The organism is Parvimonas sp. D2 (assembly GCF_035282635.1).
GTDB lineage: Bacteria > Bacillota > Clostridia > Tissierellales > Peptoniphilaceae > Parvimonas.
Map to the genome: position 1 here is coordinate 1 of NZ_JAYKBO010000002.1, position 57,671 is coordinate 57,671.

The 57,671-nt window shown below is 28.1% G+C and carries 48 protein-coding genes (1 of these 48 running past the window's edge); 42 read left to right on the forward strand and 6 right to left on the reverse strand.

Going from position 1 to position 57,671, the window contains the following annotated elements; all coding sequences use genetic code 11:
- The 16 genes from VJI77_RS02565 to VJI77_RS02640 all read left to right on the forward strand — a co-directional run.
- Window positions 1-5,902: Ig-like domain-containing protein (locus VJI77_RS02565; protein ID WP_323988147.1), on the forward strand; the 5,902-nt coding region annotated here is incomplete at its 5' end.
- A gap of 454 nt (window positions 5,903-6,356) precedes the next feature.
- On the forward strand, window positions 6,357-10,568 hold the full coding sequence (locus VJI77_RS02570) for a Cna B-type domain-containing protein (protein WP_323988148.1): 4,212 nt from the start codon (window positions 6,357-6,359) through the stop codon (window positions 10,566-10,568).
- A 213-nt stretch (window positions 10,569-10,781) separates the two neighbouring features.
- The gene (locus VJI77_RS02575) at window positions 10,782-11,588 is read left to right on the forward strand and encodes a class I SAM-dependent methyltransferase (RefSeq protein WP_323988149.1); all 807 of its coding nucleotides are present in this window, start codon (window positions 10,782-10,784) and stop codon (window positions 11,586-11,588) included.
- 10 nt (window positions 11,589-11,598) lie between these two features.
- Entirely contained in the window at window positions 11,599-12,063 is a 465-nt protein-coding gene (locus VJI77_RS02580) for a hypothetical protein (RefSeq protein WP_323988150.1), read from the forward strand.
- A 99-nt stretch (window positions 12,064-12,162) separates the two neighbouring features.
- The gene (locus VJI77_RS02585; RefSeq protein ID WP_323988152.1) at window positions 12,163-13,059 is read left to right on the forward strand and encodes a helix-turn-helix transcriptional regulator; all 897 of its coding nucleotides are present in this window, start codon (window positions 12,163-12,165) and stop codon (window positions 13,057-13,059) included.
- A gap of 59 nt (window positions 13,060-13,118) precedes the next feature.
- Complete coding sequence (locus VJI77_RS02590) at window positions 13,119-13,727, forward strand: GyrI-like domain-containing protein (protein ID WP_323988154.1); 609 nt, start codon at window positions 13,119-13,121, stop codon at window positions 13,725-13,727.
- 11 nt (window positions 13,728-13,738) lie between these two features.
- Window positions 13,739-14,278, forward strand: a complete 540-nt coding sequence (locus tag VJI77_RS02595) for a ClbS/DfsB family four-helix bundle protein (RefSeq protein WP_323988155.1) — start codon at window positions 13,739-13,741, stop codon at window positions 14,276-14,278.
- A 23-nt stretch (window positions 14,279-14,301) separates the two neighbouring features.
- On the forward strand, window positions 14,302-15,177 hold the full coding sequence (locus VJI77_RS02600; protein ID WP_323988156.1) for an SPL family radical SAM protein: 876 nt from the start codon (window positions 14,302-14,304) through the stop codon (window positions 15,175-15,177).
- 355 nt (window positions 15,178-15,532) lie between these two features.
- Window positions 15,533-16,330, forward strand: a complete 798-nt coding sequence (locus VJI77_RS02605) for a protein-ADP-ribose hydrolase (protein ID WP_323988157.1) — start codon at window positions 15,533-15,535, stop codon at window positions 16,328-16,330.
- Window positions 16,331-16,366: 36 nt separating this feature from the next.
- Window positions 16,367-17,152 carry a hypothetical protein gene (locus tag VJI77_RS02610; protein ID WP_323988158.1) on the forward strand — a complete coding sequence of 262 codons (786 nt, stop codon included), beginning with the start codon at window positions 16,367-16,369 and terminating at the stop codon, window positions 17,150-17,152.
- A gap of 7 nt (window positions 17,153-17,159) precedes the next feature.
- Complete coding sequence (locus tag VJI77_RS02615; protein ID WP_323988159.1) at window positions 17,160-18,149, forward strand: SIR2 family NAD-dependent protein deacylase; 990 nt, start codon at window positions 17,160-17,162, stop codon at window positions 18,147-18,149.
- A 715-nt stretch (window positions 18,150-18,864) separates the two neighbouring features.
- Entirely contained in the window at window positions 18,865-20,151 is a 1,287-nt protein-coding gene (locus VJI77_RS02620; protein ID WP_009354592.1) for an ABC transporter permease, read from the forward strand.
- 10 nt (window positions 20,152-20,161) lie between these two features.
- Window positions 20,162-20,806, forward strand: coding sequence for an ABC transporter ATP-binding protein (locus tag VJI77_RS02625; RefSeq protein ID WP_323988160.1), 645 nt, complete (start codon window positions 20,162-20,164; stop codon window positions 20,804-20,806).
- Between the two features lie 10 nt (window positions 20,807-20,816).
- Complete coding sequence (locus tag VJI77_RS02630) at window positions 20,817-22,196, forward strand: ABC transporter permease (RefSeq protein ID WP_293440316.1); 1,380 nt, start codon at window positions 20,817-20,819, stop codon at window positions 22,194-22,196.
- Between the two features lie 133 nt (window positions 22,197-22,329).
- Window positions 22,330-22,986 carry a response regulator transcription factor gene (locus tag VJI77_RS02635; protein WP_323988161.1) on the forward strand — a complete coding sequence of 219 codons (657 nt, stop codon included), beginning with the start codon at window positions 22,330-22,332 and terminating at the stop codon, window positions 22,984-22,986.
- Window positions 22,983-24,314, forward strand: a complete 1,332-nt coding sequence (locus VJI77_RS02640; protein WP_323988162.1) for a sensor histidine kinase — start codon at window positions 22,983-22,985, stop codon at window positions 24,312-24,314. Before VJI77_RS02635 ends, VJI77_RS02640 begins: the two co-directional genes overlap by 4 nt.
- 446 nt (window positions 24,315-24,760) lie before the next feature.
- Here VJI77_RS02640 and VJI77_RS02645 read toward each other — a convergent pair whose 3' ends face one another.
- Entirely contained in the window at window positions 24,761-26,137 is a 1,377-nt protein-coding gene (locus tag VJI77_RS02645; RefSeq protein ID WP_323988163.1) for an MATE family efflux transporter, read from the reverse strand.
- 331 nt (window positions 26,138-26,468) lie between these two features.
- Here VJI77_RS02645 and VJI77_RS02650 point away from each other — a divergent pair, with 331 nt between their 5' ends.
- Both VJI77_RS02650 and VJI77_RS02655 read left to right on the forward strand, forming a co-directional pair.
- A complete protein-coding gene (locus tag VJI77_RS02650; protein ID WP_323988164.1) occupies window positions 26,469-26,708 on the forward strand; it encodes a GlsB/YeaQ/YmgE family stress response membrane protein in 240 nt (79 codons plus the stop codon).
- A gap of 65 nt (window positions 26,709-26,773) precedes the next feature.
- Window positions 26,774-26,977 carry a CsbD family protein gene (locus VJI77_RS02655; RefSeq protein ID WP_323988165.1) on the forward strand — a complete coding sequence of 68 codons (204 nt, stop codon included), beginning with the start codon at window positions 26,774-26,776 and terminating at the stop codon, window positions 26,975-26,977.
- Between the two features lie 237 nt (window positions 26,978-27,214).
- Here VJI77_RS02655 and VJI77_RS02660 read toward each other — a convergent pair whose 3' ends face one another.
- A complete protein-coding gene (locus VJI77_RS02660; RefSeq protein WP_323988166.1) occupies window positions 27,215-29,098 on the reverse strand; it encodes a heavy metal translocating P-type ATPase in 1,884 nt (627 codons plus the stop codon).
- Between the two features lie 159 nt (window positions 29,099-29,257).
- On the opposite strand from VJI77_RS02660, the gene VJI77_RS02665 reads away from it, so the two are divergent.
- The gene (locus VJI77_RS02665; protein WP_323988167.1) at window positions 29,258-29,815 is read left to right on the forward strand and encodes a TetR/AcrR family transcriptional regulator; all 558 of its coding nucleotides are present in this window, start codon (window positions 29,258-29,260) and stop codon (window positions 29,813-29,815) included.
- 115 nt (window positions 29,816-29,930) lie between these two features.
- Window positions 29,931-30,581 carry an HAD family hydrolase gene (locus tag VJI77_RS02670; protein WP_313961204.1) on the forward strand — a complete coding sequence of 217 codons (651 nt, stop codon included), beginning with the start codon at window positions 29,931-29,933 and terminating at the stop codon, window positions 30,579-30,581.
- Window positions 30,582-30,645: 64 nt separating this feature from the next.
- Here the strand turns inward: VJI77_RS02670 and VJI77_RS02675 are convergent, their stop codons facing one another.
- Window positions 30,646-32,625, reverse strand: a complete 1,980-nt coding sequence (locus VJI77_RS02675) for an alpha/beta hydrolase family protein (protein WP_323988168.1) — start codon at window positions 32,623-32,625, stop codon at window positions 30,646-30,648.
- Between the two features lie 176 nt (window positions 32,626-32,801).
- On the opposite strand from VJI77_RS02675, the gene VJI77_RS02680 reads away from it, so the two are divergent.
- Together VJI77_RS02680 and VJI77_RS02685 are read left to right on the forward strand one after the other, a co-directional pair.
- Window positions 32,802-33,287: a GNAT family N-acetyltransferase gene (locus tag VJI77_RS02680; RefSeq protein WP_323988169.1), complete on the forward strand. Its 486-nt coding sequence runs from the start codon at window positions 32,802-32,804 to the stop codon at window positions 33,285-33,287.
- 10 nt (window positions 33,288-33,297) lie between these two features.
- Window positions 33,298-34,011 carry a carbon-nitrogen hydrolase family protein gene (locus VJI77_RS02685; RefSeq protein WP_323988170.1) on the forward strand — a complete coding sequence of 238 codons (714 nt, stop codon included), beginning with the start codon at window positions 33,298-33,300 and terminating at the stop codon, window positions 34,009-34,011.
- Between the two features lie 303 nt (window positions 34,012-34,314).
- Here the strand turns inward: VJI77_RS02685 and VJI77_RS02690 are convergent, their stop codons facing one another.
- Window positions 34,315-34,659, reverse strand: coding sequence for a winged helix-turn-helix transcriptional regulator (locus VJI77_RS02690; RefSeq protein WP_323988171.1), 345 nt, complete (start codon window positions 34,657-34,659; stop codon window positions 34,315-34,317).
- A gap of 137 nt (window positions 34,660-34,796) precedes the next feature.
- Here VJI77_RS02690 and VJI77_RS02695 point away from each other — a divergent pair, with 137 nt between their 5' ends.
- Window positions 34,797-35,186: a nuclear transport factor 2 family protein gene (locus VJI77_RS02695; protein WP_009354622.1), complete on the forward strand. Its 390-nt coding sequence runs from the start codon at window positions 34,797-34,799 to the stop codon at window positions 35,184-35,186.
- 277 nt (window positions 35,187-35,463) lie between these two features.
- Here VJI77_RS02695 and VJI77_RS02700 read toward each other — a convergent pair whose 3' ends face one another.
- Both VJI77_RS02700 and VJI77_RS02705 read right to left on the reverse strand, forming a co-directional pair.
- Window positions 35,464-36,471: an alpha/beta fold hydrolase gene (locus VJI77_RS02700; protein ID WP_323988172.1), complete on the reverse strand. Its 1,008-nt coding sequence runs from the start codon at window positions 36,469-36,471 to the stop codon at window positions 35,464-35,466.
- Window positions 36,472-36,480: 9 nt separating this feature from the next.
- Window positions 36,481-37,128, reverse strand: a complete 648-nt coding sequence (locus tag VJI77_RS02705) for a TetR/AcrR family transcriptional regulator (RefSeq protein ID WP_278553849.1) — start codon at window positions 37,126-37,128, stop codon at window positions 36,481-36,483.
- Window positions 37,129-37,363: 235 nt separating this feature from the next.
- On the opposite strand from VJI77_RS02705, the gene VJI77_RS02710 reads away from it, so the two are divergent.
- From VJI77_RS02710 to VJI77_RS02800, 19 genes are all read left to right on the forward strand, one after another.
- A complete protein-coding gene (locus tag VJI77_RS02710; RefSeq protein ID WP_323988173.1) occupies window positions 37,364-40,879 on the forward strand; it encodes a hypothetical protein in 3,516 nt (1,171 codons plus the stop codon).
- A 196-nt stretch (window positions 40,880-41,075) separates the two neighbouring features.
- Window positions 41,076-41,558, forward strand: a complete 483-nt coding sequence (locus VJI77_RS02715) for a GNAT family N-acetyltransferase (RefSeq protein WP_323988174.1) — start codon at window positions 41,076-41,078, stop codon at window positions 41,556-41,558.
- Between the two features lie 35 nt (window positions 41,559-41,593).
- A complete protein-coding gene (locus VJI77_RS02720; RefSeq protein ID WP_323988175.1) occupies window positions 41,594-41,959 on the forward strand; it encodes a hypothetical protein in 366 nt (121 codons plus the stop codon).
- A gap of 26 nt (window positions 41,960-41,985) precedes the next feature.
- Window positions 41,986-42,441 carry a GNAT family N-acetyltransferase gene (locus tag VJI77_RS02725; RefSeq protein ID WP_313961197.1) on the forward strand — a complete coding sequence of 152 codons (456 nt, stop codon included), beginning with the start codon at window positions 41,986-41,988 and terminating at the stop codon, window positions 42,439-42,441.
- A 219-nt stretch (window positions 42,442-42,660) separates the two neighbouring features.
- Window positions 42,661-43,518, forward strand: a complete 858-nt coding sequence (locus tag VJI77_RS02730) for a hypothetical protein (protein WP_323988176.1) — start codon at window positions 42,661-42,663, stop codon at window positions 43,516-43,518.
- Window positions 43,503-45,500 (forward strand): DHH family phosphoesterase, encoded by a 1,998-nt coding sequence (locus VJI77_RS02735; RefSeq protein WP_323988177.1) that lies wholly within the window; start codon window positions 43,503-43,505, stop codon window positions 45,498-45,500. The genes VJI77_RS02730 and VJI77_RS02735 overlap by 16 nt, the downstream gene beginning before the upstream one ends.
- A complete protein-coding gene (gene rplI / locus VJI77_RS02740) occupies window positions 45,481-45,927 on the forward strand; it encodes a 50S ribosomal protein L9 (protein WP_009354503.1) in 447 nt (148 codons plus the stop codon). The genes VJI77_RS02735 and rplI overlap by 20 nt, the downstream gene beginning before the upstream one ends.
- A 3-nt stretch (window positions 45,928-45,930) precedes the next feature.
- Window positions 45,931-47,259, forward strand: coding sequence for a replicative DNA helicase (dnaB, locus tag VJI77_RS02745; RefSeq protein WP_293440403.1), 1,329 nt, complete (start codon window positions 45,931-45,933; stop codon window positions 47,257-47,259).
- Window positions 47,252-47,863: a GNAT family N-acetyltransferase gene (locus tag VJI77_RS02750; RefSeq protein WP_323988178.1), complete on the forward strand. Its 612-nt coding sequence runs from the start codon at window positions 47,252-47,254 to the stop codon at window positions 47,861-47,863. The genes dnaB and VJI77_RS02750 overlap by 8 nt, the downstream gene beginning before the upstream one ends.
- Entirely contained in the window at window positions 47,847-48,602 is a 756-nt protein-coding gene (locus VJI77_RS02755; RefSeq protein ID WP_323988179.1) for a DnaD domain-containing protein, read from the forward strand. Before VJI77_RS02750 ends, VJI77_RS02755 begins: the two co-directional genes overlap by 17 nt.
- Before the next feature lie 2 nt (window positions 48,603-48,604).
- Complete coding sequence (locus tag VJI77_RS02760; protein ID WP_323988180.1) at window positions 48,605-49,585, forward strand: ATP-binding protein; 981 nt, start codon at window positions 48,605-48,607, stop codon at window positions 49,583-49,585.
- Window positions 49,586-49,594: 9 nt separating this feature from the next.
- Complete coding sequence (locus VJI77_RS02765; RefSeq protein ID WP_323988182.1) at window positions 49,595-50,779, forward strand: AI-2E family transporter; 1,185 nt, start codon at window positions 49,595-49,597, stop codon at window positions 50,777-50,779.
- Between the two features lie 2 nt (window positions 50,780-50,781).
- Window positions 50,782-52,047 carry a serine--tRNA ligase gene (gene serS / locus VJI77_RS02770; protein WP_323988183.1) on the forward strand — a complete coding sequence of 422 codons (1,266 nt, stop codon included), beginning with the start codon at window positions 50,782-50,784 and terminating at the stop codon, window positions 52,045-52,047.
- 9 nt (window positions 52,048-52,056) lie between these two features.
- Window positions 52,057-53,232: a D-alanyl-D-alanine carboxypeptidase family protein gene (locus tag VJI77_RS02775; RefSeq protein WP_293440393.1), complete on the forward strand. Its 1,176-nt coding sequence runs from the start codon at window positions 52,057-52,059 to the stop codon at window positions 53,230-53,232.
- A gap of 210 nt (window positions 53,233-53,442) precedes the next feature.
- Window positions 53,443-53,907, forward strand: coding sequence for an 8-oxo-dGTP diphosphatase (locus VJI77_RS02780; RefSeq protein WP_009354402.1), 465 nt, complete (start codon window positions 53,443-53,445; stop codon window positions 53,905-53,907).
- A 33-nt stretch (window positions 53,908-53,940) separates the two neighbouring features.
- A complete protein-coding gene (locus VJI77_RS02785; RefSeq protein WP_313961188.1) occupies window positions 53,941-54,822 on the forward strand; it encodes a DMT family transporter in 882 nt (293 codons plus the stop codon).
- A complete protein-coding gene (locus VJI77_RS02790; protein ID WP_313961187.1) occupies window positions 54,822-55,412 on the forward strand; it encodes a hypothetical protein in 591 nt (196 codons plus the stop codon). Before VJI77_RS02785 ends, VJI77_RS02790 begins: the two co-directional genes overlap by 1 nt.
- A 1-nt stretch (window position 55,413) precedes the next feature.
- On the forward strand, window positions 55,414-56,121 hold the full coding sequence (locus VJI77_RS02795; protein ID WP_323988184.1) for a pseudouridine synthase: 708 nt from the start codon (window positions 55,414-55,416) through the stop codon (window positions 56,119-56,121).
- Window positions 56,122-56,201: 80 nt separating this feature from the next.
- Window positions 56,202-57,671: the 5' portion of a ClC family H(+)/Cl(-) exchange transporter gene (locus VJI77_RS02800; protein WP_323988185.1), read on the forward strand. 63 nt of this gene lie beyond the right edge of the window; 1,470 of the gene's 1,533 nt are visible here — the first part of the coding sequence; its start codon is at window positions 56,202-56,204; its stop codon lies beyond the right edge, outside the window.

Here is a 57,671-nt window from a genome sequence, read left to right on the forward strand (position 1 = left end):
AGACTCTGCTGATAATAACGGTGTTTACAAAGACAGAGAAATTACTTGGACTAAAGAAAAAGTAGCTAATGGTGAAACATTTGTAGTTACATTTAGAGTAAAAGTTGATGACAATGTAAGTGGAGAAAAGATTTTAAATAAGGCAAATGTTCTTGAAGGAAAAAACAGTTTTGTCACAAACGAAACAACAAACCCAACATCAACAAAGCCAGTAAAAGATGTTTTTGATAGCAAAGACAATAAAGCAAGTATCGATGGTAACGAAGTAAAAGCAGGACAAGAATTACTTTATAAGGTTACTTACAAGAATACTACTGGAAAAGAACAAAATGTTGTAATTAAGGATAAGATTCCAGAACATACAACATTTGTAAAGGGATCAGCTACAAATAATGGTGTTTTCAAAGACGGAGAAATCACTTGGACTAAAGAAAAAGTAGCTAATGGCGAAACATTCGAAGTTACATTTAAAGTAAAAGTTGATGACAATGTAAATGGCGAAAAGATTCTTAATAAAGCTAATGTAGTTGAAGGAAAGAATAGTTACGATACAAACGAAACAACAAATCCAACACCTACAAAACCAGTTAAAGATGTTTTTGATAGCAAAGAGGACAGTGCAAGTATAGATGGTAAAGAAGTAAAAGCAGGTCAAGAACTACTTTATAAAATTACTTACAAGAATACAACTGGAAAAAAACAAACAGTAACAATAACTGATAAAACTCCAAAACACACAACATTTGTTTCTGCAGATAATGATGGAACAGAAAATGGCGGAACTATTACGTGGGTTAAAGATGTTGAAAATGGAGATTCTCTAACAGTTACTTTCAAAGTAAAAGTTGATGATAATGTAAATGGAGAAAAGATTTTAAATAAGGCAAATGTAGTTGATGGAAATAATAGTTATGATACAAATGAAACAACAAATCCAACACCTACAAAGCCGGTAAAAGATGTATTTGATAGTAAAGACGATAAAACAAGTATTGATGGTAAAGAAGTAAAAGCAGGCCAAGAATTACTTTACAAAATTACTTATACAAATACTACTGGAAAGAAACAAACAGTAACAATAACTGATAAAACTCCAGAACACACAACATTTGTTTCTGCAGATAATGATGGAACAGAAAATGGTGGAACTATTACGTGGGTTAAGGAAGTTGAAAATGGGGCTTCTCTAACAGTTACTTTCAAAGTAAAAGTAAAAGATAATGTAAATGGCGAAAAGATTTTAAACAAAGCAAATGTAGTTGATGGAAATAATAGTTACGATACAAACGAAACAACAAACCCAACACCTACAAAGCCGGTAAAAGATGTTTTTGCTCCTAGTGATAACAAAACTAGTATCGATGGTAAAGAAGTAAAAGCAGGCCAAGAATTACTTTACAAAGTTACTTACAAGAATACTACAGGTAAGGAACAAGATGTAACAATAACTGATAAGATTCCAGAACATACAACTTATGTAGAAAACTCAGCAGATAATAATGGAGTTTTCAAAGATGGAACAATTACTTGGACTAAAGAAAAAGTAGCTAATGGCGAAACATTCGAAGTTACTTTCAAAGTAAAAGTAAAAGATAATGTAAGTGGTGAAAAGATTCTTAACAAAGCAAATGTAGTTGATGGAAATAACAACTTTGATACAAACGAAACTACAAACCCAACATCTACAAAACCAGTAAAAGATGTTTTCGCTCCTAGTGATAACAAAACTAGTATCGATGGTAATGAAGTAAAAGCAGGGCAAGAACTACTTTACAAAGTTACTTACAAGAATACTACTGGAAAAGAACAAACAGTAACAATAACTGATAAGATTCCAGAACATACAACATATGTAGAAAACTCAGCAGATAATAATGGAGTTTTCAAAGATGGAACAATTACTTGGACTAAAGAAAAAGTAGCAGATGGTGAAACATTCGAAGTTACATTTAAAGTAAAAGTTGATGATAATGTAAGTGGTGAAAAGATTCTTAACAAAGCAAATGTAGTTGATGGAAATAATAAGTTTGATACAAACGAAACTACAAACCCAACAGCTACAAAACCAGTAAAAGATGTTTTTGAACCACAAAACGATCGTATCAGTATTGATGGACAAGTTGTAAAAGGTGAACAAGAGTTACTTTATAAAGTTACTTATACAAATACTACAGGTAAGGAACAAAAAGTAACAATAACTGATAAGATACCAGAACATACAACTTATGTAAAAAATTCTGCAGATAATAACGGAAGTTTCAAAGATGGAACAATTACTTGGACTAAAGAAAAAGTAGCTAACGGAGAAACATTCGAAGTTACATTTAAAGTAAAAGTAAAAGCTGATGTAAATGGTGAAAAGATAGTAAATAAGGCAAATGTAGTTGATGGAAATAATAAGTTTGATACAAACGAAACAACAAATCCAACATCAACAAAACCAGTAAAAGATGTTTTTGCACCTAGTGATAATAAGACAAGTATCGATGGTAACCAAGTAAAAGCAGGCCAAGAACTACTTTACAAAGTTACTTACAAGAATACTACTGGTAATGAACAAACAGTAACAATAACTGATAAGATTCCAGAACATACAACTTATGTAGAAGGTTCAGCAGATAATAACGGAAGTTTCAAGGATGGAAAAATTACTTGGACTAAAGAAAAAGTAGCTGATGGAGAAACATTTGAAGTTACATTTAAAGTAAAAGTAAATGATAATGTAAATGGTGAAAAGATTTTAAATAAGGCAAATGTAGTTGATGGAAATAATGATTATGATACAAATGAAACAACAAATCCAACACCTACAAAGCCAGTAAAAGATGTAGTTAGCCCTAGTGATGATAAAACAAGTATTGATGGTAATGAAGTAAAAGCAGGCCAAGAACTACTTTATAAAATTACTTATACAAATACTACTGGAAAGAAACAAACAGTAACAATAACTGATAAGATTCCAGAACATACAACATTCGTTTCTGCAGATAATGATGGAAAAGAAAATGCTGGAACTATTAAGTGGGTTAAAGATGTTGAAAATGGAGATTCTTTAACAGTTACATTTAAAGTAAAAGTAAAAGACAATGTAAATGGTGAAAAGATTCTTAACAAAGCAAATGTAGTTGATGGAAACAATAGTTATGATACAAACGAAACAACTAACCCAACACCTACAAAGCCAGTAAAAGATGTTTTTGCTCCTAGTGATAACAAAACTAGTATCGATGGTAATGAAGTAAAAGCAGGTCAAGAACTACTTTATAAAATTACTTATAAAAATACTACTGGTAATGAACAAAAGGTTGTAATTAAGGATAAAATCCCAGAACATACAACATTTGTTTCTGCAGATAATGATGGTGTATATAAAGACGGAACAATCACTTGGACTAAGGAAAAAGTAGCTAATGGCGAAACATTCGAAGTTACTTTCAAAGTTAAAGTAAATGACAATGTAAATGGAGAAAAGATTTTAAATAAGGCAAATGTAGTTGATGGAAATAATGATTATGATACAAATGAAACAACAAATCCAACACCTACAAAGCCAGTAAAAGATGTAGTTAGCCCTAGTGACAATAAAACTAGTATAGATGGTAATGAAGTAAAAGCAGGCCAAGAACTACTTTACAAGATTACTTATACAAACACTACTGGAAAGAAACAAACAGTAACAATAACTGATAAAACTCCAGAACATACAACATTCGTTTCTGCAGATAATGATGGAACAGAAAATGGTGGAACTATTACGTGGGTTAAGGAAGTTGAAAATGGGGCTTCTCTAACAGTTACATTCAAAGTAAAAGTAAATGATAATGTAAATGGTGAAAAGATTCTTAACAAAGCAAATGTAGTTGATGGAAATAATAAGTTTGATACAAACGAAACAACAAACCCAACACCTACAAAGCCGGTAAAAGATGTTTTTGCTCCTAGTGATAACAAAACTAGTATCGATGGTAAAGAAGTAAAAGTAGGACAAGAACTACTTTACAAGATTACTTATACAAATACTACAGGTAAGGAACAAGATGTAACAATAACTGATAAGATTCCAGAACATACAACTTATGTAGAAGGTTCTGCAGATAATAACGGAAGTTTCAAAGATGGAACAATTACTTGGACTAAAGAAAAAGTAGCTAATGGAGAAACATTCGAAGTTACATTTAAAGTAAAAGTAAAAGATAATGTAAGTGGTGAAAAGATTCTTAACAAAGCAAATGTAGTTGATGGAAATAATAAGTTTGATACAAACGAAACAACAAACCCAACATCTACAAAGCCAGTAAAAGATGTTTTTGCACCTAGCGATAACAAAACAAGTATCGATAGTAATGAAGTAAAAGCAGGCCAAGAATTACTTTATAAGATTACTTACAAAAATACTACAGGTAAGGAACAAAAAGTAACAATAACTGATAAGATTCCAGAACATACAACATTTGTTTCTGCAGATAATGATGGTGTATATAAAGATGGAACAATTACTTGGACTAAGGAAAAAGTAGCTGATGGTGAAACATTTGAAGTTACTTTCAAAGTAAAAGTAAATGACAATGTAAATGGTGAAAAGATTCTTAATAAGGCAAATGTAGTTGATGGAAATAACAACTTTGATACAAATGAAACAACAAATCCAACACCTACAAAGCCAGTAAAGGATGTATTTGAACCACAAAATGATCGTGTAAGTATTGATGGACAAGTAGTAAAAGCAGGCCAAGAATTACTTTATAAAGTTACTTATACAAATACTACAGGAAAAGACCAAAAAGTTGTGATAAAGGATAGAATTCCAGAACATACAACTTATGTAGAAGGTTCAGCAGATAATAACGGAGTTTACAAAGATGGAGAAATCACTTGGACTAAAGAAAAAGTAGCTAATGGAGAAACATTCGAAGTTACTTTCAAAGTAAAAGTAGATGAAAATGTAAATGGCGAAAAGATAGTAAACAAAGCAAATGTAGTAGATGGAAGTAACAACTTTGATACAAACGAAACAACAAACCCAACATCAACAAAACCAGTAAAAGATGTTTTTGATAGTAAAGATGATAAGACAAGTATTGATGGCAATGAAGTAAAAGCAGGTCAAGAATTACTTTACAAAATTACTTACAAGAACACAACTGGAAGTAAGCAAACTGTAACAATAACTGACAAGATTCCAGAACATACAAAATTCGTTTCTGCAGATAATGATGGAAAAGAAAAAGATGGAACAATAAAGTGGGTTAAAGAAGTAGAAGATGGAGAAACTTTAACAGTTAGCTTCAAGGTAAAAGTTGATGATAATGTAAATGGTGAAAAGATTTTAAATAAGGCAAATGTAGTAGATGGAAACAATAATTATGATACAAATGAAACTACAAACCCAACACCAACAAAACCAGTAAAAGATGTTTTTGATAGTAAAGACGATAAGACAAGTATTGATGGTAAGGGAGTAAAAGCAGGACAAGAATTACTTTACAAAGTTACTTACAAGAATACAACAGGTAAGGAACAAAAGGTTGTAATAAAGGATAGAATTCCGGAACATACAACATATGTAGAAGGTTCTGCAGATAATAACGGGGTTTACAAAGATGGAGAAATTACTTGGACTAAGGAAAAGGTAGCGGATGGAGAAACATTCGAAGTTACATTCAAGGTAAAAGTAAAAGCTAATGTAAATGGCGAAAAGATAGTAAACAAAGCAAATGTAGTAGATGGAAACAATAATTATGAAACAAATGAAACTACAAATCCAACACCATTAAGACCAAGACCACAAGTACCAAAGACAGGATATGGAGTAAATACAGGATTATATACAGTATTACTAGGATTATCAGCTGGGGCACTTGGAGGAATGAAGATCAGATATAGAAGAAAGAGAAAGAAATAGTTTCTTAAAAGTTAATATTTGATAAAAAGAAAGAAAAGATTGGGAATTAAAACCCCAATCTTTTTTTGTATAATAATTTATTATTCTAAATTTTTATATAATATAGAGATTATTTATATTAAATTATTAAAATCACTTGACATTATATATAATGGTAGGTGAAAAAATATATATTTTAATCTAAATATTAAAAATTTATATATAAAAGCTACAATTGTTGAATAATATAAGAGAAAAGTCGTTGTTTTCAGAAATTTACTTGAAGTATAGACAATTTTAATTGATTGTGATATAATACAAAGTACTAAAATTTTAATTAAATTAATAAATTTTCAGCAATTTGGAGAGTTTCTTTATTGTTTACATTGCAGATAAAATTTAAATTTATATGCAATGTAAATTGAAAAGTTAGTAATTTTTTAATTTAGATTTCTTATGGAAAGGAGAAAATTATATGAGAAGAAAAATTTATAAAACCATCTTATCATTAGTAATGGTTGTGGGAATGATTCTTCAAGTAGTTAGTTCAACTGTTGTTGCTGAAGGAAAAGAAGTAAATGCAACAATTAAAAAGTTCGAAATTCAAAATTTAAGTGGAAAAAAAGCGGATAAAGTATTTGTTACTGATAAATTCTACTTAAGTATGGATTGGGACGCTAGTTCAAATGGAGCAAATCTGAAAGAGGGAGATTATTTTGATATTAAATTACCAGATAATATGAAATTTCCTTCTGATACAACAGCAACAGAATTTAATATTTATGGTGATGATGGAGTTACTGTCATTGCAAAAGCTAAGGTTACACCTGGAGCTGGAAATAAAGGTGGTAAGGTTCGAGTTACTTTTACAAACTGGGTCAATGGAAAAGAAAATGTTAAAGGAAATGTACGTTTAGCTGCACTATTTGATAAGGAACAAGTTAAGAAAAACGAAAAGAACAAATTTGACATTACAGTTAATGGAAAAGTTACTCAAACTGATGTCGAAGTAGTAGGACCAAAAGAATTACCAACAGATGAAATTCTTGCTAAATGGGGGCAATCCGGAGCTAATGCAAATGAAGCAGAATGGTGGGTTAGAGTTAACTACAAAAAAGCACATTTGACTAATGCAGTTATAACTGACCATTTAACTGGTGGAACTGGAGATGAAACATATATTCCAGGTAGTTTCAGACTAGTTCGTGTTGAATATAATAGTTTAGGAGATTATTCAAAAGTTTATGAAAATGTAAATTTGGAAGGTAAACTTACACTTTCTCCTGATAAAAAGACATTTACAATTAATTTAGGTGAAGTAAATGGAGACCAATATCGTCTTATTTACAAAACAACTTATACACCAGGAACTACGCTTCGTAATAATGTAAATATCACTTCAAGTGAAGTTAATACAACTACACATGGAACTCATATTTCCGCAGAATCTGGTGGTTCTGGGACAGGTAATTTAGCCAATAAGATTAAATTAATCAAGGTTGATGCCGAAGATAATACAATTAAATTAGCAAATGCAGTTTTCGAAGTTACTGCTCCAGATGGAAAGAAGTTTGAGTTAAAAACAGGTGCTGACGGAACTATAACTTCTAGTTCTCTTACTTCAGGAACTTACAAAGTAAAAGAAAAAACAGCTCCAACTGGATATCTTTTAAATGAAGAAGAATTTACATTGGTAGTATCACCAAAAGGTGGAGCAATAAAGACAATTTCTAATAAGAGAATTAAGATTAATATTTCTGGTAAAAAGACTTGGGATGATTCAAATAACCAAGACGGAAAGAGACCTGCAAAAATCAAAGTAAATTTACTTGATGATGATAAGAAAGTAGTTCAAACAAAAGAAGTAACTCCAGATGGTGATGGTAACTGGAATTATACTTTTGAAAATGTTGATGAATACAATGTAAAGACAGGTAAGAAGATTAATTATACTGTTTCAGAAGAAAAAGTAGATGGATATAGTACAGAAATAAATGGACATAATATCAAGAATTCTTACACACCTAGCAAGACAAGTATTCAAGTAACAAAAGCTTGGGAAGATAAAGAAAATCAAGACGGAAAGAGACCTGAAAGTGTAACAATTAAGTTATTAGCTGATGGAGTTGCAACAGATAAGACTCTTACTTTAACAAAAACAAATAATTGGACAGGAAGCTTTACTGGACTTGACGAATACAAAGACGGAAAGAAAATTGTTTATACAATCGAAGAAGAAGATGTTGGCAATGGATATTCAGGATTTATTGCACAAACTTCAGAAACAGGATTTAATGTAATAAACAAGAGAGAAACAGAAAAGACATCTGTAGAAGGCTTAAAGACTTGGAATGACAATAACAATCAAGATGGAAAGAGACCTAAAGAAATAACAATTAATCTATTAAAGAATGGAACAAAGATAGATTCAAAGAAAGTTACAGAAGCAGAAGGTTGGAAGTGGAAATTTGAAAATCTTGACAAATATGAAAATGGACAAGAAATCAATTACACTATTTCAGAAGAAAAAGTTGAAGGTTATACTACAGAAGTTGCTGGATATAATGTAAAGAACTCTTATACTCCAGAAAAAACAGGTATTCAAGTAACAAAGGCTTGGGAAGATAAAGAAAACCAAGATGGAAAGAGACCTGAAAGCATAACAATTAAGTTATTAGCTGATGGAGTTGAAACAGATAAGACTCTTACTTTGACAAAGGAAAACAACTGGAGCGGAAGCTTTACAAATCTTGATGAATATAAAGATGGAAAGAAAATTGTTTATACAATTAAAGAAGAACCAGTTGGAAATGGATATATTACTCAAATTATTGGCGATGCTCAAAAAGGATTTAAGGTAATAAATACAAGACAAACTGAAAAAGTAGAAGTTGAAGGCTCAAAGACTTGGAATGACAATAACAATCAAGATGGAAAGAGACCTAAAGAAATAACAATTAACCTATTAAAGAATGGTACTGTAGTAGATACTAAGAAAGTTACAGAAGCTGAAGGTTGGAAGTGGAAATTTGAAAATCTTGACAAATATGAAAATGGACAAGAAATCAATTACACTATTTCAGAAGAAAAAGTAGAAGGATATACTACAGAAGTTGCTGGATATAATGTTAAGAACTCATACACTCCAGGAAAAACAGGTATTCAAGTCACAAAAGCTTGGTCAGATAAAGAAAATCAAGATGGAGTAAGACCTGAAAGTGTAACAGTTAAGTTATTAGCTGATGGAGTTGAAACAGATAAGACTCTTACTTTGACAAAAGCAAATAATTGGAGTGGAAGTTTCACAGATCTTGACGAATACAAAGATGGAAAGAAAATTGTTTATACAATTAAAGAAGAAACTGTTGGAAATGGATATGTAAGTGTTGTTACTGGAACTGCAGAAGATGGACTTACAGTAACTAATACAAGAGAAACTGAAAAAGTAGAAATTGAAGGTTCAAAGACTTGGGATGATGCAAATAACCAAGACGGAAAGAGACCTAAAGAAATAACAATCAATCTATTAAAGAATGGTAATGTAGTAGATACTAAGAAAGTTACAGAAGCAGAAGGTTGGAAATGGAAATTTGAAAATCTTGATAAATTCGAAAACGGAAAAGAAATCAACTACACTATTTCAGAAGAAAAAGTAGAAGGATATACTACAGAAGTAAAAGGATATGATGTTAAGAATTCATATACTCCAGGAAAAACAGCTATACAAGTAACAAAAGCTTGGGCAGATAAAGATAACCAAGATGGAAAGAGACCTGAAAGCGTAACAATTAAGTTACTTGCTGATGGAAAAGAAACAGGAAAGACACTTAAATTATCAGAAGAAAATAAGTGGACAGGAAGTTTCACTGATCTTGATGAATATAAAGATGGAAAGAAAATCGAATATACTATCAAGGAAGAAGCTCTTAAAGATGGCTATGTAAGTGTTGTAACTGGAACTGCAGAAAATGGATTTACAGTAACTAATACAAGAGAAACTGAAAAAATATCTGTTGAAGGTTCAAAGACTTGGGATGATGCAAATAACCAAGATGGAAAGAGACCTACAGAAATTACAATCAATCTATTAAGAAATGGAAAGAAAGTAGACTCTAAGAAAGTTACAGAAGCTGAAGGTTGGAAATGGAAATTTGAAAATCTTGACAAGTATGAAGGCGGAAAAGAAATCAACTACACTATTTCAGAAGAAAAGGTAGAAGGATATACTACAGAAGTTAAAGACTACGATGTTAAGAATTCATACACTCCAGGAAAGACATCTGTTCAAGTAACAAAAGCTTGGGATGATAAAAATGACCAAGATAAGAAGAGACCTAATAGTGTAACAATTAAGTTACTTGCTGACGGAAAAGAAACAGGAAAGACACTTAAATTATCTAAAGATAATAAGTGGACAGGAAGTTTCACAGACCTTGATGAATATAAAGATGGAAAGAAAATTGAATATACAATCAAGGAAGTTGAAGTTGGTAATGGATATAAGACAGTTATTACAGGAAATGTAAAAGAAGGTTTTGTAGTAACTAATGTAAGAACACCAAATAAACCTAAACCAAGAGTACCACAAACAGGATTAGGAAGTTCTTCAGTTCTATATACTGCTTTAGTTGGATTATCAGGAGCTGTTTTATTTGCAGGATTTAGAAGAAAGAAAAAAGAAGATTAATTTTAGAAATTCTTTTAAATAGTAAAAGATAATTAAATATTTAGTAGGTAGAGATACTGTTAAAAGAAGAGCATCAAGGAGATGTTCTTCTTCTTTTTTTGTGACAAAAATATAACTTAATTGTACTTAAACTATATTTTAAAATTTTACTTGAAAGACAGTATCAAATTGTAGTAAAATATAGTAAAAGGTGATAATTAGAAAGGAGAGAATATGAATAAGGAGAATTTACTTAGTGGTGTTGAAGATACTTTATATATTCCTCTTGTTGCAAGAATATTTGCTTCTGAAAAATTTCCAAACTATTTTTATGATGAAAAAGCATTGTCATTAAAGCAATATATTCCTACAAATCTTATTGAAAAAAATGCTAGTGAATATTTTCATATGGCAAGTGTTTGTAGACAAGATGTAATAGATAAAAAGATAATTAAATTTCTTGAAGAAAATGAGAATTGTAATGTTGTATTTTTAGGTGCAGGACTAGAGACTGCCTACAATAGAATTAACAATAAAAAAGCTAATTTCTATCAGGTAGATTTACCTAGCGTTATAGAAATTAGAAATAGAATTCTCGGAAATGCCGAGAACGAAAAGCTAATTTCCGGAGATATGTTTACTCTTGAATGGATAAAAGAAATAGATACAGAATTGCCAACTATGATTGCAGTTTCTGGAGTTTATCAATATTTTAATAAAGAAAAAATTGTGGAAATGGTTAAAAAAATGAAATCTCTTCTTCCCAAAGGAGAGTTGGTCTTTGATGCAACTAACACAAAAGGACTTAAAATTGCAAATAGATATGTTAAGAAAACTGGTAATGTAAATGCACAAATGTATTTTAGTATAGATAATGTAACTGAGTTTACAAAGCTAACAGATACAAAATTAATAGATGTTCAAGGCTTTTTTGCTAGAGCATTGAAAATCTGTTCAAACGCAAAAATAATAACTAAACTATTTATGTATTTTTCAGATAAGTGGAATAGGACAAAGGTTATTCATTTGAAATTAAATTAATGGAGAAGTTATGGACAAGTTTATTATTTTAGGGATATTAATTTTACTTGGATTAGTGTTTTTATATTTAATGTTTAATACGCCAAAAAGAAAAAAATATAATTTAAAAAGGCTAACTTTTAATAATGAAAATAATTTTTCTTGTAAAACTCTTGGAAACGAGCTGTTTATAGCAAAAAGTAGTAGAAAGTTTATATTACCAACAGAATTTGACCTATGGACTGAGATTATTCTTTTCGAAAACGGTATTGCATTTAAAAGAAATAATAAAGAAAAGAAAGTATATTTTTCTGAAATATATGAAATAGAGCCAATGCTGATTAACTCACTTTTTGTAAAGGGTAAATATTTTGGTTACATTTTTAAATGTAATGATAATAGTATTATTGTAAAAAGTAATGATATAGAAGATTTAGAATTATTTATGGAAAAACTTTTTGATCTTTTTCCAAAAGAAATGATAAGAGAAATTTAGAACAAAATAGTCGATGTGGTTTTTAAACTGCATCGACTTTTTTATAATATGACAATTAATGTCATGTTGTGATATAATATTTCTAGGAGATGTTAAGAAATGAGAGATAGCAGACTATTTAGAATTTTATATTATATTTTGGAAAAAGGAAAAGTTACAGCAAATGAACTTTCTGAAAAATTTGAAGTATCAGTGAGGACAATATATCGAGATATTGATGTAATTAGTTCTGCTGGAATTCCAATTTATGCCACACAGGGAAAAGGCGGAGGAATAGAGATAGCTGATGATTTTGTGTTAAAAAAATCTTTGCTTTCCGAAAAAGAGCAGGAACAGATTTTAGTTGCTTTAAAAGGTTTAGAGGGAATAAACAAGCAATACGAAAATGAACTTTTAACAAAATTATCTGCCTTTTTCAAAATTAAGAATACGAATTGGATTGAAGTTGATTTTACAAATTGGCAAAGAGGTAATGAATATGACGAGTTATTTAATGATATAAAATCAGCAATTATAAATAAAAATATTATTAGCTTTAACTATTTTTCAAGTAATGAAAAAGAGATAAGCAGAGAAGTAAAGCCAATTAGACTTTTATTTAAGGGCTGGGATTGGTATGTTTATGCCTTTTGTTTACTTCGAAAAGAATTTCGATATTTTAAATTATCAAGGATTAGGGATTTAAAAATTCTGGATGAAAATTTTGAAGATACTTTTGAAGATGTTGTGCTAATAAAAGAAATGGAGTATAAGGATACTGTCCGTGTTAAGTTAAAATTTGACAGGAAAGTAGCTTTTAGGGTTTATGATGAATTGAGAGATATTAAAGAAGATGAAAAAGGTAATTTATATGCAGAAATAGAGCTTCCGAATGACTATAATCTTTATAATTATATTTTCTCTTTTGGAGAATCCGTAGAAGTTTTAGCTCCTATAGACATTAGAAATAAAATTAGAGATAAGATAAATAAAATGTCTAAAAAATATATAATATGACAAGAGGTGTCATGTAATCTTTTGTATAATTAATATATAAGATACAAAGGAGGTTTACTATGAAATACGAATGGAAGAAAAGTGAAAAATATTTATATGGTGTTAAACAAAAACCAGAATTTATTGAAGTTCCTACTGCATATTATATTATGATTAAAGGAGAGGGGAATCCAAACGAGATTGACTTTTCCAATAGGGTTTCTGCTTTGTACTCTCTTGCATATGGAATAAAGATGTATTTTAAAAATATGAATGACAAGAAAAACGAATACTCTGATTTTGCTGTATTCCCACTTGAGGGGATTTGGGAGAAATCAGATGATGAAGAATTTGATAAGAGCAAACTAAAATATACAATTATGATTAAACAGCCTAATTTTATTACAAAGGAAATTTTTGACTTAGCTTTTGAAAAAGTGAAAAAGAAAAAGCCAAACGAATTATATGATGAAATAAGTTTTGATTGTATTGAGAGTAAAAAGGCAATTCAGATTTTGCATATTGGTAGTTTTGATACAGAGATTGAGTCCTTTGAAAAATTGGATAATTTTGCAAATGAAATGAATTTAGAGAGAAGTGAAAAACTTCATACAGAAATATACTTAAATAATAAAAATCGAACTGCGGAAGATAAACTTAAAACAATATTAAGATACAATGTGAAATAAGGAGGCTTATTATGGCTAGACCAACTACTAAAGAAGATTTGCTTATTAGTGCAAAGGAAAATTATGGAAAGTTAACTGAATTGATTTCTAAATTGTCAGAAAAAGAGCTGAATACTCCTTTTGACTTTTCGGGTGATGTAAAAAAGAAAGAGGCACATTGGAAAAGAGATAAGAATTTAAGGGATATTTTAATTCATCTTTATGAATGGCATATGTTAATTTTAAATTGGGTAAATTCCAATCAAAATGGCGAAGAAAAGCCGTTTATACCAAAGCCTTATAATTGGAAAACTTATGGAGATATGAATGTAGAATTTTGGAAAAAACATCAAAATACTCCTTTGGAAAAGGCAACGGAAATGCTGAATAAATCTCATAATGATATTATAGCTTTGGCTGAAAAGTTTTCAAATGAAGAATTGTTTTCTAAAAATATTTTTAAATGGGTTGGAGGAAGTACATTGGGTTCATATTTTGTAAGTGCTACTTCAAGCCATTATAATTGGGCGATTAAGAAGTTAAAAGCACATCAAAAAAATTGTAAAAATTAATTCTAAATAGAAAAGGGATTAGGATGCATTTTGTAAAAGTAAAGGGAATATTATCTTCTAAAAATGGAATGAATTTATTTCGTGGTTGCACACATGGTTGTATTTATTGCGATTCAAGAAGTAAATGTTATCAGATGAATCATAGTTTTGAAGATATTGAAGTAAAAGAAAATTCAATAGAGCTTTTGGAAGATAGACTTAAAAGAAAAAGAAAAAAATGTATGATTGGTATGGGGTCAATGACTGACCCCTACATTAATGAGGAATTAAAACTGAATTATACAAGAAAAGCAATAGAAATAATAAATAAATATGGTTTTGGACTTACACTCATTACAAAGTCATCAAATATAATTAGGGATTTGGATTTGTTAAAAGAGATTAATTCCAAGACGAAATGCGTTGTTCAAATGACACTCACAACCTATGATGAAAGATTGTGTAGGATAATTGAACCAAATGTTTCCACTACAAAGGAAAGAGTTGAAACCTTGATTAAATTAAGAAAAGCAGGAATACCTACGGTAGTATGGATGACTCCGATTTTACCATATATTAATGATACAAAAGAAAATGTTATTGGCATTTTAAATTATTGCAAAGAGGCAAAGGTAAAAGGAATTCTCTGCTTTGGAATGGGACTTACCTTGCGAGAGGGAAATAGGGAATATTTTTATTCTAAACTAGATAAACACTTCCCATATCTTAAAGATAAATATATTAGAGAGTTTGGAAATTCTTATGTTATTAACAGTAGAAATAATTATAGATTAATGAAAATTTTTCGAGACTTCTGTGAAAACGAAAAAATTATGCATGATTATAATAAAATTTTTAACTATTTAAATACATTTGAAGAAAAAGAAATATCAAAACAACTCAGTATTTTTGATTTGTAAAAAAATAGATTTTATGGAAGAATATTCTTTTTTAGAGTATTCTTTTTTTGTTGAAATAAGAATTAAAATTATTTGTAATATGAATATAAATGTAATAATTCACGTCATAGCACAATGCAGAGAAATTATCCCAACACGTCATCTCGACTGGAGTGAATCTAGCCCTAACTTTGTTTGCTTGCAAACAAAAGTAGGTCTGACGGGGTCGTTGTATCATTTGATACAATGACTCTGGAGATCTCCTAAAGCCCCTTAACTATTAAATTTACAAAAATATTTTATATATCTAATTTAAAATGTAAAATAGAATTATAAATATTTCATTTGGGTAATATAGTAAAAAGAGGGTGATTATATGAATAGAAACAAAGAACAAATGTTGGATTTTTTAGTAAAAGCATTTATAGCTGATTCGGATAATTATAAAAATATGGAAATTCCTGAAGGTGAAACTCAAAAAAAGGTGGTTTTACGATCTCTTATGAATATCCGTATGCCAAGAAAAATGGATGATGAAGTTTTAAAAGTTCAAGATGAATATTTAAAACTTTGTGCAGAAGAAAAGGGAATTGTAGAGCTTAAGGATATTCCAATTATTAAAGATGTTTTTTCCATTTGGCAAGGAGATATTACAAGACTTAAGGTGGATACAATAGTTAATGCGGCGAATTCAATAATGCTTGGATGTTGGGCTCCAATGCATCTATGTATTGATAATCAAATACATACTTTTGCAGGAATTCAACTAAGGGCAGAATGTAACGAAAAAATGCAGGAACTTAAGAAAAAATATGGTCAAGATTATGAACAGCCTACTGCTGTTCCAATGCTTACAGATGCCTATAATCTACCTTCAAAAAAAGTAATTCATATAGTTGGTCCAATTGTTTATGGAGAGCTTACTAAAGAGCTTGAAAAAGAATTAGCTGAATGTTACGAAAAAACTTTGGATATGTGTTTGGAAAATGGACTTAAAAGTGTAGCATTTTGTTGTATATCAACAGGTGAATTTAGATTTCCAAAACAAAGAGCAGCAGAGATTGCAATTGATACAACTAAAAAATGGGTTTTAAAACATCCAAAAGCTATGGATAGAATTATTTTTAATGTTTTCAAAGATGAAGATAAAAAATATTATGAAAAAATGATATAATACTAATGATTATACTATTTTAAAAAGGAGATAATTATGAGTTTTGATTTATTTGTCTTTGAAAAAAGAGAAGAGATAAAAACTTCATTGGATGTGTTTGCATATCAGGAGGAGTTTACAGAATATAAAGAAAATAAAGATTATGAATCTTTAGAGGGATGTTCTCGTGTAATTGCCTGCTGGGCTAAAAAGATGTTTGAAAAATTTCCACCAATAAGTGGGAAGTATGCTTTGCCTGATAAGATTGCCTATGCAACAGAGGATTCAGAAAATCATTTGACTGATTATAGCTTAGGAAAGAATGGAGTATATTGTGCATTCCCATATAATGTTGAAGATGAGGCATTGGAATTTGTAAAAAGTATTGCAGATGAATATGGTGTAGGAATTTATAATCTTCAAAGCAATGATGCAATTTTTTGTAAAGGGATTGACATATTAAAATGTAGAACAGAAAGTATAGACGACTTCGAATGTGATTGGGAGAATGTTGAAAACTTTATTGAAAAATTTAATGATATTGACCGAGTAAATGAAAATGGAGGACTAACATTCATTACCATTTGGTATGAAACTGATGGAAAACAAGGTAATTTTATACAATGTACTCCTTGTTATAAAAATAAGGGATTTTTTTCTTCATTATTTAGTAAGAAAATTTCAAATGAAATAGATTCTTATATTTTTGAAATAGAAAAAAACGGCGGGGTATATCAAACATTTATAGAAGATAAATCCGAACTTATAAAAGTTATAAAAGAATGGTGCATAGATAGAAAAGAGCCTGATATAAGAGAATATAAAAGGATTTTAGACTTGTAGGTAAAATATGAAAGAAAATTATAATAAAACAGATGGATACAGAGAAAGTATTCAAATGGGACTTAAGGGATTAAAGACTGTTGGGAAAAATATATCTTCTGAAAGTGAGTTAAATAAGGAAAAGATTGAATTTTTAAAAAAAGAAATAGAAAATGCGGATGCAATTGTAATAGGCGCTGGAGCGGGGCTTTCAACTTCGGCAGGTTTGACTTATGGTGGAGAGAGATTCGAAAAATATTTTTTTGATTTTTCAAAAAAATTCGGTATAAGAGATATGTATTCCGGTGGATTTTATCCATTTCCTGATAAAGAAACACTTTGGGCTTGGTGGGCAAGAAATATATATTTTAATAGATATATCGAACCACCAAAACCGGTTTACAGAGATTTGTTTTCCATTATAAAGGATAAAGAATATTTTGTTATTACGACAAATGTAGATCATCAATTTCAAAGGACGGGATTTGATAAAAAACGTCTTTTCTATACTCAAGGTGATTATGGACTATTTCAAAGTGTAAATCCACAAAACCAAAAGACCTATGATAATGAAGAATGGGTTATGAAAGCAATAGAAGTTCAAGGATTTAAGAAAAATGAAGAAGGTATTTTTGATATACCTGAAAATAGAGAAATATCAATGAAAATTCCTACAGAAATGATTCCAAAATGTCCTGATGATGACTCCGATGTCACAATGAATCTTCGTGCTGACAGTTCCTTTGTTGAAGATGAAGGATGGCATAGAGCATCAAGAGAATATTATAATTTTCTTGAAAAGTATAAAGATAAACATATACTCTTTTTAGAGTTGGGTGTTGGAAATAATACTCCTGTAATAATAAAATATCCTTTTTGGCAAATGACCATGGAAAATAAAAATTCCGTTTATGCTTGTATTAATTATAAAGAAGCATTTTGCCCTGAACAAATAAAAGACAGAAGTATTTGCATAGACGGTGATATTGGAGAAATACTAAAGAAAATTATGAAATAATAAAAATAGATTTTAAGAAAGAATATTCTTTTTAAGAGTATTCTTTTTTTGTGTAAATAAGAAGTAAAGTTATGATGTTTTTGTAGTGGATGTATCTACGATACATTTACTTATTCTTGTAAACAAGAATAAGTATGAGATTTCTCGGCTTCGCTCGAAATGACGTATAAGGAAGAATCTTCGTTTTGGAGCTTAACGTTAAAAGTAAATAAACTTCAAAAAGTTAAAAAAGTAAGAATTATTAACAATTATTTAAAAAACTAGATAATGCACGTCAAAGTACTTTTCAAAGAAAATCTCTCAACACGTCATCTCGACTGGAGTGAATCTAGCCCTAACTTTGTTTACTTGTAAACAAAAGTAGGTCTGACGGAGTCATTGTATCATTTGATACAATGACTCTGGAGATCTCCTAAAGCCCCGCGCTTGCAAACAAAACTAGGCCTGACGGAGTAATTGTGTTATTTGATACAATAGCCTCTGAAGATCTCATAAAGCCCCTTTGCTATTAAATATAAAAAAAATTAAAAAAATTTTTCATTTCATAAATATTTCATTTTTATTTCATAAATATTTCATAAATCTAGTTTAAAATAGCTACTGTAAAGAAAATACATAGTGTTAAGGAGGAATGATAAATTTCTAATTACTTAGAATTTAAGGGGTACATCCTAAAATATAAAATAAATTTGAGAGAGGGGAGCTGAATAAGAAAGTGGTAAAAAATGCGATAGCATATGTTTTAAGAAAAAAGAATAGAACTTTTATTGTTTTTATTATTTTGACAGTAGTGCTTTCTTGCTTGTATGCATGTTTAAATATTTTGAAATCGGGTTCTAGTATGGAGAAGTCTTTATATAAATCTTCAAATTCTTCATCAACTATAGCCAAAAAAGATAGTCAAGGATATTTTGACAAAAATGATTTTAAAGGACTAGAAAATATAAAGGAAATTGAAGAAGTTGTTTCTCAATATGAAGGTCTAGCAAAATTGTCAAATACAAATGCTGTAGATAGTGGACAACAAATCACTAGAGATGATATTCCAAGTTATTTAAAAAATGTTGTATCAATACAAGCTACAAGCAATGTAAAAAGGAATGTTTTATTTAACAGTGGAGTTTTTTCAATAAAAGAGGGAAGAAATATTGAAAAAAATGATAAAGACAAGATATTAGTTCATGAAGAGTTTGCCGAAAAAAACAAATTAAAAATAGGCGACAAAATTAGTTTAGAATTTGTAGATCCAAATCAAACCGACAAGAGTAATAAGAAATATGAATTTGAAATTGTTGGAATTTTTTCGGGAAAGAAACAAGAAAAACAAACTGGATTAACTTCAGACTTAAGCGAAAACACAATGTTTACAGATTATGATTCTGCTCAAAAAGCTTTAAATGCTGAAGGAAATAAACAACTAGTAAATAAGTTGACATTTTTCTCAGGAACTCCTGAAAGTATGGACGAGGCAATAAATAAAGTTAAAAAACTTAATGTCGATTGGGAAAAATCTTATACAGTTGATAAAGAAGCAAATGCCTTTAAAGATGCTCTTGAGTCATTAAATGGTGTTAAACATATTATAAGAATAATGACTTTTGCAATTATGATTGGTGGTTCTGTAGTTCTTTCATTAATACTAATACTATGGTTAAGAGAAAGAATTTACGAAATTGGAATTTTATTATCCATTGGGGTAAGTAAATCTAAAATTGTTGGTCAATTTATATTGGAATTAATATTTATATCACTTCCAGCAATTCTTGTATCTTTGATATTTGGAAATCTGGTAGTAAATCAAATTATTGGTGGATTGATTAGTTCTGAGGATACAACATCAATTACATCTAATTTTGTAAGTAATGGATATAATGTTGAAAGTTTAATAACTTTTGCACAAAGTTATGGAATATTGGTGCTAATTATACTTTTATCAGTAGTTTTTGCATCAGGATTGATTTTAATTAAGAAACCGAAAGAAATTTTATCACAAATTAGTTAGGAGGAAGTAAATGAATATATTAGAAATTAAAAATGTAACATATAGTTATGCGAATTCAAAAGAAAAAGTTTTATCATTAATAAATCAAGGATTTGAACTTGGAAAATTTTATGCAATTATTGGGAAATCCGGAACAGGAAAGTCAACATTACTTTCACTATTAGCAGGATTGGATAAACCAAATAGCGGAGAAATTTTGTTCAAAGATGAAAATATAGAAAAAGCTGGTTATAGTAATCACAGAAAGAATAATATCTCTCTTGTATTCCAAAACTATAATCTTATAGATTATCTATCACCATTAGAAAATATTAGATTAGTAAATAGTAAAGCCTCTGAAGATATATTACTTGAGTTAGGACTTGATAAGACTCAAGTTAGAAGAAATGTTATGAAATTATCAGGTGGACAACAACAAAGAGTTGCTATAGCAAGAGCTTTAGTATCAGAAGCACCAGTTATTTTGGCAGACGAACCTACAGGAAACTTGGATGAAACTACTGCTGGAGAAATAATTGCAGTTTTAAAGAAATTAGCTAAAGAAAGAAATAAATGTGTAATAGTAGTAACTCATAGTAAAGAAGTTGCAAGTTCAGCTGATACAGTACTTGAGCTTAATAATAAGAGATTAAAAGAAGTAACAAAAAGTAAGTAGGAGGTAGGAGATGTTTAAAAATGCTTTTGCGTATGTAACAAGAAAGAGTTTAAAATCATTAATTATATTACTAATTATCTTATCAATGTCAGCACTTAGCTTGATAAGTTTATCTATAAAAGATGCTACAAATAAGGCATCAGAAGAAACTTTTAAAAATATTACAAATAGTTTTACAATGGAAATAAATAGAAGAGTAAATCAAGGTACTGCCAGAGGTGGTGGTAATGTAAGAGGTCAAGATATAAAGAAAATCGTTGATTCAGGACATGTTGATAATTTTGTTAAGAGAATCAATAGTGTTGCAAACCTTGATGACAATTTAGATATAGTTGAAGCACCGGGAGCTGCTCAAAACGAATCTGCTGAAAGAGCTAAGAATTTTAAAAGAGCAGTTATGTTAACAGGTGTAAATAGTTCTGAAAAAGAGACAAAATTTGTTTCAGGAGCATATAAATTAGTTGAAGGTGAACATTTAACTAGTGAAGATAAAAATAAAATTTTAATGCATAAAGATTTAGCTGCAAAGAATAATTTAAAAGTTGGAGATAAAATTAAATTAAAATCCAATTTATATGATGCAGATAATGAAAAGAAAGCAAATGAAACTGTAGAAGTAGAAATTAAAGGTCTTTTTGATGGACATGGAAAAGGCAGAGTAACTTACTCACAAGAACTTTATGAAAATACTTTAATTACAGATGTTCACACAGCAGCTAAAGTATATGGAAATACAGAAGATACAGCGACATACCAAGATGCAACATTCTTTATAAAAGGGAATAGAAATTTAGATCAAGTAATAAAAGATCTTAAAAAGTTAGATATTAACTGGAAATCTTATAATCTAATTAAGAGTTCTTCAAACTTCCCTGCATTACAAAAATCTATTTCAGGAATATATTCAATTGCAAATCAATTATTCATTGGTTCTCTAGTATTTGCAGGTATAGTAGTTACATTATTATTATTCTTGTGGATGAATGCTAGAAAGAAAGAAATTGCAGTATTGTTATCAATAGGAATTTCTAAAACAAAGATATTTGGACAATTTGCAGTAGAATTACTTTTCGTTGCAATACCAGCATTCATAGGGTCATATTTCTTAGCTGGATATACAGGAAAAATTTTAGGAAATAGTATATTAAAGAAAGTTACAGGAGGTATTGCAAAACAAATTGCAAAACAATCATCAACTACAAAATTAGGTGGTGGTGCAGAAGTTGACGGATTTAATAAAACACTATCAAGTTTAGATGTAGTAATTAATCCAAGAGCACTTCTTTATGTAGTATTGTTCATGACAATAGTACTTGCGATAGCTTTGGTAATCTCTTCTTCAAATATCTTAAGAAAGAAACCAAAAGAATTATTAATAGATACAAAATAGCTTATTATCCTATGGGAGGAATTTTACAATATTATTGTACAAGAAACAGAAATTATCGATGTATATACATCGATAATTTTTGCTTTTTATGGTAAAATAGTATAAGGATATTTTTGTATAAAAAGGAGGGCTTATGAGAATACTTGTTGTCGAAGATGATCAAATAATCAGAGAAGGAATTTCTGAATATTTATCTGAATTCGGTTATGACATCATTCAAGCAAAAGATGGACAGGAAGCCTTAAAATATTTTAATAACAATGAAATAAATTTAGTAATTTTAGATATTCAAATTCCTTTTCTAAACGGATTGGAAGTTTTAAAAGAAATCAGAAAAAAAAGTAAATTACCTGTTCTGATGTTGACTGCATTTAATGATGAAGAATATAAGATAAATGCTTTTTCAAGTTTAGCAGATGGGTATATGGAAAAGCCTTTTTCATTACCGGTTTTAAAAGTTAGAATTGATTCTCTAATTAAAAGACATTATGGTGGTCAAGAAAAATTTGAATATAAAGATGCAGAGGTTAATTTTACAAGTTATACAGCAAAATATAATGGAGAAGATATAGACATAAATGCGAAAGAACTTGAAATATTAAAATATTTATTGGAAAATGAAGGACATGCTCTGACTAGGGCGCAGATAATAGATAATGTTTGGAAAGAAACGGATGAAATTCCTTTTGACAGAGTCATAGATGTCTATATAAAAGAATTGAGAAAAAAACTAGGTTTAGATTGTATTGTAACAATCAGAAACGTAGGTTATAAATTGGAGAGAAAATGAAGAATTTAAAAATATTTCCAAAAATGTTTCTACAGACATTTGGAATTCTTGGGACTGTAATAGTTTTAATACATTTGCTGGTATTTTTTATTTTTCCTAGAACTTATTTGGAAACTAGAAAGCAAGAGCTCTATGCAAAAGCTGACGAAATTTCCGAGAATATTAAAGGAAAAGATATGAAGTTTGTTGAACAATCTTTGGACTTTTACTCAAAAAGTAGTGATATAAAAGCTGTAATAAAGGGACAAGGTGAGGACAATGAATTACAAATTGGTGATGACATCAATGTTGATTTAAAGAGTGGCAACAATTCTTTAATCATTGAAGAAAGAGAAATAGAATTAAAAGATGGTAAAAAAATTTCCATTCAATTTATTTCTACTGCTGATATGAAAAAAGATGCAAAAGAACTTAGTTTTAAATTTTTACCATATTCTTTATTTATTTCTTTTATATTTTCAATAATAATTTCACTTATATATGCAAAGGCGATAACCAATAACATAAATGAAATAAAAAATGTGACAAAAAAGATGATGCGACTAGACAGAACGGCATATTTGAATATTAATTCTACAAACGAAGTTGGGGAATTAAAAGAACAGATTAATGATTTATATAATACTCTTTTAAAATTGATAGATGATTTAGAACTTAAAAATGAAGAAATAGTAAAATTGGAAAAACTAAAATATGATTTTTTTAGAGGAACATCCCATGAATTAAAAACACCTCTAGCTAGCTTAAAAATAATTTTAGAAAATATGAAATACAATATTGGAAAATATAAAAATAGAGATTTATACATTGATAATTGTATAGACATAGTTGACCATTTAACAAGAAGTATTTCGCAAATGCTATCGGTTTCTTCCTTTGAACATCTAAAAGATGATGAAGAAATCATAGTTGTTAATGATATATTAGAAGACGTTCTAAAACAATATATACTACTTGCAAATAATAGAAATATCAAAGTCAATAATACTCTAAAAGATGAAAAAATCTATATAGGAATGACAGCACTTAAAATTGTACTTTCTAATTTAATAAACAATGCAGTTAAATATTCTGACGAAGATGGGGTAATAAACATCGGAACTAAAGATGATTGGCTTTATATAGAAAATTCCTATAAAGACAATAAAGATTTAGATGTAAATAAAATATTTGAAATAAATTTCAACCTAAACAAAGAAAACAGCAACGGTTTAGGATTATACATTGTAAAAAACATCTTATTAAACTATGGAATAAAATACAAAGTAGAAAAAACCGAAATAGGAATTGTATTTTTAATCGAATTGTCAGGTAATATGGATAAGTAAATTTTTGTTTCATAATAAATGAGCTTTATGAGATCTCTCGACTACGCTCGAGATGACGTATTGGGGGATTTTCTTTGCTTGTTGCTATGACGTGAATTATTTTACTTCTTAGAAGTTTTTAAACAATTGACGTTTATTTACTTTTAACGTCTAACTATTAATCGAAGATTTCTCTTTATACGTCATTTCGACCGAAACGAAGCATAGCTGAGTGTAGTGGAGAAATCTCATAACGTTAATTATTTACAAGACAAATTAGAACTGACACAAAGATTGTCCAAATCTTTGATTTGGGTACAATCGACTGCGGAAATCTCATACTTTTGCTTTAGCAAAAGTAAATGTATCGAAGATACATCCACTACCGAAACAGCAAAATTATTTTTCTTAAAAAATATTATGACGTGAAAATTTTATAAAAAAAGCAGACATTTTTGTCTGCATTTCTAAGGAGCGAGAACTACTTTTTTAATCTCATTATTTTGTTTTAATAATTTTTTTCTTATCACTAAATAGCAACAGATATGTGCTGCAGTTGTCAATATCCATGAAATCGGATAAGAAATGTAAAGTGATTCTTGAGTTCTATAAATTTGAAATATAGTAAATATCCAAATTACTCTGAATAGGCAAGCGCCCGTTAAAGACACAATCATTGGTAAAATGGAGTATCCCATTCCTCTTAAGGAACCAACTGTTACGTCCATTAGTCCACATAGTAGGTATGTTGCTGAAACAATTTTCATTCTGTTAAGTCCATACATAATTACTTCTGGGTCATCTGTAAATATTCCAAGTAGAATATTTCCTAAAGAATATGCACCAACACCTAGTACAAGACCAACTACTGCAACAATTCCAAGACCTTGCAATAAAATTTTATCTATTCTATGATATTTTTTTGCTCCCATATTTTGACTTGTAAAACTAAGTGTTGACTGATAAATTGAATTCATTGACATATATACGAAGCCTTCAATATTTATTGCTGCTGTATTTCCTGCAATTACTAACTTTCCAAAGGTATTTATAGAAGACTGAATTAACACATTTGATATGCTAAATACAATACCTTGAAGTCCAGCTGGAAGTCCTATTCTTAAAATACTAATAACTTTATCTTTTTGTAATTTTATTTTTCTCAAATCTAGATGCATATAACCTACATTTTTTGTTAAAAATAATATCATCATAATAGCCGAAACATATTGAGAAATTATTGTTGCTATTGCTACTCCATCAACGCTCATATTTAGTACTATAACAAAAAATAAATTTAAAAAAAAATTTAAAATACCTGAAACTATTAAAAAGAAAAGCGGTCTTTTTGTATCTCCAATGGATCTTAAAAGTGCCGCTCCGAAATTATAAATGGCAGCTGCGGGACTTCCTAAAAAGATTATTCTCATATAAATTGCTGATAAATCAATAATTTCATCAGGTGTTCTCATTAGATGTAACATAGGTCTTGAAGCGATAAGCCCTACAAAAAGTAAAATTGTTCCAGAAATAATTGCAAGTCCGATTGCATTATGAACAGTATCGGATGCATTTTTATAGTCTCTTGCACCGCAATATTTTCCCATTGTTACACTGATTCCCATAGAAATTCCAATTAATAAACTTACGAGTAAATTTATTAGTGATGAAGTTGCTCCAACTCCTGCAAGTGCAGCACTTCCAGAAAAACGTCCAACAACAATTATATCTATTGTATTAAAAAGTAATTGAAAAACACCTGTAAAAATAATTGGAATTGAAAAAAATATCATTTTTTTCAAGGTCTTTCCATTTATCATATCTATTTCATTGCTTTTAACCATTATATCCTCCGTAAAAAGTCTAAAATTATTCTAAAATAATAACATATTTTTAGTCTTTTTGCAATGATAAAAGAGAAGCAAAATTTGTTTTTTAGTTTATTTATTGAAATATATGAGCATATAATTATTTTAAAATTAAAGATATTAAGAAGATAATTTAATTTACTAATTCAAATTACGTTTATTTTTGCACAAAATAATTAGTAATAATATAAGATATAGTTTATTTTAAATAAAATAGGGTATTAATGTAATAAATAGATATAATTAAAAAATTAGTTTGTTTAGTATTTTAATTTATTTATTAATATAATTTAAAGGAGAAAAATTTATGATTTGGTCACTTATTGTTGGAGGGTTAATAGGTTTTATAGCTGGTGGAATAACTAAAAAAGGTGGAGCAATGGGGATAATCGCTAATATAATAGCAGGATTGTTAGGTTCATCTGTTGGACAAGCGTTATTTGGAACATGGGGTCCTAAAATAGCTGATATGGCAATAGTTCCATCTGTATTAGGAGCAGTAATTGTTATTGCTGTAGTATCATTTTTCTTTGGTAAAAAAAAATAAACTACTGTTTATAAAAATATTGCAAATAAAGGTAAAATTAGTTTTTGATGAAGGGAGATATAATTATGTCAGGTAAAGAAAAAATTGATCAAGTAAAAGGTTCAGTAAAAGAAAATTTTGGAAAATTAACTGGAGATAAAAAAACAGAAAAAGAAGGTGCTACTGAAAAAGTAGTTTCAAAAGTTAAAGAAGTAGCTGAAGATGTTAAAGATGCCGTAGAAGGAACAGTTGAAGGCATTAAAAATATTGTAAATAAAGATAAAAAATAGTTTTAAGATAGATTTTTATCCTTTAGCATAGAATATTAAAATAACTAAATATAAAGTTATAATATAGTAACTAAAAATAACAGTAAGACGATGTAGTGTTTTACTGTTTTTTTAATTCCTAAAAATTATAAAAAATAGTTAACGAAAATAAAAAAGTAAGTATAATAATCTAAATTCAAAATACTATTGTAAAAATAAATTAAAAGAGAAGCAAAACTGCTTCTCTTAAATATTTTTCTAATTAAATTTTCTATCGTATAGTAATGACGCATTTAGAATTACGAGTATTGAACCTAGATTGTGTACTATTGCACCAACTAATGGATTTAAAACTCCAAGAACTGATAAAATTACTGCTACAAAGTTAATTAAAAGTGATATTATGATGTTGAATTTTATCGTCTTAACTGTTGCATTGGCGAGCTTTTTTAGATAAACTATTTTTGAAACATCATGTCCCACTAGTACAATATTAGCACTTTCGATTGAAATGTCGCTTCCTGTTTTTCCCATTGCAACCGAAACATCTGCAAGTTTAAGAGCGGGAGCGTCGTTGATTCCGTCTCCAATCATACAAACGACATTATTTTCTTTTAGATTTTTTATATTTTCAAACTTTTCTTCGGGAGAAAGTTCAGCCTTTACTTCTGTTATTCCAACTTTGTCTGAAAAGTATTTTGCAGTTAAAAGATTGTCTCCAGTTAGAAGTAGTGGCTCAATTTCAAAGCTTTTTAAATTTTCTACCATTTCTTTAGCATTTTCTCTTAGAGTGTCTGATAGAGTTACGATTGATAAAACTTCTTTTTCATCTCCAAAAAGAATTATATTTTTAGCTTCATTTGAGTATTTTTCAATTTTTTCTTTTATATTGTCTTTGACATCTATATTATTTTCTCTAAAGTATTTTTCATTTCCGCAGAAATATTTATTTCCTAAAATCTCTCCTTCGACTCCTCTTGCAATTTTCATTTTAAAATTTTCAACATTTTCTTTTTTTATATTTTTTTCATCTAGATATTCTGTTACTGATTTTGCAATAGGATGCTCACTTTTTGATTCTAAACTTGAGATTAAGGACATTATTTTTTCGTCTGAAAAATCAGAAAAATTTTCTATATCATTTACATTTAACTTTCCATAAGTTAAAGTTCCAGTTTTGTCAAAAGCTATTTTATTAACTTTTGCTAGTTTTTCAAGGGCATTAAATGTTTTTATTATAACACCATGTTTACTTGCTTGACCGATTGAAGCCATAACAGCAGTTGGAGTTGATAAGAATAGGGCACAAGGACAAAATACAACTAAAACCGTAACTGCTCTATTTATTGAAGTGTATAAATCAAAATTAGATAACATCATTATTGCAAAAGTTGCAATTGCAATTAAAAGTGCAGTCGGAACGAGTTTAACTGCAAGTCTGTCAATTACTGTTTGCATAGGAGTTTGTTCTTTTTCTGCTCTTTCAACCAAATCGATAAATTTTTGTAAGGAAGAATTTTCAACATCTTTTGCTATGATGTCAATGCTTCCAAAACAGTTCATAGAACCACAGAAAACTTCGTCTCCAACAGTTTTATCTACAGGTAAACTTTCTCCTGTTAGAATTGATTGGTCAATAGAAGAAAAACCCTCTTTTATAATTCCATCAACTGAAATTATTTCCCCAGGCATAACTCTGATTATATCTCCATTTTCAATTTCTTCAATTGGAACTTCTTTAACAGTATAAGAATCATTAGTTTTAATGAGTTTCTTTGCTTTTTTTGGAGTGGAAGAAATTAAATCATTAAGACCTTTTTTCGCCCTATCAACGGTATAGTCTTCTAAAAGTTCTCCGATTGCCATAAGAATTGCGATTTCAGCTGCTGCAAAATATTCTCCAACAAATACGGATGCGATTACTGCAATTGTGATTAAAAGTGAATTTTTTATTTTAAATTTTACTATATTTTTAATAGCCCCAACTAAAAAAGGGAAAGCAGATATAACAATACTTATCCATACCGGTTTAAATGCAGTTTCTATCTTTAAAAGATTTAAGACAACATTTAGGATAAAAAATACTATTGAAATGATAGTAAAGTGTAAACCACTGAATAATTTTGAAATTTTATTTATCATAAGTCCTCCTTGATTTTTTCTGTTTATAATGCTACAATTAATTTAATAACGAACACTTTGTTTGATTTAATTGTATCACTATAGATATTATATATCAATAAGCAATTAATCAAAATAGTAATACTTTGAACATTTTTTGAAAAATGTATGGAGGATTTTATGAATAGACAGCAAATTAAAACCAGAAAAGCAATTTTTATGGCTTTTACAGAGCTTTTATCCAAGAAAAATTATAATAAAATAACAGTTCAAGAAATTATTGATTTGGCAGATATAGGCAGAAGTACTTTTTATTCTCATTTTGAAACTAAAGATGACTTGTTAAAAGAAATTTGTCGTGAGTTGTTTGAACATATATTTTCTAATGATTTAAGTAGAGAATGTTCAAAAATTTTTGAAAATTCAAACAAAAATCCTAAAATTTTAATTACACATATACTTTATCATTTAAAGGAAAATAAGGAAGAGTTTATAAAGGTTTTAAGTTGTGAAAGTAATGAATTGTTTTTAGAATATTTTAAAACTTATCTATTTAAGGTAATAGATGAATATATTTTTATCGATAATATTGAAGATAAGAAGTTTAAGAAATTCTTGAAAAATCATATTTGTTGTTCATTTGTGGAAACAGTAAAATGGTGGATAAAAGACCAAATGAAAGAGAGTCCAGAAGAAATTGCTGATTATTTTTTTAGAGTAGTAGATCCTATAATTTAGTATATAATGATTTGAGAAATTAGCTAAAATATGATAAAATGAATGGAGCTTTGCGTATTGTGATAAATCAATATTTGTTTTATCATAATTATATATTTAATATCAGGAGGAAGTTATGAAGTGTGTAATGTTTGATATGGACGGAACTTTAATTGATTCTATTGGGGGTTGGTTCGGAAGTTGTAAATATTTTCTTAAAGAGATGAATTTAGAAGAAACTGATGAACTAAAAGAGTTGTTTAAAGGAAAAAAACTTTATGCAAGAGGAATAGCAATTAAAAATTATTTCAATCTTGATTTAACTCCGGATGAAATTTATGCCAGAAATTTAAAATATGTAAAAGAAGGATATGATGAAATTTACGGAGCAAAAGAAAATGTAATGAATGCCTTAGATTACTTAAAAGAAAAAGGCTATAAGATTTCTTTGAATACGGCTACAAATATAGGACTTTGTAAAAATTGTTTAGAAAGAACAGGACTTATGAAGTATTTTAACTATATCCAAACCTGCGATGATTGTGGATATTTAAAAGATGATGAAAGATATTATGATTGGGCAGTAAAAAAACACAATGCAGATGTTGACGACATAATATTTTTTGATGATACCGAAGCTCCATTAAAAACGGCAAAGAAAAGGGGAATAAAAACAGTTTTGGTTTATGAACCTTTGACTAATGGAGAATTTTTTGAAAGAACAACAGACTTTGACTATAAAATGGATACAATTTCCGTTGAAAATTTGAAAAAAATTGGACTTTAAATAAAATTATGATGAAAAAAGAGCTATGTTGAAAAATTTAACATAGCTCTTTAAAGTTTCTAAATTATTTTAAATAATTATCAAACCATTCTAATATTTCTTTTAATCTTCTTATTCTATGCATTGGTTTACCACTTCTTGATAGTTCATGATTTTCACCTTTAAACATTACAAGTCTCGCAGGTACATCATGATATTTTAGTGCAGAGAACATTTGAATTCCTTCTGGTATCCAACATCTATAATCTTCATCTGAATGAATGAAAAGAGTTGGTGTTTGTGCCTTATTTGCATATTTAAGTGGGGAATGATACCATAATTTTTCATAATTATTCCAAGGAGTTGCAGAGATTTGGTCATCTATGAAATAATATCCAATATCTGTAAGTAAAAATTCAGAAGTCATATTTGAAATTGAACGTTGTGAACAAGCTGCTTTAAATCTATTTGTATGTCCGATAGCCCAATTTGTCATAAAACCACCATAGCTTCCACCCATGATTGCAAGTCTTTCTTCATCAAGTGCAGGGTAATTTTTAATTACAGCATCAGTAAATTTCATTAGGTCATCAAAGTCAATTTCCCCATATTTTCCACGAATATCAGCAAATTCTTTACCTCTACCATCTGAACCTCTAGGATTTGTAAAAAATACAAAGTAGCCATTATTTGCTAAAAATTGCATTTCGTGATGGAATACTTTTCCAAAAACTGTTTTAGGTCCACCGTGAACATGAAGTACACCTGGATATTTTTTCTCTGGATCATAGTCAACAGGTTTCATAACATATCCAATAAATCCTATTCCGTCATTAGTAAAAGTAATTTCTTCAATTTCTGAAAGAGAATACTCAGTAGTATCATTGTGGAAAGAAATTCTATTTTCTTCTTCTGTTGAAATTTCATAAATATCTTGTAAATTAGAGTCTTTTAATGCAATGGCATAAATTTTACCGTCTTTAGAAACATCTATACAATCTATAGAACCAGATTTTTCGTTTAGTCTTTCGAGATTTCCATTTTTGTCAATTCTATAAATATATGAACTATTTACCTCAGTATTTATGAAGTACATAAATCCGTCTTTTACTAAAGTACTTTTTCCACCAGTTAATCTCATATCAGTACCAACAGAATTATGCATACACATATCAAAATTATCATTTACAATCTTTTCAAATGACTTATTGTTAATATTTATAATATAAATATTTGAATTTTCATTTAAACCATATTCTTGCATATCTGAAGCTTTAACTACAATATTTTCATTATCTATAAAGTTAGCATATTCGAAAGAATAGTCTTTTGCTAAAATGTCTACTGCTTTAGAACTAATATCTAAAATTTTAACTTCATTTACAAGAGGCATTTTTCCTGTATAAGATGTTGCTATAAATACAGCTTTAGTTTTATTTTCATTTATTTCTAAACCATAAATATCAGTGATATCATCACTTAAAGGAATGAATTCAGAAGTCTTTTTATTAAAAAGATAAAGCCTACTTCTGTCTTCATTTGTAAAGCCAATATTATTTCCCCAGAAAGGAATTTCAGTTGCAACAAGATAATCCTTAGAATCGTCATAAGTTTTTTCTTTATTCTCTTTATTCTTTTCTTCTTTTTCAATTTTTTCTAATTCTTTTGTTCTATTAAAGTTAGCCAAAACTAAAAATTCATCGTCATTTATTTGTTTTATTCTATTTACCAAAGCAGGAATAGTAAAGTCTAAAACAGCTTCGCCACCTAAAGGGCATATTCTATAAAATTTAGTTATATCTGAGTCTTCTTTTTTGTCTTCTCTATCGCTTGCAAAAAGAATAGAACCGTCTAAAAGTTCAATAAAAGAACTTTCCTTAGCACCATTAGTAAAAACAAAGGACTTTTTAGTTTCCAAATCCATTTTATATATTCTATGTTCATAAGAATTCTTTTCTAAATTCATATTAGAAACGGAATAAAATAGATTTTTTTCGTCTTTACTTAAATGTAAATTTCCTAAAAATTTAAAGTTTTTAAATTCATCAATTTTTATACTTTTCATATTGCCTCCTTAAGCTAAATTCACAATGATTAACATTAATTAAAAAATTTTAATGTATAAGCCTTGTAGTTTGATTATACTACAAAAAGAAAAAAATTACAAAAAAATAATTTTTGATAAATTCTAATTATATGATAAAATAAATATATTAAATGAAATTAAAAATGGAGATTATTATGGAAATTAGAAGATTGATAGATACAAATGCTAGAGAGTTTTATAATTGTCTAAAAATTATTGATAGCGAAACAAATTTTATGATGTTTGAACCTGATGAAAGAGTTTGGAACGAGGAAAAACTTGTAAAAAATTTAAAAGATGAAAATAATTTATTTTTAGGAGCAATAGAGGATGATAAAATAGTAGGTTTTTTATCAGCGGAAAGAGGAGCTTTTAGGAGAATTAGACATACTGCTTATATTGTAATTGGAATACAAAAAGATTACCAAAATAGAAAAATTGGAACAAAACTTTTTCAAATGCTTGATGATTGGGTGGTTAAAAACAAAATTATAAGATTAGAACTTACTGTTGAATGTGAAAATGTGTCAGCAATAAAATTATATGAAAAAATGGGATTTTCTATTGAAGGCACTAAGAAAAAGACAATGTATGTAAATGGAAAATATGTAGATGAGTATATGATGTCAAAAATATTTTAATGGAGATATTATGAAAATAGGATTGGTTTCTTACGAATTTAACAATGGAGAAATTGAATATAATATAAAAAAAATAGAAAAGGCGATTATCTCTGCTAATGGAAAAGCTGATTTACTTTGTTTTGGAGAAACTTTTTTGCAAGGATTTGACTCGCTTTCTTGGAATTATGAAATAGATAAAAATATTGCAATTACAAAAGAGTCTATAACTATGCAAAAATTAAAAAAACTTAGTGAAAAATATAAAATTGATCTTGGTATTGGCTATATTGAAAGAGAAAAAGAAAATATTTATTCCTCTTTTGTAGTGATTGAAAAAGGAAAAATAATTCAAAATTATAGAAGAATTACTAAAAATTGGAAAGAATATTCAATTACTGATGAACACTATTGTGAGGGAGAGACTTCAGAAACTTTTATCTATAAGAATACAGAATTTAAAATTGCACTATGTGGAGATATGTGGATTTGTTCTGAAAAGTTTAAAACAAATGGAATTTTGCTTTGGCCTGTTTATTGTAATTTCTCAAAAGATGAATGGGAAAATACTGAACAATATGATTATGCTAAGCAATCTAAATTAGCATCGGATAATGTGCTTTTGGTAAATTCAATAACAAAAGACGAGCCAATAAGCGTTGGTGGGGCATATTATTTTAAAAATGGAAAAATTGAAAAGAGTTTAGAGTTGGATAAAGAAGATATTTTAATCGTTGAGATATAAAAAAGATTCTGAAATTTAGAAAAAGAGCTGACTAGAGGTTTTAATCTCAAAATCTGCTCTTTTTTTGTTCTAAATAGATATTAATAAATCAACATTTATATACTTTCTTTAAAATCTGTAAACAATTCAATAAATTTTTTAGGTTTAAAAGAGTGAATTACATGATTAGTAGAAACTTTTTTATATGTAATTTGTGGATCTAATGAAATTACATTTTTTATCCACAATATAAAAAATATAAGCACTTAATTTATATTATAAATCTTATATAAATAAATCTACTTCATAATTAGATAGATAAGTTTATTTATCCTTTGGATTATTAATTTTGTTAAGTTCAGAAATATAATCTAGTCCAAAAATTTCTATTTCGTTCAAAACTTTCTGAAATTTAGCACCTAATGTACTTAAAGAGTATTCAACATGAGGAGGTACTTCAGCAAAAACTTTTCTTTTGATTAATTTATCTTGTTCTAATTGACGCAATTGCCTTGTTAAAACAGTTCGAGTAACTTCAGGAATTAATCTTTCAAGTTCATTAAATCTTTTAGTACCTGTACTTAAATGATATAAAACTACAATTGCCCATTTTCCTTGTAAAACCTTCTGAGTAGTAACATAAGGGCATTTATCATAAATAGTTGACATAAAAACCTCCTTAAGATGTGTAATAGTATCGTATCAGATACTATGTATTATAAATGTTCGTACTTTTAAAGTCAAGACTTAAAAAGTATAATAATAGTAAGAGGAAAATCAATCCTCAAAAAGAAAGGAGATTGGCTATGAAAAGTGAAATTATGAAAGTATACAATGCTTATACAGAAGCATTATTGAAGGGAGATTTTAAATCGGTTTTTGAAACAATGTCTGATAATATTGTATGGCATATGGGAGGAGAAGGTCCACTTTCAGGAATTGTTAAAGGAAAAGAGGCGTTGGGAGAGCGTTTAGGAGAATTTACCAAAAGAAGCAATGGTACATTTAGAGTAATTACAAATTGGGCTGCAAGTAATGATTGCTTTGTTGTTGCAAGTGTTGTTTCTTTAGCTGAAAAAGAAGATGAAAAACTAAATGACCCTGGTATTGATTTATTTAGAATAGAGAATGGAAAAATACAAGAAGTATGGACTTTTGCAGAACAACAAGAGGAAGAAGATAAATTTTGGAAATAAGGGAATTTATTTTTATAACAAAATGTAAGAAATATGTAAAATAAAATAATGAATGTCAAATTTTTAAAAAGAGAAGATTTTATATCAAAATATATAAGTCTTCTCTTTTGTTGTTTCGCAATAAGATCCCCAGCCTTCCACGATGCTTTGCATCGAGTGGGTACCGAGAACCTTGTTGTTTCACAATAAAAATTTATACTGAATTTTAGAAAAAGAACTGATTATAGATTTTAAATCTTAGCTATCAGCTCTTTTTATTCTAAATAGATTAATAAATTTATATACTTTCTTTAAATTCAGTTAATAATTCAATAAATTTTTTAGGTTTAAAAGCGTGAATTACATGATTAGCAGAAACTTTTTTATATATAATTTGTGGAGCTAAAGAAATTGCATGTTTAGCATCGTCTTCATCAAAAGCTCCTACAAGTCCAAAATTTTCATATCTTTTCCAGTCAGCGTGAATAAGCATTATTGGACATTTTGTTTTTTTAAAGGCTTCTTCGTGGTTAATCCCATCATAAAATCTTCCATCAACAAAAGCTCTAGCAAAATCGGGATCAAACATAGACAATGATTTAATAAGTAGTCGTAAACTATCAGGGAATCCTACTGAAATGGGTTTATCAGGGTATTTGTTTTGAAATTTTTTTATCTTTTTTGATAAACAATTAGCAAACCAATTTGGAATTTTTTTAATTCTCTTATCAGAATCAGGTATTTCCATATCTCTAAAATAATCTGCTAAGTCTCTGTCTTCAATATTTCCAATTTTGTCAACAAGATGTTTTAATCCATTGTAAACAAATTTATCTTGTTCTTTAAATCTTGGCATCTCCGTAGAAAAGATTGGGGCATCCTCGAGAACAATTCCAGAAACATATTCAGGAATATTAACTGCACACCATAGGGCAAGAATACCCCCAGATGAATTTCCACTTATAATTACTTTTTCTTTTATTACATTTTTGATAAACATTTTTAAGTCTTCACCTACAATTTCCCAAGAATAATAACCAGGTGTCCAAGTAGATTTTCCATGTCCTCTTATATCTATTGAATAAACTTGAAAAATTTTAGATAAAGGTATTAGTACTTTTTTATAACTCTCCCACATTCCTATTTGAGCAGGAATTAGCAACAAACTTGGTCCGTTTTTTGGACCAATTACATAGTTAAGTTTAACAGTACCTGTGTCATAAGTTTTTTCTGAAAAACCAGCATTAATTAGCTTTTTATTTTCAAGTTTTCCAGATAAGTATTCATAAGGATTCTTATAAAACATTTTATCCTCCTATCTTAAACAATCTGTATTAAGAAATCCATTAAGCATTAAACCTAGATATTTACTAATACTATTTTTAAATTCATCATAATTGTCGAATAAATCCATTGGATTATCTTGATATAGATTGAGATATTTTATAACAATCGCATCAATATATAAAGATAAAGCATCCACAACTAATTCATGATCAATATCTTTTCTTAAGTTAAATATTTTAATAGAATTAGAAATTTGTTTTTTTAATTTTTCATTTGATTTTTTGTGATATTCACTAAAAATATCCTTAATTTCTTTGTCAACTTCTTTGCTTGTTTCCTTAGAAGCCATATTTAAAAATTTAGTTTCATTAGGATATTTTTTTATTAAATTACATTTTTTATCCATTATACTAAAAATGTTATCGAAAAAATCATAATATGTCTTACATTCTAAATTCTGTGTCAATAAATCTACTGCATAATTAAGTAGATATAGATAAAAATTCTTTTTATTATCAAAATAGTAAAATAATAAACCCTTAGAAATACCAGCTTCCTTAACTATTAAATCAGTTTTTGCCTCCACAAATGAAAACTCTGAGAAAATTTTTATCCCTTTATTTATTATCATTTGTTTTTTATCTTCTGAAATTTTTTCAAAATTTTTAGTAACCATAAACGCCTCCTTTGTTGACTCAATAGTCAATTTCGTTCAATAAAATTATATCATCCTTTGACTAATTAGTCAATGCTAATTAAACTAAATTAAAAATTTTAAAAATGTGTATAATTAAATCCCTTCAAAAGGTTTATTAAAAAAATTATAAAAATATCTTGACTTCAAATGTAATTATATAATATAATTTAAACGATATTGCAAATCAATCTATATTAAAAATTTGGAGGTTTATATGAAGAAAAAATTTACGGCAATTGTTTTAAGCCTTTCAATGTGCTTAATTCCAATTAGTCAAATGCAAGTTTTAAATGCAAAAACGACAACACAAGAACAAAAAGATGATATTTCTTTAAAATTTATCAAAGGTAGATTTGGAAGTAGTGATAAATATGAAATTACGCCTAAAGATAAATTAAAGGAAATAACAAAAATTTTTGTAGAAAATAATGAATACGAAAAAAAAGATTATAAAGCTGCAGTACTTGGAAAAGCATTTTATTTAGATTTATCAAATAACTATTTATATCTTGGTCAAGATCCAAATGATAATGAAGTAATAAAAATTGAATTCAAAGATAAAAGTAGTATTTCATTTAAGAAAGTTGGAAGTAATTTTGTTAAAGTGGAAGAAAAAAATAACGTAATTCCTTCTACACCAAATGATAATCCGGAAAAGAAAGAAAATAATGAATTTTCATTAAAAGCAATTAATGAATCTTTTTTTGAAAATAAATATTCTATTGAACCAAAAGATAAAATTAGCAAGATTAGACAAATATTTTTAAATAATAAAGAATATAGAAAAACAAGTAGTAAGGCTGCGGTTTTTGGAGAAAATTATTTTATAGACGAAGCAAATAAAGTTTTATATCTTGGACAAAAAGTACCAGATGGATATGTAGTTAAATTTATTTTAAATGATGGTTCATCTATTTCATTCGAAAGGAAAGGAGATACTTTTGTTAAAAAAGATAATAATTATTCTAAAAAATACTATTTAAGAATTGTAGGTTCATTTGAAGCAGCAATTATAGGTCAACAAAAATACGATGCTCTTTCATCTGCTACAGGTGGAGGAGTAAATTCAAATAAAAATAGTAATGTAAGATTACAAATTGCTTATACAGACAAAGAAACACCATCAGATTCAGACTTTAAGGATGCGAAAGAAGTAACACATAATTTACAATTAGAAGCAAAAATGGTTTCAGATGATTCTGGTATGCAAGCAAAATATTCTGAAATGGACAATAGTATCAAATTATCTGGAATTCCTTCTAAAAAAGGAAATTATAAGGTTTTTGTACAATCAAAAGATGGAAAGCTAAAATCAAATGAATTAGATTTTGAAGTATTTGATTCTAATGAAGTTACACTTGAAGAAAGATTGGTAGATAAAGAATTTAAAACTTTAAAAAACCCTGCTACAAAAAAAGAATGGGATATGAAACCTTGGGTAATCAAAAAGTTTGGAAAAGATAAAGAAGAAGTAACTGTTCCAAAAAATTTAAAACTTTGGTTTGGCTCAAGAGAGAGTGGAAAATATTCTGAACTAGGCTATCCAATTGAAGAAAATAAAGCTACCACTCAAACTTTAATTGTTACGGGTGAACTTTATCTTATAAATATGAAAATTTTAAGTTCTGTAAATATCGTAGTAAAAGACGGTGGTAAACTTAATCTTTCAGATTCATCATTATATGGAAAAATAACAGTTGAAAATGGTGGAACTCTTGAAGTAAATTATGATGACTATCATAAGAGTTTTGCAAGTGGATCTTCTATAAATGGTCAAATAATTTTAAAAGATGGTGCAACATTACAAAACTCTGTTATTTATTCAAATGCCAATTATTTAACTGATGGAAAAAATGCAAAACATATACAAACTCCAGTTGTGAGTGTTCAAGGTAATGCAACTATAAAAGGTAATGTATTTATACGTGGAGATGAAGCTCCTACAGGTGAACAATATAAAGGACAAGGAGCAATGGAGATTGCAAAAGGTAAAACATTAACTATTGAAAAAGATGCAAAACTTGGACTTTTTGCAGGCGGTCGCTATGCTCTTACAAGTAATGGAGGAGATGCTTTAAAATTAGAGGGAACAGTAGCAGGAAAAGGAACTTTAATTGCTGTTGGAGGAAATGGTAGATTTTCAGGAAAAGGTGGAAATGGAGTTTCAGGTAATGGAACAATTATTGTTGATAATGCATATTTGCATGGTGGAAATAGTTATATGAGTAAGAATGAAGGTGGAAAAGCTGTACTTGACTCAATAACTATTGACAAAAAAACAAAAGGATATGCAATAGATGGTAAAAAATCTACAAATTCGATTGAAGACTCTAAACTTCAAAATGAAACACCAAATTGGAATGGACATACTGCTCCGAATAAAGACTTATTAGATAAATTAAGTACAGAAAATGCTCCATCAATAGTTGGAGAAAGAGAAAAAAAAGAACTTGAAAGAATTTTAGAAAACACAAAAAAAGAACTTGAAAAAATCAAACAAGAGCTTGAAAAATCAAAACAAGATTCAGAAAAAACTAGAAAAGAACTTGAAAAAGCTAAGCAAGAGTTAGAAAATGCAAAACAATCTGGAAGTAAAAAAGAAAATAAAATTGATGAGCTTAGCAAAAAGATAAAAGAGCTTGAAAAAATTGAACAGGAATTTGAAAAAGCTAAGCAAGAATCAGAAAAAACTAAAAAAGAACTTGAAAAAGCTAAGCAAGAGTTAGAAAGTGCAAAACAATCCGGAAGTAAAAAACAAAATGAAATTGATGAGCTTAACAAAAAGATAAAAGAACTCGAAAAAATTGAACAGGAATTTAAAAAAGCTAAGGAAGATTCAGAAAAAACAAAAAACGAGTTTGAAAAAACTAAAAAAGAGCTTGAAAAAACAAAAAAAGAATTTGAAAAAGCCAAACAAGATTCAGAAAAAACTAAAAAAGAACTTGAAAAAATCAAGCAAGAATTAGAAAAAGCTAAGCAAGAGTTAGAAAGTGCAAAACAATCTGGAAGTAAAAAACAAAATGAAATTGATCAGCTTAGCAAAAAGATAAAAGAGCTTGAAAAAATTGAACAGGAATTTGAAAAAACTAGCCAAGATTTAGAAAAAACTAAAAAAGAGCTTGAAGAAACCAAGCAAAAATTAGAAAAGGCAAAGCAATCCGGAAGTAAAAAACAAAATGAAATTGATGAGCTTAACAAAAAAATAAAAGAACTTGAAGAAAAAGTTAATTCTTTAAAAGCTAAGCTCGAAAAAGGAAAGAATAATAATTCATCAGATAAACAAAATAACAACAATCCTAAGGTAATTGAATTTTTATATGGTAAAAATCAAACTGTAACGAAAAATGATGGCCATAAATTATACTTTAGATTAGATGAAGATGTTAAAAATTTTGAAAATGTATATTTAGATGGCAAGCTTGTTGACCCATCAATGTACACTGTAAAATCAGGTAGTACAATCGTAGAGTTTACTAAAGAATTTAAAAATTCTTTAACAGAAGGAAATCATAATCTTGAGTTTAAATTTAAAAATGGTTATGCCAAAACACAAATTCATGTTTTAAACAAGAAGGAAGACGATAAAAAAGATAAGAGTGAAGTTAAACAAACAAAACAAAAAAGTACAAAAAGTAACAAAGGTCTTCCAAAAACTAATATTTCAAATTCAAGTATATTGTTAGCAGTAACAAGTTTAGTAGGTTTTCTTTATTCAAAAAAGAAAAAATAGATAACAAAATGTAATTAGCTTATAATGTAAATCCCCAAATCAGAACAAAAGATTTGGGGTTTTTCTTTGTCAAAATTAAATTTACAACGCATTTATTTATAATTGAAAATATAGTATAATAACCATTATAGATATATAAATAAATAATCTTGTGTTATAATAAAAGTAAAATAAATTAAAAAAATTTGGAGGTAATATGCTTCATTTAGAAAAAATAAATAGGAAAAATATATGGGAGATACTTAAATTAAAAGTGTCTAAATCGCAAAAAAATTTTGTAGCATCTAATGACGTAAGTATTATTGAAGCATATTTAACTATTACATCAAATGGAGTTGTTTTTCCGTTTGGAATCTATGACGGCGATAGACCTGTTGGTTTTCTGATGATTGGATATGATGTGGATGAAACTTGGGAAAATGTTCCGAATATAGCAAAGGAAAACTATAATCTGTGGCGTTTGATGATTGATGAGACTTATCAACAAAAAGGCTTTGGGAAAGAAGCTATGATACTTGCTTTAGAATTTATTAAATCATTTCCTTGTGGTAAAGCAGAGTATTGTTGGCTGTCTTATGAACCTGAAAATAAAATTGCTAAAGAGTTGTATCATTCATTTGGTTTTGTAGAAAATGGAGATATGGATGGAGATGAAGTTATTGCAATACTAAAACTTTAAGATAGATGAAATTTAAATTTATAGGAGAAATAGATATGACAAAGGAAGAAAGAGCAAAAAAATGGTTTAAGAATATTCAAAATGCAGAAGATATAAGTATAGAAAAAAGAATAGAGATATGCAATGTTGCTGCAAAATGGACAGCTCTTATATTTATAGCATTAGTTATAGTAGAGTTTGTTTTGTTATCAATGGTAAATAATGGATCAATTTTAAATTATTTTGCAGATTCTTTGAACGGAATGAAGAAGGATTTACACGGGAGAGGTCAATATAAAACTTTAGCTATTGCAGGAGTTGCTTTTTGTCTACCTCTTATAATTTTACCACTAGCTATAGCTATTACTTTTAGAAATAAATATATTAAGTCTAAAGCAGAAAATTATTTGTATAGAAAATAAAAATTATAGTAAAATTGAGGTTTTATATGGTTATTAGATTTGAAAGAGGATTAAGAAAAGAAAATGCCACACTATTATGTGAATGGTCAAATGAAAGAGGAGAGGATTTTCAAGAACAATGGATGGGACTAAAAATTTCATATCCTTTGACTTATGATAAAATTAAAGAAATGGAAAATGTGTTTTCCATATTCAATGAAGATGAATTTTTAGGAATGATTCAGCAAATAAGAATTGAAAAAGATAATATACATATTGGTAGAATTATAATAAATCCTAAAAAGCAAGGAATGGGTTTTGGAAAAGAGGCAATAAGAAGTTTTATAGATTTGATTTTTAAAGATGAAAATATAAAAAGTATTTCTTTAAATGTTTTCGATTCTAATAAAAATGCAAAAAATCTTTATACTAAACTTGGATTTGAAATTGATGAAGTTATTGAAATGCCAAAACTTAAGTATATAATGAAAAAATACAGATAAATTTTATCGTGAAACTTTTTTAACAGCAATTCAAAAGATTTGCTGTTTTTCTTTATCAAAATTAAATTTTCAACGCATTTATTTATAATCGGAAATATGGTATAATATTAGTAACTTTATGCATTTGTATAAAGACAATATTATTTTAAAAAAATATGGGTTATAGAGAATTAATAAATGAAAATTTATTAAAGTTAGTTTATGAAATAGAGGTTTAAAATGCAAGATAAAAAAGTATTTTTATATTATTTTTTGGCTATAGGAATGGTTTTGTTTCCTATCTTAAATTTATTAAGTTTTGTACCAATGGTAATTTTATACAAAAAATCAAATATAAGAATGTATATCTTATCCGCTGGAATGTATTCAATATTGTCTATTGTGATTTTAGGAAATTTCACTGCACTCATTCCTGTAATTATTTCTTTTATATTTATCAAAGGAATGGATAAGGGTGTAGATGGTTATAAAATTATGTTTGGAAGTGCCATTGCTATGGCAATGCTTCTAGTAAGTGATTTTATGCTTTTAGAATTAAACTCAAATGCTTATGAGGCATTTTTAAAGACAATGGCAGAATTATTAGATAATTTTAAGGATTACAAAGAAATTTTAAGAATAGGAAGTGTAGAAGCTTTTGTTGAAACTATGAAGACAATTTACCCTGCAATTTCATTTGGGATTTCTTTTGTTTTTTGCTCTTTAGGGTATTCATTTTTATCTAAAAAGATTTATAAATTAAATAGAGATTCGGATGATATGATTATGATATATTCTTCTAAATTTCCATTATTTGGTATATGTGTTTCATTAGCAATCTTTTTTGCTAGTATTTTTGGAATTGAAAAATACTATAAAGTTTTTTTGATTACGTATAATTTAATGCTAATGTTTATAGAAATTATGATAGTTCAAGGATTTATAAAATTTAATGTGTTTTTAAAATCGAAATATAGTACTATTTTAGCAAATTCTATTAGTATTATTTCAATATTTTTTGCTATTGTGTATTTAGGTTATTTCATATATGGAATTTATAGTTCAATTAAGAGAGGTATGAAATGGGAAAGAAAATAGTTAAATTATCAGATTTTTATATTTTATTTTTATTTATGGTTTTAATCTCAGCTTTTGTTCTTTATTTTCAATTTATATTTGGGATTGTATCTTTTATATTAACTTTTATTTCATTTATTTTAGTTTTATACTATGTAAAGAATAAAAATCTAGAATATGATGAAGATATGAAGAAGCATAGAGATTCCTTGGATAATATTGCAAGTGAAGTAGTTTACAAAATGCCTTTTCCTATTGCTGTTCTTAATAATAAAGGTAGAGTTAAATGGTATAGTCCAGAGTTTTCAGTGCTTTTTTCAGGAAAAGATGTTATTGGAATAGATATTAATTCTAAAATTTCAAGTTTTAATATTTCCGAAGTTTTAAAAACTGTATCAGGAAAGGTTAATTGGAAAACAGAAAAATTTGATTACTTAGTTTACTATAATGTTGTAAAAGACGAGGACAATGGAGAGGTTAATGTAATAATTTATCTAATAGATAATTTAGAATTTTCAAAATTGCAAAAGCAATATGAAGATGATACTTTAAATTCTATTTTAATCTATATAGATAATTACGAAGATGTTCGTAATAACACAAATGAAGATTTTAAGACATTGTTGACTGCTGAAATGGATAAACTTATTATAAGTTATTTTTCAAATCTAGGAGCAATTGTAAGAAAATATGATTCTGGAAAATATTTAGTTATCTCAAGTAATTCTATTTTAGAAAAAATTAGAAATGATAGATTCAGTATAATAGAAACATTAAGAGAACTAGAAATTACAGGTAATATAAAACCCACTTTAAGTATTGGTATTGGTCTTGGTGGAAATAATCCTTTTGAAAGATATAAGGAAGCTCAAACCGCTCTTGACATGGCTTTAGGACGTGGTGGAGCTCAAGTTGTCTTTAAAAATGGAGAAGATTTAGAATTTTATGGTGGAAAAAATAATAAAGGTGTTGAAAGAAATAAAGTAAAGGCAAGAGTTATTTCACAAGCACTTGAAAATATAATTAGAGAATCTTCAGAAGTTTTTGTAATGGGACATAAGAATCCTGATATGGACTGTTTTGGGGCTGCTCTTGGTGTTATGGGAATTTGTAAAGAGTTGAAAAAAGATTGTTATATGGTTTTAGAGGATGTTCCTGTTACAATTAGAAATATTTATGATAGGATTAGTAATACTGAACCTAGCTATGTAGAAATGATGATTTCTCCAGAAAAAGCATATGATATATGTAAGGATACAAGTTTAGTTATACTGGTTGACAATTCAAGGACTGTTTCAACAGAAGCTCCATACCTATTAGATGTAACTTCAAAAATTGTAGTTATTGATCATCATAGAATTGGAAAAGATTTTGTTGAAAATCCTATGTTAACATATCTTGAACCTTATGCATCATCAGCTTGTGAACTTGTAACTGAAATAATTTACTATATGTTTGAAAAAATTGATTTGGATAAAGTAATTGCAGAATCACTGCTTGCAGGAATAGTAGTCGATACTAAAAATTTCTATTACCAAACTGGAGTAAGAACTTTTGAAATGGCATCCTATTTGAAGAGATTTGGTGCGGATAGTATCGCTGTAAAACATCTGTTCAAGGATAATTTTAATACTATAAAATTAAAATCAAATGTTTTATCTAATGCAATATCATACAGAAACTATATCTGTATTGGTGTATTTCCAGAAGAAATTGAAGAGTCAATGCTAATTGCGGCAGAGGCAGCAGATGATTTGCTTGGAGTTTTAGATATTGAATGTAGTTTCGTTTTAACTATTGTTTCTGGACAAATTCATATAAGTGGAAGAAGTTTAGGAAAGATTTCAGTTCAATTAATTTTAGAAAAACTTGGTGGAGGTGGACATTATACTTCTGCTGGTGCTAGACTTGATTGTTCAATGGACGAAGCAATTGAAAAATTAAAGAAAGCGATAGATGAGTATTTATTGGAGGAAGATATAGATGAAAGTAATTTTGATTAAAGATGTAAAGAGTTTTGGAAAAGCTGGTGAGCTTGTTAATGCTAAGACAGGATATGCTAGGAACTTTTTGATTCCTAATGGCTTAGCTAAAGAAGCTACAAAAGAAAATCTTGAAATCTGGGAAAAAGAACAAGCTGAATTAAAGAGAATAGAAGCTGAAAATATAAAAAATGCAAAAGAATTAAAAGATGTTTTAGAAAAATTGGAAGTAGTTATAAAGACTAAAACAGGAAGTGGAGATAAGCTTTTCGGTTCAATAACTTCTCAAGATATTAGTGATGCTTTGAAAAAACAACATAAAATTGAAATTGACAAAAGAAAAATAGAATTAAAGGAAAATATTAAATCACTTTGCACTTTGACAGTTCCTATTAGAGTTTATCCTGAAATAGTTGCAACTGTTAAGGTTTCTATTGAAAAGGAGTAATTTATGCATAATATTTACGACTTAGAAGCTGAAAAATGCGTCTTGTCGATAATGATTACAGAGCCAAATAAAAGAGAATTAGTTTTTGAAAAATTAAAGAGGAAAGATTTTTATTTAGGTTGGCATAGAGATATATTTAGTGCAATCTTGGAATTATCAAGAGAAAATACAAATGTAGATCCAATTACAGTAATCAATAAAATGGAAGCAATGGGTTTTGATACAGAATCAAATAATGGAATTGTTGGAGTTGTTGAAATTGTAAATGCTGTTGCTTTTCCTTCAAATATAGAAAATTATTGTAAGATTGTAAAGGATAAATCAGATACTAGAAATCTACTTTTTATTCTTGATAGTATAAAAGATAGAGCATATAAAAATGAAGATTATGACAAAGTTTTAGAGTCAATTGAAGGTCAAATTTTTGAATTGTCACAAAATGAAAGTAGAACAGGACTTACTCATATAAAAGATACTCTAAAAGAGGTTATTGAACTACTTGATGAAAGAAGTAAAATAAAAGGTTCTTTGACTGGCGTTCCTACAGGATTCGCAGACTTGGACAGGATATTACTTGGAATGCAAAAAAAAGACTTAATTTTACTTGCAGCAAGACCATCTGTAGGGAAGACAGCATTGGCAGGAAATATAGCTTTAAATGCTGCCCTAAAGGATTATAAAGTAGCAATTTTTTCTTTGGAAATGAGTAAAACACAATTAGCTCAAAGAATGTTAAGTTCTCTTTCTCTTGTAAATTCAAAACAATTTATGAGTGGAGATATAACTGAATGGGAAGATGTCTTTGAAGCGAGCTCTATTATAGCTGGGAAATCTATTTATATGGATGACACTGCAGGAATTTCTATAACTGAACTAAGAAGTAAATGTAGAAGACTTAAAGCTGATAGCGGTCTTGACTTTATTATGATAGACTATTTACAACTTATGACTTCTGAGGGAAGAAATGAAAATAGACAACAAGAAATTTCTACTATTTCAAGAAATTTAAAAGCATTAGCAAAGGAATTGGACGTTCCTATTTTAGCATTGAGTCAGTTATCTCGTGATAGTGAAAAAAGTGGTAGAAAGCCAAAACTTAGTGACTTAAGAGAATCAGGGGCAATCGAACAAGATGCTGACGTTGTAATTTTACTTAACAGAGAAGATTATCAAGATAAAGAAAAAGAAGAAGAAGTACAAAATGAAATTGAATTGATTATTGCAAAGCATAGAAATGGTGAAATTGGAAGTATTAAGCTTAACTTTATTAAAGAGTACTCAAGATTTTTAGATCTTCAAACTGATAGAGATAAGGAGCTTTTCAATGAATAATTTTTTAATTGAAGATGAGGACATTAAGATTAAAAAATTTGAAAAGAACAATATTCAAGGTTTCAAAAATTTCTCTCCTTATGAGGATATATTGCTAACTGATTATAATCTCTGTTTTTTGACTGAATCAGAAATTAAAAAATGGGAAAAGAAAATAAAATCGAAAAAAAATAATTATTATGCTGTTTTTTTACAAGATACTATGATAGGATATATTTCTATAAGTAAAATTAGTTTTTTAAACAGTAATTATGAGCTTTCTTTGTCTTTTGATGAAAGATATTGCTCTAAAGGATATGGATTTAAATCTCTTAGACTGTTTTTAGAATACTATTTTGAAAATTTTGACAAATATTCTATTTGGCTAAATGTAAATGCCTTTAATCAAAGAGCAATACATTTATATGAAAAAATTGGCTTTGAAAAAATAAGTGAATTTCTTGGAGATTTTGAAGTTCAAAAAATGCAAAAATTAAAGAGATATGAAGAAACTAAGGAATATTTTGAAGAAAAAAATAATATAATTTATTCCAAAATTTTTACGATGAAGTTAGATAGATTAAAATTTTTAGAAAGGTGGGATAGGAGTGGAAATAAGTTTTAAAAAGTCAATAATTCAACCCGGAGTAACTCCTATTGATAATATGTTTTTGGATAACTACTTGCCAATAGTTGATGAAATTTCCTTAAAGGTTTATTTGTTTTTATATAAAAGACTTTTTGGATCATATAAAAGCGAATTGTCTATAAAATGTATAGCAGAGGAACTTAGATTTTCCGAAGTTCAAGTTATGAATTCTTTAAAATATTGGAAAAATAATCAACTTCTAGATTATACTTTGGATAAAAAAGGAAATGTAGAAAAGATTGAATTTGTAAATAATTTTGCTCTTTATGCAGGTGGAGTCTATGACGACAATGTAGAAAAAGAAAAAGAAAAACCAATGATTGATAATAAAGAATATTTCAATAAAATTGAAAAACTTACAGGTTTAAGTTTAAAGCCTCACGAAATAACCGAAATTATTTCACATATTGAAGAAACTGGTCATGGTATGGATTTAGTTTATAAGGCTTATGAATATGCTAATAGCATGGGAAAGAGTATGTCTGTAAAATATGTTATTGGAATTCTAAGAGCTTGGAAGAGAGATAATAATATTTCAACTGTAGAAGATTTGAAGTATTTCCTTGAAAATAAAGATAAAAATAAAATTAAGAGATACAGTAAAAACACTAAAAAATATATCGAAAAAGAAGATATTTTAACAGAAGAAGAGAAAAGAGAGAAACTTAAAGAAAATAAGAATTCGGATACGACAGAATTACTCGATAGGTATTAATTATGAATTTAGATGAATTAGTTTTAAAAAGTCTTAGTAAAAGACCTTTATTAAGAGAGAAAATAAAAGAAAAAAGACAAAAAAAAGTCTATTCTTCCATTGACAATATTGAAAATTTAATATCGAAGAGAAATGATTTAGCCACAAAAATTATGAAGTCAACACTAGCTAATATTGATTGTATAGAAGAAAGAAAAGAATTTGATATACTAGAAAAAAATATCAATGAATTACTCTTGAAAAATGGCTTCTCAAAAGATTATCTAAATAAATTCTATTGCTGTGAAAAATGTAAAGATACAGGATATTATAATGGCTCTGTCTGTAGCTGTATAATGAATGACTTAGTTGAGGATAGAGTTTTAGAAAGTGGCTTTTCAAGCAAGAAAAGAGAGCAAAATTTTTCTAATTTTGATTTTTCTCTCTTTGAAGGCAATTTTGAGCATGCAAATAGGCTTGTAAATTCCAGAGAATATATAGAAAAATTAATTTCTTTTTCAAAAGAATACTGTGATAATTTTACAATAAAAGATTATGGAATTTTCTTTTATGGTAAAAGTGGTGCTGGAAAGACTTATTTCGCATCGGCAATGGTAAACTATATGTTGGATAAGGGTAAGAGAGCTTGTTTTGTTACTGCAACTGAATTTTTTGAGCTTATGTCTAATTACAGTTACAGTTTTTATAGAGATAAAAAGGAATTACAAGATAGGATTGATTTTATAAGAAATGTTGATTTTCTAGTGATTGATGACCTTGGAAATGAAATTACTAACAAAAATAATAATAGTTTTTTGAGTTCGCTTTTAGATTATAGATTTGAAAGAGGTTTGAATACAGTAATAACCTCAAATCTTTTAGAATATGACTTAGCAGAATACTACGATTCAAGAGTGGCAAGTAGAATTAGGGGAAATTTTAAATTTTTTGTTTTTCCGCCTTTTGACTTAAGAGATAAAATTGGTAAGAATATAAAATTATAGGAGGTAGTTATGAGATTTAACTGGGAACAAAAGAATACAGTAAATGTTATAACTGGAGTTTTAATATTTGCTATTTCAATACTTTGTTATTTTATATTTTCTAATATGAAATCCATAATTTCATATACTTCTAATATAAAATATATTTTAATGCCATTTATAATAGGTGGAGCAATAGCTTATGTTCTAAACTTTTTTGTAAAGTTTTTTGAAAAATATATTTTGAAAATTGAAATTTTTAAGAAATTAAAAGCTAAATATGTTAGAATGTTCGCAATGATTATAACTTATTTTGTATTTTTTGCTTTTATAATTCTACTTTTAAAATATATTATCCCACAATTTTATTCAAATATAACGCTTTTTGTTGAAAGAACTCCAGCTTTTATAGATATGGGTGTGGAAAAGGCAAAATATATGTTACAAAATATTGAGATAAGTTCAGAAATTAGGACTTTTATCAATGGTAAATTGACAGAGTTCGCAGCTTTTTCAACAACATTTTTGACAAATATGATTTCTTGGGTTGCAACTTTTGCAACTAGAGTTATATCCTTGTTTTTAAATATAATTTTAGCTATAATAATATCAGGCTATCTATTATATGATAAAGAAAACTTTTCAAGAATTTTGAAAAAATTTATGATAGCAGTTTTTCCTGAAAGAACAAACAGAGCAACTTTTAAGATTGTTAAAAGATTTGATTATACTTTAAGATCCTATCTTTTAGCAAAGGGTATTGGAGCAATAATAGTTGGTATATCTTTTTACATAATTTTATTATTTATGAAGATTGATTATGCTTTATTATTTGCGTTTATACTTGGTTTTACAAACTTAATTCCATGGTTTGGTTGTTATCTTGGAGCTGTACCAATAGTTATCGTATTACTTTTTACATCGACTTTCAATACAGTTTTATGGTTTATGGTAATTGTAGTAATTGTGTCGATGATAGATGCGAATGTAATATCACCAAGAGTATCAGGAAAGAGTTTAGGAATAAGCTCGTTTTGGGTTATATTTGCATTGGTACTTGGGGGAAGTTTATTTGGAGTTTTAGGATTTTTACTTTCCGTACCAGTTTTTGTTGTAATTTATACAACATTAAAGGAATATATAGAAGCTAGGTTGATTAAAAAAGGATACCCTATAAAAAATCCTGCGGAAGAGTTTGAAAAGAAAGAGGTTTAATTATGTTAGATATAAAGAGAATTAGAACTAATAAAGAAGAAATTATCGAAAGCTTGAATTCTCGTTTTGGAAATTACAATATTGATAAGGTTCTTGAACTTGATGAAAAGAGAAGAGAAATAATTTTTGAAGTTGAAAATAAAAAAGCAAGACAAAATGAAGTTTCAAAACAAGTTCCAAAATTAAAAAAAGAGGGAGTAGATGTTTCAGAACTTTTTAAAGAAATGAAAGCACTTTCTGATGAAATTAAAGAGCTTGACATTAAAGTAAAAGATTTGGATGAAGAAATTAGAAAAGCACTTTTAAGTATTCCTAATACACCAAATAAAGATATCCCGATTGGAAAAAGTGATGAAGATAATGTAGAAATCAGAAGATTTTTAGAACCTAAAAAATTTGATTTTGAAGTTAAAGCACATTGGGATTTAGGTGTGGATTTAGATATTTTGGATTTTGAAAGAGCAGTTAAAATATCTGGATCAAGATTTTCAGTATTTAAAGGTTTGGGTGCAAAACTTGAAAGAGCATTAATAAATTTTATGCTTGATTTACACAGTGAACAAGGTTATGAAGAAGTTGGAGTTCCTGTTTTGATTAACAGAAATTCAATGTATGGAACAGGACAATTACCAAAGTTTGAAGATGATATGTTCCATGTTCCTTCAAAGGATATGTTCTTAGCACCAACTGCTGAAGTTCCTGTGACAAATCTTTTATCAAATGAAATTTTAGAGTTTGAAAAACTTCCAACTTACTATACAGCTTTTACTTATTGTTTTAGACAAGAAGCGGGCTCAGCAGGTAGAGATACAAGAGGTTTAATTAGAAATCACCAATTTGATAAAGTTGAAATGGTTAAATTTGTAAATCCTGAAAATAGTTATGATGAATTGGAAAAACTTACAAATGATGCCGAAGAAATTCTAAAACTCTTAGAAATTCCATACAGAGTGGTTTGTTTATGCACTGGAGATATTGGTTTTACAAGTGCAAAGACTTATGATATAGAAGTTTGGATGCCAAGTTATGGAAGATATGTAGAAATATCTTCTTGCTCAAATTTTGAAGATTTTCAAGCTAGACGTGCTAATATTAGATATAGAGATACAGATGGAAAAGTTAAATTTGTTCATACTTTGAATGGCTCAGGATTAGCTGTGGGAAGAACTTTTGCAGCTGTTTTGGAAAATTATCAAAGAGAAGACGGAAGTGTAGAAATTCCACATGTTTTAAGAAAATATATGGGTTTGGATGAGATAAGAAAATAGGTGAGTATTATGAAATTTAAAAAAACACTACTAAGTTTAATATTAATTTTTTCGATTTGCTTTGTAGGGACAGCTAAGTCCTATGCAATATTTGGAATTGAAAATAAAACTACTGCATCCTTAATTGGAGATGCAAAATCAGGAGCTTTATTTGTTGCGGAAAATGTTGATGAAGCCTTACCAGTAGCGAGTATTTCTAAACTTATGACTTTTTATTTAGTTAAAGAAAAAATCGCTGAAGGAAAACTTAAATTAGAAGATAAAGTTAAAATATCTACAACTGCAAGTGCTGAAGAAGGATCTAGTTTGAATTTAAAAGCAGGGGAAGAAATCACTATTAAAGATTTACTTGATGGATTAATGATTGTTTCAGGAAATGACTCAGCAGTTGCATTATCTGAAGCTGTTGGAGAAACTGAAAGTAAATTTGTAACAATGATGAATGAAAAGGCAAAGGAACTTGGTCTTGAAAATTCTACTTTTACAAATGCTTCAGGTCTTACAAAAAACGGACAAGACAATAAAATGTCAACAAGAGATATTTTTACTTTAGCAAAAACTATAATTGAAAAATATCCTGAAGTTTTAGAATATGCAAAGACTACTGTTTTAGAACAACCAGCAAGAAATTTCAAAAAAGAAAGTACTATTCCTCTAGTTGGACAAGTTGAAGGTGTAGATGGTTTAAAAACAGGACATACTGATGAAGCTGGATATTGTTTAGTTTCTACTATGAAAATCACAAAGGGTGAATCTGAATTTAGAATAATTTCTGTATTAATGGGAGCAAAAACAAAAGCTGATAGAGCTCAATATATGAAAGATATGCTAAATTTTGCAAAACAAAATATAGAAACTAGAAAACTTGTGGACGCTGAAAAATTTGTAAAAAAAGTTGAAGTAAAATCAGCAAATCAAGGTTATATCGAGTTAGTAGCTAAAGAAGATCTTGAAAGAGTATCAATGAAAGGCATAAACTACGAAACTGAAGTAAATGTAGGAGATGTTAAACTTCCATTGAAAAAAGGTGATAAGGTTGGAGAAATAAAAATTAAAAATTCTAAAGAAGTAGTTGCAACAGTTGATTTAGTTGCTAAAGAAGACTATTCAAAAGCAGGTATGGTTAAAAGAGTTGGAAGATTATTCAAAACAGTTTTTGAAGTAGTAGAAACAATTTTACCATAAAAATTTTAAGACAAATCCGACTTTAAAGTCGGATTTTTTTTGTGCAAAATCTTGCAATAATGTCTAAATTAAATTTTTGTTATTATTCTTAATTATTAATTAATTTTGAACTTTTTATTATCTCGATAAAGTTATCTATTGTATGTTTACTGTATTAAATGATATAATAATAAAGTGGTGATTTTGTACCATATTATTATTGGAGGATTTATGAAAACAGTTTTAGTAAATATGTGTATGATTTATGATAGAGATAATGATAAAATTTTAATTTTAGATAAAGTAAAAAAACATGGTTGGGAAGGTCTTACTTTTGTTGGTGGACATGTTGAAAAAGGTGAAGTTCTATATGATTCATGTGTAAGAGAAGTTTTTGAAGAGACGGGATTAAATGTAAAAAATCTTAAATTAAAGGGAACTGTCAGTTGGATTGACGAAATTAATGATGTAAGAGAATTAGGTTTTTTATACTATACAGAAGATTTTTCAGGAGAATTAATCGAAAACAATGTTGAAGGAAAACTCTTTTGGATGGGAATAGAAGAGTTTAAAAATGCTGATGGAAAGAGCTATTGTATAGATAAAATTTTTGATTTATATTTAAATGATGATTATACGGAATTGATGGTAAAATGGGGTCAAAATGACGAAATTGTATCTGAAATATTTTTTTAGAGAAAGTAAATATTATAAAGTTAGGAGGTAGTTATGAATTTTATTAAAGGCATTATTTTTACAATTATTTCTGCATTTGTTTTTGGTTTTACACCAATACTTGCAAAACTTACTTATGACGGAGGGAACAATGCAATTACCCTTACCTTCTTAAGAGCTTTGCTTGGATTGCCATTTTTATATGCAGGGATGCGAAAAAATCAAACTCCTATGAAGATTACTAAAAGAGAATTTCTTCATTTTATTGTGCTTTCATTTTTAGGTATAGGAATTACCACAACAGCACTTTATGGTTCCTATAATTATATTTCTGTAGGAATGGCAACGACTATACATTTTATCTATCCTTGCGTTGTTTATTTTATTTGTATTTTATTTTTTAAAGAAAAAGTTACTTTAAAGAAGATGTCAGCACTTGTTTTTTCAATGATAGGTATTGTATTGTTGGTTGATGAAGTTACTGGAGGAAGTGCAATAGGAATATTTTTAGCTGCTTTATCAGGTGTAACATATAGTTTATTCTTGGTATATTTGGATAAAAGTGGTTTTAAACATATGGATCCTTTTAAATGCACCTTATATATCAGTTTATTTAATATCGTAGGTCTTTTTGCCCTTGGAAAGTTTAGTGGACAACTTACTTTTGCACTTACACCAATGGCTTGGGGACTTACAATCTTAATTTCATTTTTAACTTCAATTTTTGGGAATGCTTTTTTGCAACTAGGGGTTAAATATTGTGGAGCTACAACTGCTTCCATTTTATGTACATTTGAACCGATAACAAGTGTAATTTTGGGTATAATCTTTCTTAACGAATCTATGACTATTTTTAAAGTTATAGGTTGTGGATTGATAGTTTTAGCTGTGTTGCTATTATCTATAAACAATGATTTGAGAAGGAGAAAAAAATAATGAGCGCATTTTTAGCACCAATACATTTTTGGATGTATGATAAGATTTTAATTGCACAAAAATTAACTTTTGCAGTTGAAGAAAAATTTTTGAATAAAGAAGAGAGAGACGAAGTAGAAAGTCTATTTCCTGCTTTGATTTCTGAAGACTTAGAAGAAGTAATCGATCAAAGTAATATTCATGGTTGGTTACATACAGCGGTTTCAAATGTTGAAATAAGATTTGCTTATGTTGTAAAAAAACTTTTAGATAAGGGAGTTTCTCTTGAAGAAATTAAAAAAGTTGCTTTTGAATATGGAACAAGTTTTCCAGAATATGAAATTTCAACCTTACAAGATGCTTATGAATTGCTAATGGATACTTTACTTGACGGACTTCCTTGTGATGTTTCAATTTCTGTAATTAGAGAAGAAGAAAACGAATTGGAATTCGTACTATATAATGATATTCACAAACAATATTTTAATGAATTTGATATGGAAGTTTCTGTATATCACGAACTTAGAGAGGCTTTTGTAAATGGTCTTTTTGAAAAATATTCACTAAAATATAAAAATATTACCGATAGCAATAAGCTAATTACAAGATAAAATGAAGATTAGAATTGATAGATTCCTTTGTCATATGGGAATTGGCTCAAGAAGTGAAGTTAAAAAGTTTTTAAAAACTTGTAGAGTTAAGCTGAATGGAAAGATTGAAAAAAATCTAAATACACAGGTTGACATTGAAAAAGATGAAATTTTGTTTGATGATGAAAGAGTAATCTATAAGGAATTTACTTATTTGATGTTGAATAAACCAAAGGACTTTATCAGTGCAACCTTTGATACAAAACTTCCTACAGTTTTAGATTTATTAGAATTTCCGTACTCTAATATGGAATTATTTCCCGTTGGACGACTTGACATAGATACGACAGGATTTTTGATTTTAACAAATGACGGCAAATTTTCCTACAATGTAACAAATCCAAAGAAAAAAGTAAATAAAAAATATTTTGTTACTTTAAGAGATGATATTACAAGTGAACAGATTGAAAGTCTTGAAAATGGAATTTACTTTGAAAAAGAAGATTTTACAACAGAAAATGCAAAGGTTGAAAAAATTTCAGAAAAAGAAATTTACCTTACTATTTCCGAAGGAAAATTTCATCAAGTAAAAAGAATGTTGGAATATGTGGGAAATGAAGTTGTTGAACTCAAAAGAGTGTGCATTGGAAATTTGAATTTAGACGATAGTCTTAAACTTGGAGAGTATCGAGAAATTACAAATAGCGAATTAGAAGAAATATTTAGATAAAGTTTTGATTGTTGTCAAAACTTTTTTTATTGTTATTTTTGTGATAAAATAATTATAAGATATTTATTTTAGGAGTTTTTATGAAAAGTATAGAGAATGTTAGTAATAATCATAGACAAGAGGATTTAAAATTACTGTTTTATGGAATTTTAGTAGGGATTGTTGCGGGTGGATTTTCCAGCTTCTATCGTTATGTTATTCATGGAATAGAAATAATTATAGGAGGAATCATAAATATAAGTAGAAGTCATTTTTATATTTATCCGATTATCTTTATAACACTTATATTTATTTCTTTTTTAGTTACAAAGATTAAGAGTATGTCAAGATTTTGTGGGGGTTCAGGAATACCACAAGTTGAAGCGGAAATAAAGGGATATATTAATCCTAATCCAGTAAGAGTTTTATTGGCAAAAATTTTTGGAGGAGCTTTAACTGCTTTGGCAGGTTTTTCAGTTGGTCGTGAAGGTCCATCAATTCAAATAGGGGCAATGAGTGGAAAATTAGTTTCAAGAAAATTAAAGAAAAACAAAACAGTTGAAAAGTTTTTAATAACTTGTGGAGCAAGTGCAGGACTTGCTGCTGCATTTAATGCACCTGTTGCAGGAATTTTATTTGCAGTTGAAGAAGTACATCGACATATTAGTAAAAAACTTTTAGTAGTTTGTATGGCAGCAACAATAACTTCGGATTTAGTTTCAAAAATACTATATGGAACAGAAACTGTCTTTAATTTTAATTTGTCTGAAAAATTGCCATTAGTAAATTACTGGACTTTGATTTTATTTGCAGTGGTATTATCACTTTTAGGAGTTCTCTATATATTTTTGATGGAATTTTTTATGAAAGTTCAAGACGGACTTAAGTTAAGGAAAGAATTTAAATTAATTCCATATTTTCTATTACCTATAGTAATTTTAATATTTACACCTAATTTATTAGGTGGTGGCGGTTTCTTGATGAAAGAGTTACAAACTGTTGATTTTCCAATTTATATGTTGATTTTACTTTTTATAGTAAAATTATTATTCTCAATAATTTGCTTTAGTTCAGGAGTTCCAGGTGGAATTTTCTTTCCGATATTAGTTTTAGGAGCTACAATCGGAACAATTTTTGGGAAAATCATAGATCCAATTTATATAAATAGTTTTATTATTCTTGGAATGGCAGGATATTTGACTGCAATAGTTAGAGCACCACTTACTTCAATAATTTTAATCTTTGAAATGACTGGTAATCTTTCCTATTTATTGCCTCTTTCAATAGTTTGTCTTATAACTTATTCCATACCTAATTATTTAAAATCATTACCTATTTATGAATATCTTTTAGAAAGATTAATGGAAAGAGAACATATTGCAAGTTCAAAAGATGGAGAAAAAATGACTATGAGTATAGTTGTTGAAATCGGAAGTGAGATAGAAAACAAGAAAATAAAAGAAGTAGAATTTCCAAAGGGAATGTTAATTGTAAATATTGACAGAGGAGTTGAAGAAATAATACCAAATGGGGAAACTACAATAATAAATGGGGATGTTATAAATGTACTC

Coding starts and splice junctions, on each gene's coding strand:
- VJI77_RS02665 (WP_323988167.1), top strand. CDS start 29,258: ATGAATAGACAGCAAATTAAAACCAGAAAAGCAATTTTTATGGCTTTT.
- VJI77_RS02750 (WP_323988178.1), top strand. CDS start 47,252: ATGAATAATTTTTTAATTGAAGATGAGGACATTAAGATTAAAAAATTT.
- dnaB (WP_293440403.1), top strand. CDS start 45,931: ATGCATAATATTTACGACTTAGAAGCTGAAAAATGCGTCTTGTCGATA.
- VJI77_RS02645 (WP_323988163.1), bottom strand. CDS start 26,137: ATGGTTAAAAGCAATGAAATAGATATGATAAATGGAAAGACCTTGAAA.
- VJI77_RS02710 (WP_323988173.1), top strand. CDS start 37,364: ATGAAGAAAAAATTTACGGCAATTGTTTTAAGCCTTTCAATGTGCTTA.
- VJI77_RS02680 (WP_323988169.1), top strand. CDS start 32,802: ATGGAAATTAGAAGATTGATAGATACAAATGCTAGAGAGTTTTATAAT.
- VJI77_RS02625 (WP_323988160.1), top strand. CDS start 20,162: ATGAATATATTAGAAATTAAAAATGTAACATATAGTTATGCGAATTCA.
- VJI77_RS02580 (WP_323988150.1), top strand. CDS start 11,599: ATGGACAAGTTTATTATTTTAGGGATATTAATTTTACTTGGATTAGTG.
- VJI77_RS02780 (WP_009354402.1), top strand. CDS start 53,443: ATGAAAACAGTTTTAGTAAATATGTGTATGATTTATGATAGAGATAAT.
- VJI77_RS02585 (WP_323988152.1), top strand. CDS start 12,163: ATGAGAGATAGCAGACTATTTAGAATTTTATATTATATTTTGGAAAAA.
- VJI77_RS02615 (WP_323988159.1), top strand. CDS start 17,160: ATGAAAGAAAATTATAATAAAACAGATGGATACAGAGAAAGTATTCAA.
- serS (WP_323988183.1), top strand. CDS start 50,782: ATGTTAGATATAAAGAGAATTAGAACTAATAAAGAAGAAATTATCGAA.
- VJI77_RS02595 (WP_323988155.1), top strand. CDS start 13,739: ATGGCTAGACCAACTACTAAAGAAGATTTGCTTATTAGTGCAAAGGAA.
- VJI77_RS02640 (WP_323988162.1), top strand. CDS start 22,983: ATGAAGAATTTAAAAATATTTCCAAAAATGTTTCTACAGACATTTGGA.
- VJI77_RS02605 (WP_323988157.1), top strand. CDS start 15,533: ATGAATAGAAACAAAGAACAAATGTTGGATTTTTTAGTAAAAGCATTT.
- VJI77_RS02635 (WP_323988161.1), top strand. CDS start 22,330: ATGAGAATACTTGTTGTCGAAGATGATCAAATAATCAGAGAAGGAATT.
- VJI77_RS02765 (WP_323988182.1), top strand. CDS start 49,595: ATGAGATTTAACTGGGAACAAAAGAATACAGTAAATGTTATAACTGGA.
- rplI (WP_009354503.1), top strand. CDS start 45,481: ATGAAAGTAATTTTGATTAAAGATGTAAAGAGTTTTGGAAAAGCTGGT.
- VJI77_RS02685 (WP_323988170.1), top strand. CDS start 33,298: ATGAAAATAGGATTGGTTTCTTACGAATTTAACAATGGAGAAATTGAA.
- VJI77_RS02670 (WP_313961204.1), top strand. CDS start 29,931: ATGAAGTGTGTAATGTTTGATATGGACGGAACTTTAATTGATTCTATT.
- VJI77_RS02600 (WP_323988156.1), top strand. CDS start 14,302: ATGCATTTTGTAAAAGTAAAGGGAATATTATCTTCTAAAAATGGAATG.
- VJI77_RS02690 (WP_323988171.1), bottom strand. CDS start 34,659: ATGTCAACTATTTATGATAAATGCCCTTATGTTACTACTCAGAAGGTT.
- VJI77_RS02575 (WP_323988149.1), top strand. CDS start 10,782: ATGAATAAGGAGAATTTACTTAGTGGTGTTGAAGATACTTTATATATT.
- VJI77_RS02700 (WP_323988172.1), bottom strand. CDS start 36,471: ATGTTTTATAAGAATCCTTATGAATACTTATCTGGAAAACTTGAAAAT.
- VJI77_RS02570 (WP_323988148.1), top strand. CDS start 6,357: ATGAGAAGAAAAATTTATAAAACCATCTTATCATTAGTAATGGTTGTG.
- VJI77_RS02735 (WP_323988177.1), top strand. CDS start 43,503: ATGGGAAAGAAAATAGTTAAATTATCAGATTTTTATATTTTATTTTTA.
- VJI77_RS02730 (WP_323988176.1), top strand. CDS start 42,661: ATGCAAGATAAAAAAGTATTTTTATATTATTTTTTGGCTATAGGAATG.
- VJI77_RS02785 (WP_313961188.1), top strand. CDS start 53,941: ATGAATTTTATTAAAGGCATTATTTTTACAATTATTTCTGCATTTGTT.
- VJI77_RS02725 (WP_313961197.1), top strand. CDS start 41,986: ATGGTTATTAGATTTGAAAGAGGATTAAGAAAAGAAAATGCCACACTA.
- VJI77_RS02695 (WP_009354622.1), top strand. CDS start 34,797: ATGAAAAGTGAAATTATGAAAGTATACAATGCTTATACAGAAGCATTA.
- VJI77_RS02705 (WP_278553849.1), bottom strand. CDS start 37,128: ATGGTTACTAAAAATTTTGAAAAAATTTCAGAAGATAAAAAACAAATG.
- VJI77_RS02650 (WP_323988164.1), top strand. CDS start 26,469: ATGATTTGGTCACTTATTGTTGGAGGGTTAATAGGTTTTATAGCTGGT.
- VJI77_RS02775 (WP_293440393.1), top strand. CDS start 52,057: ATGAAATTTAAAAAAACACTACTAAGTTTAATATTAATTTTTTCGATT.
- VJI77_RS02720 (WP_323988175.1), top strand. CDS start 41,594: ATGACAAAGGAAGAAAGAGCAAAAAAATGGTTTAAGAATATTCAAAAT.
- VJI77_RS02660 (WP_323988166.1), bottom strand. CDS start 29,098: ATGATAAATAAAATTTCAAAATTATTCAGTGGTTTACACTTTACTATC.
- VJI77_RS02655 (WP_323988165.1), top strand. CDS start 26,774: ATGTCAGGTAAAGAAAAAATTGATCAAGTAAAAGGTTCAGTAAAAGAA.
- VJI77_RS02590 (WP_323988154.1), top strand. CDS start 13,119: ATGAAATACGAATGGAAGAAAAGTGAAAAATATTTATATGGTGTTAAA.
- VJI77_RS02610 (WP_323988158.1), top strand. CDS start 16,367: ATGAGTTTTGATTTATTTGTCTTTGAAAAAAGAGAAGAGATAAAAACT.
- VJI77_RS02790 (WP_313961187.1), top strand. CDS start 54,822: ATGAGCGCATTTTTAGCACCAATACATTTTTGGATGTATGATAAGATT.
- VJI77_RS02760 (WP_323988180.1), top strand. CDS start 48,605: ATGAATTTAGATGAATTAGTTTTAAAAAGTCTTAGTAAAAGACCTTTA.
- VJI77_RS02630 (WP_293440316.1), top strand. CDS start 20,817: ATGTTTAAAAATGCTTTTGCGTATGTAACAAGAAAGAGTTTAAAATCA.
- VJI77_RS02675 (WP_323988168.1), bottom strand. CDS start 32,625: ATGAAAAGTATAAAAATTGATGAATTTAAAAACTTTAAATTTTTAGGA.
- VJI77_RS02795 (WP_323988184.1), top strand. CDS start 55,414: ATGAAGATTAGAATTGATAGATTCCTTTGTCATATGGGAATTGGCTCA.
- VJI77_RS02715 (WP_323988174.1), top strand. CDS start 41,076: ATGCTTCATTTAGAAAAAATAAATAGGAAAAATATATGGGAGATACTT.